A 57,671-nucleotide genomic window follows, 5' to 3' on the forward strand; every position below is an offset into this window, starting at 1 on the left:
TTTTAATGGATGTGAGAAGTCCAGAGGATGCTAGGAACATCCTCCGGACTTTAAAGTCCCGTGTTCAACAAAGGTTCGGTAAGGCATATTTACCGACTTATGGCTGAAGGGGACCCTCTGTCTTGCCCGTTAAGGATCTCATCTCTTAACGAACAGGCTCTGAAGAGTGGTGCCCGAACCCGGAATCGAACCAGGGACACGGGGATTTTCAATCCCCTGCTCTACCGACTGAGCTATTCGGGCAACGGGGCGCATTAAACCCTATGCAGGCCCCAGCGTCAAACGCTTTTCACAAAAATGAAATCAACTGCCGCCTTTTCCATCAACCGCAGCAACATTGACCGCCGGTCCCGGTGGCGCATAACTCGGGTGCCGGATTTTCACGCTGTCTAACGCCGCCTGGCTGGCGGTTTTTCGCTGCTATTTTGCTTTATCCACGATTTATCGGCGCTCTTTTTACTAACTGTTTTTTTGCCATAAATCCGTCATCTGCGCTCATTACTCTTAAGATTATTCCTGGACAATCAAGAGCCGCATCATGCAGTTACCCGCCTCTGTGAATACTGTGGTTTCCGCCTCAAGTCGTTACGACGCGCGGGTGTTATGCATTGAGGTCCCTTTTGTCAGTCCGGAGACGGATAACCGTGCGGTGATGGCGCTGTTTGCCGAGCATAAAGATCTCATCGGTTTGCCCGTGGTAGAAAACGGCAAGCCGTTCGGCATGATTAACCGCCACATCTTTTTGTCGCAGATGGCGCGCCCGTTCTTTCCCGAACTGTATGACCGCAAGAGCTGCATTGCCTTTATGGATAAGTTCCCGCTGGTGATCGACGTGGAAAACACGCTGGAAAGCGTGGCGCAGCAGGTGGTGGCCAATGGCGATAAGTCCGTCGCTGATGGCTTTATCCTGACGGAGAACGGACACTATATTGGCATTGGTTTAGGGATCGATCTGATCCGCCGCGTCTCCGACTTACAGGCGCGCCAGCATCAGCAGATTTTACAAAGCATCGATTACGCGCGGGTGATTCAGGATGCGATGCTGGACCGATCCAACCAACTGATCGCGACCCTGCTCGACGACTGGTGTCTGTACTGGCAGCCCAGGGACGGCGTGGGGGGCGATTATTACGCCTTTCACCGTCATGATAACGGCTGGCTGGCGGTCATTGCCGACTGTACGGGCCACGGTATTCCTGGTGCCTTTATGACGGTAATTTTGCAGTCTGCGCTGGAAAATGCGCTACGCGAGGCCGATCTGCAGGCGCCTGCCCGCATTCTGCATGCGCTTAACCACCATATTAAACAAACCCTGGGACAGTTAAATGCGTCTCAGCAAACGTCACTCTCTAACGATGGCTGCGATGCCATCGTGCTGTCTGTCGATACCGAACTACATCAACTGCGTTGGGCCAGCGCCCGAACCCAGGCATTTATGCTCAGCAACATCAGTAACGAAATTATCGCGCTCAGCCAGGATCGCGTCGGCGTGGGGTATACCGATACGCCGGAGGATTATGACTGGCCGGAACAGAGCCTGGCATTTAATCGCGGCGATATGCTGTTTGTGCTGACGGACGGCGTCACCGATCAGCCGGGTGGCGAGCGCAATATTATGTTTGGCAATAAGCGCATTCAGTCACTGCTGATGCGCTATCAGCATTTGCCTATGGCGGAGTTATCGCTGGCGTTTCAGCAAGACTATTTAAGCTGGCAAGGTAATCAGGCGCGACGCGACGACGTCACCTGGTTTGGCTTTCGCTATTGATTGCACCGGGAAGAAAATGAAAAACGAATCACTCCGTGGTCTGCCGTTCAACACCGAATCGCAATCTGGTCTTATCGCGCTCCAGTACACCGGCTTTTTTTCGCCGCAAAACATCACGGCAATGGGTGAAGTGGTCAAACTGTTTCTGGAGAACCACGAGCAGTCACAGAAAGTGCGACGACGGCTGTTCTCCAGCTTTGTCGAGATCGCGCAAAACATCCTGCGCTACTCGCAGGACAGCCGGGCGCTGAGCCACAACGATCAGCTCTATCGTTTTGGATCGCTGAGCCTGCGCTATGATGGTGGGCGCTACTATCTGGAAAGTGCCAATCTGGTAGGCAGCGATGCCAGCGTTCAACTGCGTGGCGATCTGGACTCGTTACGGGTCATGAACGCAGACGAAATTAAACAAGCCTACCGCAGTCGGTTACGCGCAGAGAGTCCTGTCTGGAGCAAAGGCGCCAATATCGGCTTACTTACCCTTGCCCGCGACGTCAGTGAACCGCTGGAATACTGCTTCCAGCCACTGGAAGCCAGCGAGCTCTCTGCCTTTTGGCTAAAGGCGACAATCTGCCATGACTAAAGAATCCTCTATGCAAACCATTCATCTCACCGCCACCGAATGCACGCCCGCCGTGGAATTTGATTTTGCGGCCCAGCGATTTTCCCTGCGGGGCGAATCCTGGCCGGAAAATGCGGCCGCCTTTTATCGCCCGCTGCAAAGTGCACTGGAATCCTGGCAACCGCAGGCCAGCCAGCTGACTGAAGTCAATATCGACCTGAGCTATTTCAACAGCTCCAGCACCAAAATGCTGTTCGGGCTGTTCGATCAGTTCAACAGGCTGGCGCAGAACGGCTGTGAGATTGTGCTGAACTGGTTCTATGACGCTGAAGATGACGTGTCAGAAGAGTTTGGTGAGGAGCTGTCGCTGGATTTCACCGCCCTGACCGTCACATTACATGCGGAACAGCGCCAATGACGCACCTTAATGAGCTGTTTCTGGAAGAAACCCAGGCGCTGAACCATGCCAGCCATGTGGCGGCGCAGAGCTGTCTGCACGCCGAAGAGTACCGCCAGGCGCTGTCCGATCTTAATAACCACTATCAGCGGCTGATGCGCGAAACCTACCGGCTGATCTCGCGCAGCGATCGGGCCGAGCGTGAGTTAAACCGGGTGAATGAGCAGCTTATTGAGCTGACGAGAGAGCTGGAGTACAAAGCCACTCACGATCCGCTGACGAATGTCTGGAACCGCAGCGCCATTATTCAGCGCATCAGCGACACACTGACGCGAACCCCCGCCGCTCTGATCATTCTTGATATCGATTTTTTTAAACGGATTAACGACGAATATGGCCATCCCACCGGGGACAAAGTGATCTGCGAGCTGGTGCAACGTATCCAGCGCAACACACCGGACATTGCCAGCATCGGACGCATTGGGGGGGAAGAGTTCACGATTATGCTGCCGGATACGTTCCTTGGGGAAGCGGTGATTGTCGCCGGGGCGATTCTCGCCTCACTGAACGCATCTCCCCTGGATGCGTTGCCCGAGCGGCTGGTCACCGCCAGCCTGGGCGTGAGTTGGGGCGCGGCGGGCTCCCACTTCGAAGCGCTTTATACGCATGCCGACGCCGCACTCTATGATGCTAAAAAGCACGGACGTAACCGGGTATTTTTCCGCTAGCGGGCCGGACGCTGGGCAACCTCAACGGGCGGCGGCGTGGTGGGCGGCAGGAAAATATGATCGAGAAGCTGCCGCATTACCGGCGCGGCCAGCACGCCTTCGCTGCCCCCATTTTCCAGGATCAACGCCACAGCCACCTTAGGATCGTTAAAGGGGGCGAAGGCGGTATAAAACGTATGATCGCGCAGCCGCACCGGGATCATTTTGGCATTGTAGGTCTGATTTTGTTTCAGGCTGAATACCTGCGACGTTCCACTCTTGGCCGCAATGCCATAAGGCGCGGTGTGGAAATACTTGTAGCCTGTGCCGTTCGGCGCGTTAGCCATGCCAAACATGGCGTGACGCACCAGCGACCAGTAAGGGGAATGCGGATCGCCAATCTGCGCCTGCGGCAGTTTCGGCTGGTAAAGCTGCACGTGGTTGCCAAGCTGCGATTTCTCCAGCAGGTGCGGGGCAATGACTCTGCCATTGTTAATCAGCGCCACCAGCGCCTTTACCATCTGAATCGGCGTGGCAATCCAGTAGCCCTGACCAATGCCGACTGACACCGTATCGCCCTGATACCAGGGTTTCTTATGCACTTTCATCTTCCAGTCACGGCTGGGCAGCAGTCCGTTGTACTCTTCATTCAGATCGATGCCGGTGGACTGACCGTAGCCAAATTTACTGAGCATGGTGTGAATACGATCGATGCCCATCATAAACGCCACCTGATAGAAGAAGGTATCCGCCGACTCTTCGATCGCTTTAGTGACATCCAGCGTACCGTGACCGCTTTTTTTCCAGTCGCGATAGCGGCGGTCAGTACCGGGTAATGTCCAGGTGGGCCCGCCAAAAAAGGTGGTCTGTGGCGTAATGACGTGCGTGAGCAGCGCCGACATCGCCATATAGGGTTTTACCGTTGAGGCCGGCGGATACAGGCCCTGCGTGACACGGTTGATCAGCGGTAAATTTTTATCCTGCAGCAGCTTTTTGTACGCCTGATAGCTGATGCCCTTTACGAACGGATTGGGATCGTAGCTGGGGCTGGAAACCATCGCCAGCACTGAGCCGTCATGGGGATCTTCGACCAGCAACGCGGCGCGCTGCCCGACCAGCAGGCTTTCCGCGTACTGTTGCAGATGCAGATCCAGCGTCAGCGTAATGTTCTTTCCCGCCACCGGCGGCACTTCTTTCAGCACCCGGACAATGCGCCCGTGGTTATCCACTTCCACTTCCTGATAGCCGGGTTTGCCGTGCAGCAGGGATTCGTAATAGCCCTCAATCCCCTGCTTACCGATATTATGGTCGGCAGCATAGTTTTCAGCGATGCCCTCTGCGTTCAGCCGCTTGTAGTCATTATCGTTGATTTTGGAAACATAGCCGATCACATGCGCGAGATCGGCCCCATAGGGATATTCCCGGTCCTGATAGGTATCGATGCTGACGCCGGTAAAACGGAACTGGTTAACCGAAAAACGCGCCACCTCTTCGTCTGTGAGTTCCTCTTTGAGAATGACGGGCTTATAGCGGCTTGTCTGATGCAGATCGTGCTGAAAGCGCTCGATATCTTCCGGGGTCAGATCAACCAGTGGCGTCAGTTCTTGCAACAGCGCCTTCATGTCCTCCACTTTGTACGGGGTAACCGTGATGTCATACCAGGTCACGTTGCGCACCAGCGGGATCCCGTTGCGGTCAAAGATCAGTCCGCGCGTGGGCGCAATGGGGATCATTTTGATGTCGTTCTCGTTCGAGCGCGTCTGATAATAGCTGTGGTCGCGGACCTGCAGGCGATACAGGTTAAAACCCAGGATGCTAAAGCACAGGCAAACCAGTACAAACGCCATAGCGGCACGGCGGACAAACAACTTCTCTTCAGCGTCGAAATCACGGAAATTCATCAGGCAGGTATTTTCTGTATGGCGTGTTGTTATTAATTGTTCGGCTTCATGATAGTGACATCAGCCCGTCGTGCCAGCGCGAAGATGCACAAGCCTGATGAAAAGTGTGTCATTTAGTGAGAATGTTGCGAAATGGAAAACGGGAGAGGATCATCCGGCCGCAGATGCGCAGCCGGATAAAGGGGCCGATCAGCCACCGTGGGGATTAATCACCCAGCAGCACCGACTCCAGCGCGATTTTAATCATGTCATTAAAGGTGGTCTGGCGTTCTGCGGCCGTGGTCTGCTCGTGAGTACGGATATGGTCAGACACGGTACAGATGGTCAGCGCTTTCGCGCCAAATTCAGCGGCTACGCCGTAGATGCCTGCGGCTTCCATTTCCACACCCAGAATGCCGTACTTCTCCATCACGTCGAACATCTGCGGATCGGGCGTATAGAACAGATCGGCCGAGAAGATGTTACCGACGCGCGCCTCGACGCCCAGGTTTTTGGCCGCATCCACCGCGTTGCGCACCATGTCGAAGTCCGCGATAGCGGCAAAGTCATGGTCTTTGAAGCGCATACGGTTCACTTTGGAATCGGTGGATGCCCCCATGCCGATCACGATGTCACGCAGTTTCACATCGGGACGCACCGCACCGCAGGAGCCCACGCGGATGATTTTCTTCACACCGAACTCGGTGATCAGCTCTTTCGCATAGATAGAGCAGGACGGAATGCCCATGCCGTGGCCCATAACAGAGATTTTGCGGCCTTTATACGTGCCGGTGTAACCCAGCATGCCGCGCACGTTGTTGACCTCAACGGCATCGTCCAGAAAGGTTTCTGCGATGTGTTTCGCCCGCAACGGATCGCCCGGCATCAGTACGACGTCAGCGAAATCACCCATTTCTGCGTTAATGTGAGGAGTTGCCATGATTCTCTATCCTTTTTAAAAATTTCGCTGTTTTTACAGCATGTTCTTGCCGTAGTCCATGGGGGACAGGTCAAAATAGTGTGCAATCGTCTGGCCGATATCCGCGAAGGTATCGCGGTAACCCAGCGATCCCGGCTCGACCTTCGGGCCGTAAATTAAGATCGGAATATGCTCGCGCGTATGTTCCGTGCCTTGCCAGGTCGGATCGCAACCGTGGTCGGCGGTGAGGATCAAAATATCATCCTCTTTGACCAGCTCCATCAACTCTGGCAAGCGGCGATCGAACAGCTCCAGCCCGCCTGCATAGCCTGCCACATCGCGACGATGGCCCCAGGTAGAGTCGAAGTCTACGAAGTTGGTAAACACAATCGCCTGATCCGGCGCGGTTTTCATTTCCTGGATGGTGGCATCAAACAGCGCATCCAGTCCGGTGGCTTTGACTTTTTTGGTGATGCCCTGCTCCGCGTAGATGTCGGCAATTTTACCTACCGAAATCACATGACCGCCCTTCTCATCCACCAGCTTCTTCAGCATGGTAGGCGATGGCGGCTCCACGGCCAGATCGTGACGGTTACCGGTGCGCTCAAAGCTGCCGGCTTTGTCACCCACGAACGGGCGGGCAATCACGCGGCCAATGTTATAACCGCCTTCCGTCAGCTCCTCGCGCGCAATTTCACACAGTGCATACAGGCGATCTAAGCCGAAGGTTTCTTCATGGCAGGCAATCTGAAACACGGAATCCGCCGAGGTGTAAAAAATCGGCTTGCCCGAAGCCATGTGTTCTTCACCCAACTGGTCGAGAATGACCGTACCGGATGAGTGACAGTTACCGAGATAACCCGGCAACTCGGCCCGCTCAACCAGTTTATCCAGCAGTTCCTGCGGAAAACTGTTCTCTTTATCGCTGAAGTAGCCCCAGTCGAACAGAACAGGCACACCGGCGATTTCCCAGTGGCCTGACGGCGTATCTTTACCGGATGAGCGTTCGCTGGCGTAAGCGTAAGCGCCTTTTATCTCAGCGTCAGGGTCCAGTCCCGGCGGGAAACGCCCGGTAGAAAGCTCGGCCGCTTTGCCCAGACCTAACGCGGTCATATTCGGTAAGTGCAGCGGTCCTTTACGGCCCTGATCCGCTTTACCGTTAAAACAGGCTTCTGCGATATGACCTAACGTATCGGAACCTGCATCGCCGAATTTGTCGGCATCTTTGCTGGCGCCGATTCCAAAGGAATCCAGCACCATAATAAAAGCACGTTTCATGCCAGTCTCCTGCGCTAACGCGCGCGACAAGTCAAAAAAAAGCGATCAGATCAGTATACCCGAATCGTCTCCGGTATACAGTCTGTTATCCGCGTTATCCCGCTTCAGTCACACGGCGATAAACCACCGGTGTGGTCGCCGGGGCGCTGTCCCCCAGCGTGATGGCCGCTTTGACAGCGGCGGCGGCCTGCTGCCAGTGCGCTTCGCTGCTGGCATGAATAACCGCCAGCGGGCGTGAAGCGTCCACCCGCTCGCCCAGCGCGATCATGTCGCTTAAGCCCACGCTGTAATCAATGGCGTCACTGGCGCGCTGACGTCCACCGCCCATCGCAACCACCGCCATGCCTAACGCGCGGGTATCCATCTGCGTGACGTAACCTGCGCCATCGGCATAAATCGCTTTGCTCATCACAGGGGCTGTGAGGTAGCTGTCGTAGCGCTCAACGAAATCGGTTGGGCCACGTTGTGCTGCCACCATGCGGGCAAATACCTCTGCGGCTTTGCCGTTATCCAGCACGGCGAGAAGTTGTTCACGGGCGTCGGTTTCGTTAGCCGCCAGTTTGCCGGAAATCAGCATTTCGCTGCACAGGGCCAGCGTCACGTCCAGCAGGCGCGGATTGCGCTGCTCACCCGTCAGGAAGCGCACGGCTTCGCGCACTTCCAGGGCATTGCCCGCCGAAGAAGCCAGGACCTGATTCATATCTGTTAGCAGCGCCGTGGTACGGCAGCCCGCGCCATTCGCCACGCCCACAATGGCCTGCGCCAGACTCTCAGAGGCTTCCCAGGTCGGCATAAAGGCGCCGGATCCGACTTTGACATCCATCACCAGCGCATCCAGGCCTTCGGCCAGTTTTTTCGCCAGGATCGAAGCGGTAATCAGCGGAATGGAATCCACGGTGGCGGTGATATCGCGGGTCGCGTAAAAACGTTTATCCGCCGGTGCCAGCGAGTTAGTTTGCCCGATGATGGCCACACCAACCTGCTTGATGGTCTGGCGGAAATGGTCATCGCTGGGGAAAATGTCAAAACCGGGAATCGCCTCCAGCTTATCCAGCGTACCGCCGGTATGGCCCAGTCCGCGTCCGGAGATCATCGGGATATAGCCGCCACAGGCCGCCACCATGGGTCCGAGCATCAGCGAGGTCACATCGCCCACGCCGCCCGTGGAGTGCTTGTCGACCACCGGCCCGTTCAGATTCAGTGAAGCCCAGTTCAGGACGGTGCCGGAATCCCGCATCGCCATGGTCAGCGCAACGCGCTCCGGCAGTGACATATCGTGGAAATAGATGGTCATTGCCAGTGCGGCAATTTGCCCTTCGGACACGCTGTTATCGCGCACCCCGTTGATGAAGAAACGAATTTCGTCTTCAGTCAGCGCCTGGCCGTCACGTTTTTTTCGAATGATTTCTTGTGCGAGGTACAATGTCGCCCCCTTACGTCAGGGAAAGAGGAGAAGAGGCGGCCGTGAGCCGCCCGGATGAATCAGTAACCCGACTTGCTGGTGTCGCTGCTGTGCCCAAGCGTGTTGAGCAGATTTGCCAGCAGGCTGGAGGCACCAAAACGGAAATGGCGGGCATCGGCCCAGTCGGCACCCAGCGTATCATCCGCCAGCTGCAGATAGACAGCGGCATCTTCAGCGGTGCGAACGCCGCCTGCCGGTTTGAAGCCAACCTGCGCTTTCACACCTTTGTCGCGGATGACGCTCATCATGATCTGCGCCACTTCCGGCGTGGCGTTGACCGACACTTTACCGGTTGAGGTTTTGATGAAGTCAGCCCCGGCATCAATCGCAATTTCAGAGGCCTGACGAATCAGCGCTTCCTGCTTCAGTTCGCCGGTTTCGATAATAACCTTCAGTAAAACGTCGGCTTCCGCACAGGCGGTTTTGCAGGCCTTGACCAGATCAAAGCCGACCTGCGCATTGCCTGCCATCAGCGCGCGATAAGGGAAAACCACATCCACTTCATCAGCGCCGTAAGCGATGGCGGCACGGGTTTCGGCCAGCGCAATCTCAATATCGTCATTGCCATGAGGGAAGTTGGTTACGGTGGCAATGCGCACGTCAGGCGTGCCCTGCTCACGCAGCGTTTTACGCGCCACGGGAATGAAACGCGGATAAATACAGATGGCAGCGGTGTTACCCACCGGAGATTTCGCCTGATGACAGAGCGCGATCACTTTCTCGTCGGTGTCATCCTCGTTCAGCGTGGTTAAATCCATCAGCTTCAGGGCGCGCAGGGCCTGCTGTTTAATATCGGTCATGGTGATCTCCAGAACATCGGGTAAACGTTCGCCCACCCTTGAATGTGATAATATTAACAATGATAACGGCCATTTTGTGTGCACCAAATCACATGAAAGTATGAAACGGCTGCAAAAACTCAGCGAAAATTTAGATTATCTGCAAAGTATGGCCCAAGGCAGCCAGTATAATTCAGCCACAGGGATGTTACTATTATAACATTTCACCAGGACACGATGTGACGGCGGGGATTATGCAAGCGAAAACAGCGCATGACTGTTGTGCCATAACGCGTCGGCGATTTCGGCGTGCGGCTCGTCACGCAGTTCACACAACACCTGCCAGACTAAAACGGCGCGCTCGGGCCGGTTTGGCTGGCCCTGGTAGCCGTTCAGCGGCATATCAGGCGCATCGGTTTCCAGCAGCAGCGACGAGAGCGGTAAACGGGCAATCGTCTGCCGGGTTTTACTGGCGCGGGGATACGTAATCGTGCCGCCTACGCCAATCGCATAGCCGAGCTTAATAAACGCCTGCGCCTGCTGCAGGCTACCGGCAAAACCGTGTACGACGCCGCGCCGTGGCACAGCCTGCCGACGCAGATGCAGTGCCAGCTGATCGTGCGTGCGGCGCGAATGCAGGATCACCGGCAGATCGTAACGTTTCGCCAGCTTCAGTTGCGCATCCAGGAAACAGGTTTGCTTATCAAACTGCGGATCGTCCCGATACAGATCCAGGCCGATCTCACCGAGGGCCACCAGCTTTGGGGGCCGCTGTTGTAACAGGCTTTCAAGCTGAGCGAGGTGCTGCTCCTCGTGCTGCTCCGTCACAATCGGATGCAGGCCGAGTGCGGCATATAACGCGCGGTGCTGCCGGGCTAACTGACAAACAAGGTCAAAGCGCCCTGCCTCGACCGATGGCACAATAATTTTTTCTACGCCCGCGTCCGCAGCCTGGCGCAGACTGACGTCGGCCGCGTCCACAAACGGCGGAAAATCAAAGTGACAGTGGGTATCAACAAACCTCATGTCAGCGTACCCTCGCCATAAGTGCCATCGTTGCCGGTCAGCGGGATGACCGGAGCGATATCCCCCGGCTCATTTGCCACCGGAGCAGAAGGGACCACAATATCCAGCCCTGTGTGGGGCTCGGCATCGCTCAGCCATTGCCCCAGCGTGGCAATAAAGTAGCGACCACAGCGGCGCCCCAGATGGTAATCCTGATTCAATGCGGCAATACGACTGCCCAGTGCGTTACTGGCTAACACGCGCGGCGGGAAGATTTCGATGATACGTAAATCACCCGGCGGCTTTTCAATAAACTGCTGGGTTTCGCGATAGGTCTGCTCGTGATGGTGCAGAATCTTGATCATTGGCTGCAGCGCCCCGCCGCTGAACCAGCGTTCCATACGGGTCACCCAACGGGGCACATCGAACATCTGCGACGGCACGGTACGGATGACCACAATGGTATCGGCCCCGCGTTTTGCCGCTTCGCGTACGGGAATCGCATCGCTGACGCCGCCATCCAGATAGCTTATGCCCTCCAGATCCACGCCCAGACGGTAAAAGCCCGGAATAGCGCTGGAAGCCTTAATAATATCCAGCCAGTTACTGGCTGTGGGGGCAAAGTAACTGGGGGCATAGTCATCACTGCGACAGGCGCACATGTAAAATTGCCGCCCCGAAGCAAACAAGGTTTCTGCGCTGGTCATGGCCAGTGGAAATTCGCTGCGGGTGATATCAATTAACCAGTCGAGATCGATAAGATTACCGCCGCGCAGGAAACGCACGGGGTCAAAGAACAGCTTACTGGTGGTATAGCGGGTAATCACCCGACGTGCATAGCCCGGCTGGCCGCAGACATAAGCGGAAAGGTTCTGCGCACCAGCAGAAGAGCCTAACAGCAACTGAAAGGGATTGAATTTTGCCCGCTGGAACTCATCCAGAACGCCTGCTGTGAAAATGCCGCGCTGGCCGCCGCCCTCGCACACTAAGGCAATTTTGTTGGCTTTAAACGGTGTGAGTGCAAGGGGTTCAATGGCCCCGAGCGTCACGGGAATACGTATACCCAATGTACCGACCTCAGAGTGGGATCCCGAAATACGAATGAAGAGAATGCAGGGAGTTAATTGTGGGTCGATACTAGCACGGAGAACCAGTCAGAGTGTCCATTAATTGTGCTATTAGCGTTGCGCTTTTTAACACTTCGTTGCGAATATGAAGCATCCTTTGCTTCACACTACCTTTCGCGACAAATAACTGGTCTCCGTTTAACGCTGACTATGCCAGCGTTAACCTGTCTGGGTCATCGCTATAGCTTTTTACGGCCAGTAAACAAGCTGATGAGGAACAGAATAATACCCACCACGAACACGACTTTCGCTGCCCATGCTGCGGTACCGGCCAGGCCACCAAAACCTAATGCAGCGGCGATCAGTGCAATCACCAGAAAAATAATGCCCCAACGAAACATAAGCCTCTCCTTAACCATTTTTAATATTGAACTGCTTGTTTCATCCCAGGATGGGTATTCTTATTTGTGCGGCCCGGACAGAGGCCGCACGGAGTCATGTTAAGACTTGACCTTCAGGTCGTTTTTAACACTTTTTACGCCTTCGATAGCTTTCGCGATGCTCTCGGCACGATCGGACTGCGCCTGGTTCGCCACTTCACCTGAGAGCTGTACCACACCGTCGGTGGTTTCAACTTTCACGTTACGTGAAGGAACCTTGTCATCTGCTAATAGCTTAGCTTTAATTTCGCTGGTTGTGGCAGCGTCACCGGCATAACCTTTCATGGACTGCTTTTTCACGTCTTTTACGTGCAGCTTGTCACTAACGGATTTCACGCCTTCCACTTTCTTCACCACGGCCACGGCTTTTTCCGCCTGGTCTTGTGAAGTCACGAAACCGCTCAGCGTCACAACGCCGTTGTGGGTTTTGACCGAAATATCGGTGCTCTTAATCGAGTCGTCATCCACCAGCGCCGCTTTCGCTTTCGCGGTCACCGCGCTGTCGTCCATAAAGCCACCGACTTTCTTCATTGAGCTGTCGATTTTCGCGCCCGCGCTGTCAGCAGTTTGTGACGCTTTCTGAGACGCGGACTCTTCTGCAAAGACGTTTCCGCTTAACAGTGCGGTACCTACCATTGCAGCCATTAATGTTTTAGTAAGCTTAGTTGTGTGCATCGATATCATCCTTCTATCTGTTAATTCGCCCCAGACTGTGGGCGCAAGAGCAGCAAACAACGCTACTGCGGCACAGGACGCATGGAGAAATAAGTCTCTTTAACCGTCCGATGAAATAAGGATAGTCGGGATTTGGCACTTTGCTCGGGTAACTGGTTGATCGTGCGTCAAAAGCGAGGAAAAAGCGTGTTTTAGGAGGGTTCTGTATCGTGGGAAACCGGGCCATTCCCAGGGAGAATGGCCCGGAAAACGCGATTAGTGCTCGCGGGTTTTGCGGAAAATGACGTCAGGATAGCGCTCCTGAGTGATGTTCAGGTTCACCATTGTTGGGGCGATATAGGTCAGATTATCGCCGCCATCCAGCGCGAGGTTGACCTCGTTTTTACGCTGGAAATCTTCAAATTTTTTGGCGTCTTTGCATTCAACCCAGCGCGCCGTCGACACGTTAATCGCCTCATAGATGGCTTCGACGTTGTATTCGCTCTTCAGGCGCGCCACCACCACGTCAAACTGCAGCACACCGACCGCACCGACAATCAGGTCGTTGTTATGCACCGGGCGGAACACCTGCACTGCACCCTCTTCCGACAGCTGGACTAATCCTTTCAGCAGCTGTTTCTGCTTAAGCGGATCGCGCAGGCGGATACGGCGGAACAGTTCGGGGGCGAAGTTCGGAATCCCGGTAAACTTCATGTTTTCACCCTGCGTAAAGGTGTCGCCGATCTGAATGGTGCCGTGGTTATGCAGGCCGATAATGTCGCCCGGATAGGCTTCTTCCACATGCGAACGGTCGCCCGCCATAAAGGTCAACGCATCCGAAATCACTACATCTTTGCCGGTACGGACCTGACGCAGCTTCATGCCTTTTTCATAACGCCCCGACACGACGCGCATAAAGGCCACGCGGTCACGGTGTTTCGGGTCCATGTTGGCCTGAATTTTAAACACGAAGCCCGTGAATTTCTCTTCTTTGGCTTCAACGGTGCGGGTATCGGTCTGGCGCGGCATAGGGCGCGGCGCCCACGCCACCAGGCCATCCAGCATATGATCTACGCCGAAGTTACCCAGTGCGGTTCCGAAGAACACCGGCGACAGCTGACCGCTGAGAAACGCGTCCAGTTCAAACTCGTGTGATGCGCCCTGCACCAGCTCCAGCTCTTCACGCAGTTGCGAGGCCAGCTCTTCCCCGACGGCCGCATCGAGGTCAGGGTTGTTCAGGCCCTTAACGATGCGGACTTCCTGAATCGTGTGACCTTTACCGGTCTGATACAGGTAGGTTTCGTCCTTGTAGAGATGGTAAACGCCTTTAAACAGCTTGCCGCAGCCAATCGGCCAGGTGATGGGCGCGCAGGCAATTTTTAGCTCACTTTCCACTTCATCCAGCAACTCCATCGGATCGCGGATATCACGGTCAAGTTTGTTCATAAAGGTCAGGATCGGCGTATCGCGCAGACGGGTTACTTCCATCAGCTTACGGGTACGATCCTCGACGCCTTTCGCCGCATCGATCACCATCAGGCAGCAGTCGACCGCCGTCAGCGTACGATAGGTATCCTCGGAGAAGTCTTCGTGCCCCGGTGTATCCAGCAGGTTTACCAGGCTGTCACGATAGGGAAACTGCATAACGGAGGTAGTAATCGAAATACCACGCTGCTTTTCCATCTCCATCCAGTCGGATTTTGCGTGCTGGTTAGAGCCACGGCCTTTTACCGTACCGGCGGTCTGGATAGCCTGTCCGAACAGCAGAACTTTTTCGGTGATGGTGGTTTTACCGGCATCCGGGTGCGAGATAATCGCGAAGGTGCGGCGGCGTGCCACCTCTTCTAAAAAGGGATTAGACATGAGTGAATTCTTCTCAACGTAGCCACGCACTCTCAGGCGCGGCAGATAAATCACGGTGGCCGGCAGAATTTTACCGGCGAGTAAACGGTGCCAGATGCGACTTTCTGTCGTCGCGGGATGAGCGCAAAGTTACATTGGCGTGATTCCGGTTACCTGGTCAACTTTAAGGCGGCATAGCATACAATATTTTGCGCTATTGGCCTACAGCGGACGGAAGAGAAAGTCGCGCCACCGGCAAACAGCGGTTCACTGTGCAGCAGATGGCTACTGGTGAAGTCAACGCGGGGGAAATGACGCCGGGTTTTCTCCCGTCTTTACGGTATTCATCCCGCCGCCTCGCCAGCGGGTTAATCCACCAACTCAATGCCCAGACTTTCCAGCAGGCAAACCGCCTCCAGCCGCGAAAAGCGGGCTTTTTCGACTGTGTTGTTAAAGATGTTGATGGCGTAATGCCAGGATTCCGTCAGATCGGCCCCGCGCAGCACGGTGTGATGAAACAGGCTGCCCGTCATGTCACACTCGGTCAGCGCGGCACCCGTTAAATCGCACTCTCTGAAATCCACCTCGATCAGTTTGCATCCTTCCATTTTCACGCCGTGCAGCCGCAGACCAAAAAACGATCCGCTGGTCAGGATACACGTTGAAAAGTGCAATTCATGGTCCAGGTAAAAATCAGGCCACCAGGCTTTCGTCCAGTCCATGCCGGTCAGCTTGCAGTCGTTAAAGTGAACGCCAAAGAAGCGGGTGCCAGACGGATCGACCAGACTGAGGTTACAGTGCGTAAAGACGCAGTTAATGAATTTACAGGCCAAAAAGCGCGCCGAGATAAAGTTAACGTGCGTAAATTCACAGTCTTCAAAATGCGCCTGCGTGAGCACCCGTTCGCTGAGATCGCAGGTGGTAAAACACGCATCATAGTATTCAGTGTTGCTTTCCAAAGATTGCATTTTTACGCCATCCTCTTTCGTGCGAAGACACAGACCCCGCTCCGCATAGTAAACCCCGGCCAGGCACACCAGTGTAATGCTGTTCATGCTTCCTGACGCGATTATGGCCTTACCTTATCACCATGACGGGAAAAAGCGGTTGCCGGACAGTAGCAGAACGCCGCAGAACGCGGTCCACTGACGGATCCGGGCCGACTGGATAAACCGCCTTCACGCCCGCGCGTCCGGCACAACCTGGCTCAGACACAGGCAGAAAAGCAGACCACAATGATAATCGCTCGCATTCAAGAGTTGAAATAATTCTTTTTAAATCAATCAGATAAAATGGTATTTTTTTAACAAAACGCTTCACATTTCTTATAAGCCTGATGCATAATTCATCACTTATCACCTGTCTATTTACAATGAAATAAGGACGCGGCCATGCTGACTGCTGAAATGACTGGGCGTTTAAACGACCAGCTGAACCTGGAATTTTTCTCCGCGAATCTCTATTTACAGATGAGTGCGTGGTGCAGCGATAAAGGCTATGAGGGCGCAGCGTCCTTCCTGAAAATGCACTCACGTGAAGAAATGGAACACATGCAGCGCCTGTTTAACTACCTGAGCGATACCGGTGCGATGCCGGTGCTGGGTACCATCGCAGCCCCGCCTGTTGCCTACAATTCACTGAACGAAGTGCTGATTCAGGCGCTGGATCATGAAAAGCTGATCACCAGTAAGATTAACGAGCTGGCCCATGCGGCAATGACCACCCAGGACTATTCGACCTTCAACTTCCTGCAATGGTACGTTGCGGAACAGCATGAAGAAGAGAAGCTGTTTAAAACCGTACTGGACAAACTGGCGATGGTCGGCGAAGGCGGCAATGGCCTGTTCCTGGTAGATAAAGACCTGGGACGCATGAGCACTGAAACGCACTCAGCCTGAATACAAACCGGCCCACGCAGGTGGGCCGGTGGTTATCGTGACAAACCCTACCGGTCTGACACGTTACGGCTTATGCCAGCCCATAGCATGACGTCATTTCACCGTTGATCCACAATGTACGTTTCTCACCCGGCGGTAAGATAACCGTCATTTCCCGCCATGCTGGCAGATAATCCCCGCGCTTTTCGACCGTCAGATCCAGCCGCGACGCGCTACTGGTTAACGTCCAGCTCAGCCAGAGTGCATTTCCCTGGCGCCAGCCGTGCGACTCGCCGTCATCGTCAAACAGCTCACCGTGGGTCGTGGCGTTGCCCGGCGCAGGCCATACCTGCAGTTCACGCACGTTGTCACGTTGCGCATCGGTGGTGGTTTCACACTGGCCAAGCGGAAGCGCGGCACCTGCGCGCACCAGCAGCGGCAGGCGATCCAGCGGTGCATCCAGCGTAACTGTTTGTCCGCCCGCCAGCCAGTTGCCGTTATGCCAGTCATACCAGCCGTGTGGATTCTCGGGCAGATATACGGATCGGGTACGCGCGCCCTGCTCCACAACGCTGGCGACCAGCAGGTCGCGTCCCAGCATAAAGTCATCGCACTCATCATAGGTCCGTGCATCGTTCTCATGGTCCAGGAAAGTCGGACGCAGCATCGGTTCATCGTGCGCGCTGGCCTGCCATGCCAGCGTATACAGATACGGCATCAGCCGGTAACGCAGGCGAATCGCCTCGCGGATCATTGGCGTGGCTTCCGGATACATCCACGGCTCATTCACGGTGTGATCGTCATTCCATGAGTGAATGGTAAAACGCGGATGCATAACACCATTCTGAACCCAGCGCACAAACAGCTCCGGATCCGGTTTATCCCCGGCAAAGCCGCCGACATCGTGCCCCACGTTAAACAATCCTGACAGGCTCATCCCCAGTCCCATGCGGATGTTGTAGCGCAGGGTCTGCCAGTTGGTCCGGTTATCCCCGCTCCAGGTCTGCACATAGCGTTGCATACCGGCACAACCCGAACGGGAAATCAGGTACGGGCGTTTTTCCGGGGCAAAACGCTGTTGGGCTTCCAGCGAGGCGCGCATCATCAGCAACGGCATGACCGGACGAATATGCTTAATGGCAATCGGCTGGCCGAAGCCATGACAGCGCGCTTCGCCGTCCCAGACTTCATATTCATTGTTGTCGTTCCAGGTCGCGTCGATGCCTTTTTTCAGCAACTGCTCCGTGACGTTTTCCTGCCACCACGCCACCGTTTTGGGATGGGTGAAATCCAGATGCGAACCTTCGTCGTCCCAGAACACGGAGCGTTCTGGCTGATCCTGCTCAGAATCACGGATAAACAGCCCCTGAGCCGCCACCTCGTCATAGCGCGGATGATCCTGTAACAGACAGGGTTTGATATTGGCTGCCAGCTTCATCCCGGCATCATGGAACGCGGCGGTCATCGCCTCGGGATTGGGCACTTTGTCGTAGTTCCAGTTAAAGACATAGCGCTTGTTATTAATCGAGGTATAACCGGATGACAGCTGGAACGAATCACAGGGGATCTCATGCTCACGGCACAGCTGGATGAAGGAGAGCAGCTGGTGTTGCGCATCCGGCGCATCGGTGTAGTGCATGGTGGATCCGCTATAGCCCAGGCTCCATTTTGGCTGAAAGAGCGTTCGGCCCGTCAGGCGCACAAACGCCTTGGTCACATCCAGCAGCGTCGGCCCCAGCATCATGTAGTAATCCAGATCGCCCGCCTCTGCACGATAGCGGCGATAAGGCAGATGGTAGTTATCCAGCTCATTGCCCAGATCGAGCCAGCTACTGGAAAGATTATCGTAGAACAGGCCAAAACTGACGCCGTCGCGCTGGGTCAGCGTGAAGGGAATATGTTTATAGAGCGGATCGGTGCTGGCCGCGTTATAGCCCATCGCATCCAGATTACGCATCTCATAGCGGCGATTAACCCGGTTAAGATCCCCGCTCTTTTCGCCCAGGCCATACACCCGATCCTGCGGCTGACGGCGCTGGTAATGTTCAACGCCATCGCCATGCATGTTCAGCAGATAAGCCCCGGTATGACGATCGGCCGCCAGCGGCTGCCACTCGGTACCATCGAAATGCTCCCAGCTAAGGTACAACGGCGAATGCACCGTCACGCGCAGCCGGTCGGTGGCCAGGCGAACAAACTGCGCCCCCTGTTCAAAGGTGAACGCGGGCAACGAAAAGCCTTCCAGCGATTCCCGATCGCGCCCCTGCCAGGGCACGTCATCCTGAGGCGCAATGCTCCAGGTCCGGTTTAATGCCAGCTCCCCGTCGCGTTTTAATAACACGCGCATCAGCCCGCTTTCCAATACGTAAATACGTAAAAAGTGACGCTGCTCGGTTTTCAGTTCGACGAAGTGCGCTGCCTGCTGATGGAGCGTCCATGTCTTAAGCGTTTTCATCAGGTTACCCTCAATTTTTAGCAATATTCTGGCGGCGTTCGGCGATAAACATCACCAGGAAAACCGCGCCAATCAGGTCAAAGAAACCCATGGCAATAAACAGGGGATTGAAGCCAATCGTGTCGGCGGTGACGCCGATAATCAGCGAGAAGATAAAGCTGGCGATCCAGGCGCAGGATCCGCGCATGCCGTTGACTGTCGCCATCTGGCGGCGATCAAAACGCTCCACCACCAGCGCACTCAACATGCAGGAGATCACCTGATGACCGAAGCCACCAATGGAGATCAGCGCGATGGCCAGGTAGGGATCTTTAACCAGCGTCATTAACGCCAGCGAGATCATCAGCACCGCACCGGTGATCGAACTGGCGACGATCGAGTTCACCCGGGTGCAGCCAAACCAGCGCACATAGATTTTGGTCAGATAACCACTGGCCACGCTGCCAATATCTGCCGCCAGGAAGGGCAGCCAGGCAAACATCACGATCTGTTTCAGATCCATGCCGCGTTCATTGGCGAGGTAGAGCGGCACCCAGAAGCTCAGCACGGCCCAGGCGGGTTCGGCTAAAAAGGCCGGAATGGCAATACCATAGAATTTCTTTTCTTTGCCGATGACTTTCAGCGCGGTAAAGAACGGTAACTTTTCACCGATGACTTCCTTGTCCTGCGTAATAAAATCCCGCTCTTCATCCGACAAACGAGGATGGCGTTCCGGTGAGTGATAACCCCACCACCAGAGCGCGACCCAGATAAGGCCAAGGCCGCCGGTCAGCAGGAACGCGCCCTGCCAGCCAAAGGAGATATGGGCGACATAGATGATGGGCGGTGCCAGCATCGCGCCAATAGAGAACCCCACGCCCGCCCAGCCTGCCGCAACCGGACGTTCCTTTTTCGGAAACCACTCGCCGATGGCCTTGGCGTTGGCCGGCGTCGCCGCCGCTTCGGAGGCACCCATCACAAAGCGCAGCAGCGCCAGATGCAGCCAGCTTCCCGCCCCGGCGTGCAGCAGGCAGGTGATCGACCAGATGACGGCGCAAATCAGAAAGCCCATCTTCAGACCGATGACATCGATTAACCAACCGCACACGGGCTGAAACAACGTGTAGGCCAGCTGGAAGGCGGCAACGACCCAGGAATATTGCTCGGTGCTCATATTCAGGGTGTTTTTCAGTTCAGGGGCCAGAATGCCCAGGGAGTTTCGGGTGATGTAGTTCACCGTCACGCCAAGCAGAAACATGCCCAGCATCCACCAGCGCAGATTTTTTATGATCCGCAGCGGGCGCGATGCGCTGCGGGCAGAGGTTGAGTCGAGACTCATGATGACGCTCCTGTAGCCAGTGATTATCACGTTGCCGTGAACAAACTTCTCTCTGCCCCGACCTTAAAAAAGCGCAAAACGTGGGTACAGCCAATTTTTTGCAACTCTTTTCATGGCAAGCTTGCAGCACAACAAAAATGTCCGTTCACACCAGAAAGGACACGATTCAGCACTTTATGAAAAATTTTTCATTTGCAGACTTGAGGGCGATCACAGAATGAAACAAAGCTTAAAAGTGAGCGAAATTGCCGCCCTGAGCGGTGTGTCGGTGAGCACGGTTTCACGCGTTCTGGCCGGCAAAGCCAACATTCGCCCTGCCACGCGCGACAAGGTACTGCGTATTGCCCAACAGCAAGGTGTGCTGGATAACCTGCACCATGGCCGGCTGCTGCTTAATGACCTGATCGTGTTTGCGCCGCCGCGTGCCTTCGATATCCGTACGGATATTTTCTATTACAAGGTGATCCAGGGGATCAGCGAAGCCGTGAAACCGCACGATGTCCGGGTGCGCTACTGCCCGCTGGAAGAAGTCGACAGCGATGCGGCACTGTTTATCGATAAGATGCAGCAGACCGAAGCTGCGCTGGTGATTGGTATTGATGATGAACATATCCATCAGCTGGCCGCTGAAATGCACAAGCCCTGCGTGCTGATTAATGCCCGCGACCGCCGGATGCGCCTGCCGTCGGTCTCCCCCGATCATCATTTGATTGGCGAGTTCTCAGCACGCTATCTGTTTGAACAGGGCCACCGGCAAATCCTGTCGCTGCACTGCCTGCGGCGCTACACGATGGAGCAGCGGCTACAGGGCGTCCGTGATGCCTGGCATGCCATGAATCTGCGCTTCGACAGTCGTCAGCATCTGCTAACGCTGAACAGCTTTAGCAGCAATGACGCCCGCGACCGGCTGAGCGACTACCTGCGCCATTGCCCTCAGGCGCAGCGGCCCACGGCCATTCTGGCCAGCGGCGATTATATTGCCGCCGGGGCGGTTCAGGCGTTACAGCAGGCGGGCCTGCGGGTGCCGGAGGATGTGTCGGTGATGAGCATGGATGGTTTTAACCTGGCGACCGTTCAGGAGATTCCCTTAACCTCGGTACAGGTGCCACGCGATGAGCTGGGCGAAGCCGCGGTGAGAATTCTTCAGTCGCTCCGGTTAGATCCGGATCTTCCTCCGGGTAACCTGCTGCTGAACGGCAAACTGGTGGTGCGCGATTCGGTACGCCGCATCCGGGATAATCCGGGCCATGCGCCGGTCCAGCAGTACGGGCTTTACAGTTGAAGCCGTTTGCTAAAGCGTCAGACAAAACTCTCCCAGCGGGATGACAGCGTGAAGTGACGCTGCCAGCACAGGGTGCTACCCGCACGGGCCATCAACTGCTGACACTGTTCGGGTGCGACAAAGGCGGGGATCACCTGCTCGGCTCCGCAGTGTTTTATCAGGGCCAGTTGATCGTCCAGCGGCGGATGAACGTTCCAGGGCAGCCACTGCGCCAGCCCGTTTTGCAGCATCTCAAAGGCTCGTGTCCCGCGGGCGACGTGGCTACTAAAAATCAGGGTAAACTCAGGGCAGTGGCTCAGCGTGGCCGCCAGACCGCTGTCGGCGACCGCATCGGCAGCCACGATTACGCTGTCAGGTTGCCAGCGTGCCGGTGTCGGCTCGCGCAGCAGCGGCAGTAACGCCAGCGCCGTGGCGGCCGGTAACGTTTTTTGCGCCAGTAACTGGGAGACTTCCTCGCGCACCTGCGGACACAGCCTGACCGGTAATCCCTGGCTGCGCAGTCGCAGGGCCATCTCTGGCCCTCTGCCATGTAACGGTGCTGTGACCACCGCCCCGTGTCGGGCCGCCTGCACCAGCGCGTCGACCTGTTGATGCAGACGCTGATGACGGTCGCCGTAGGACGCATCGGTAATCAGCCAGCGCGCCCGTGGTGGGCGGTCAAACGGTAACAATAATGACTCGCGGCTCCAGTCACCCATATAGGTGATGCCGCCAGCGACAGGCAGATGAAGCCACACGGATCCCGGTGAATGTCCGCTCCGGCCGGTAAACAGATTCAGTGGCCCTACGGCGCACTGGCCCTGTAAAGGCAGCGCATGTCGGCAGCGCGCAGGCACCGGACCGTCGCCCAACTGCTGCCAGGTGATGTCCGTCGCGTAAACCGGTGGCGAGCCCAGTTGCTGCCAGCTGTCCAGCGCCCCGGTATGATCGCGATGAGAATGGGTCAGGCAGATCGCATCAACCTGACCGATGGCGGCCAGATCGGGTCTGACGCCCGGCTCCGGCCCGGCACCCAGATCCCACAGCAGACGATAGCCCTGAATCTCCAGCAGGAACGCCGCGGGCAATTTGCCGCCCACCCCGCTTACAACGGTCAGGCTTGCCATGGCAATGTACCCTGTGGCAGACGGCGCGTTAAGCGCGTCGCCAGCAGCATTAACGTCAGAACCACCAGTATCATCAGGCAACCCACCGCCGCCGCCAGCGGCGCAGATCCGCCTTCATCAAGAAAGATAATCGTGGGACCGAGGGTTTGCGTTTCCGATGTCACCAGCAGAACCGATACCTGAATTTCGTTTAACGCGGTAAGAAACACCAACAGACCGCCTGCCAGTGCGGAGGGTGCGGCCAGCGGCAGTAAGATATCGCGCATACGGCGCATCAGTCCTGCGCCACACAGACGGGCGGCTTCATCAAGCGCAGGTTCGATTTGCGCGAAGCCAGCCAGCACAGGCCGCAACACCAGCGCCAGAAAGTTGGACAGATAGGCGGCCAGAATGATCCAGACCGTGCCATAAATCGACACGTCCAGCAGCGGAAGCGGCGGCAGAAAAAACAGGATTGCCGCCACGCCGGTGACAATACCGGGCAGCGCATAGGTCAGCTCGCTGGCGAACCACAGGCCGCGAACCAGTCGGGTACGCTGCCAGCTCAGAAAAAAAGCCAGAAACAGCGCCATGGCGGTCAGGATCAGCGTCGCCAGCCCGGTCAGCCACAGGCTGGTTGCAAAAGCATGGCGGATGGCGGGATAGCCCCACAGCGCCTGAAAAAAGTTTTCCAGCGTCAGGGTTTGCCACGTCAGAGCCTGTCCAAAACCCCGCGTCAACGCGCTGGTCAGCAACGCACTGACGGGCAGGATAAGCGTTGCGACCATCCACAGCCAGGCCAGAATTTCTGTCGGCAAACGTGCGCCCTGTAGCGGTTGTCGCCACGCCTGCGGGGATCCACTGACGCGGACATCGCGCCGTCCGCCCAGCCAGCCGCTCAGCAACATGCCCGACAGGCTAATCAGCGCCATCAGCAACGAATAGACAGCCGTGTCCGGCAACGCACCCGGACCTGTCGCGTTAAGCTGTTGATAGACCAGGGTGATAAGCGTGGGCAGGCGAGCCGGAATGCCCAGCATGGCCTGAATACCAAAATTGCCGACGGCCGAGACAAAGGCCAGCGCGGCGCCGGCAAACAGGGCCGGACGCGCCAGCGGCAAAATGATGGTGCGAAGAATCTGCCCATGTGACGCGCCACTGATACGCGCCGCTTCCACCAGTTCGGCGGGTAAACGCCGCAGACCGGCCCGTACCGTCAGAAACACCAGCGGCGCGCTGTGCAGGCCCAGCAGCAGTACGATGCCGCCCCATGAAAAGAGCGGCTGATCGCCCGGCGCGAACCAGGGTAAACCCAGTAACTGAAACAGTGAGGCCAGCAGGCTACCCGGTGCCAGCGCCTGCAGCCAGGCCAGCGCGGTCACCTGGGGCGGAATCATCAAGGGCAGAATAAACGCAAAAACCCAGGCTGCTTTGGCGCGCATATCGCTGAGCGCGACCAGCCAGGCAGCGAGCGTGCCCAGCAGCAGCGACAACAGTGTGGCACAAAGCCCGATACTCAAGGTATTGAGCGTTGCACTGAGGACCCGCCGACTGACCAGCAACTGCGCCAGCCGCGTCAGATCGGGGACGCCCTGCGGCGCTACCGCCGTCCAGATAAGCCGGGCAAAAGGCGCCACCGACAGCAGCCCAATCATCAACACCAGCACGCCCAGCACCCACGGCTCGGCGCGAAAACGCCCGCGTGTAAGATGCCAGCAGCGAGGCTGACTGTCGTGACTCAGCACGCTCATGCTCAGCCTCCGAACAGTGCGGTAAACTGCGCCCGCACCTGCGCATCATCCGCAACCGCCTTTTCCACGTCCGGCGTCAGCAGTTTGATCTGCGCAACCGGAACAAAGCCTTCCGGCGCGGCTACGCGATCGTCAACCGGCCGGTTGCCCTGATCGGCCACCAGTTTCTGGCCCTGCTCTGACAGTAAAAAATTCACAAAGGCTTTCGCAGCGGGCAGGTTGTGGACGGATTTCATAATGGCAACCGGTTCGGTGACGTAAGACACGCCCTCTTTGGGATACACCAGATCGATCGGCGATCCTTGCTTTTTCGCCCGGATAATATCGGCATCGGTGATCACGCCATATTTATCCATCCCGCTCGCCACGGCTTTCAGTGCTGGCCCGTTGCCTCCCTGCGGCGCAATGCCCAGCGCCGCCAGCTGTTTATAGAAGTTCCAGCCGATGCCAGGCGTGGCGATGTCGGTATGCAGTTTGTACAAGGCCGCCCCGGAATAGAGCGGACTCGGCATCGCGATTTGCCCTTTGTTATCGGCGTTGAGCAATGCGTTCCAGCTGTTGACCGGTTTGGCCCGTTGCGTGTTGTAGGCAATGACCGTGGCAATGATCTTGGTGCCAAAAAAGGTCTTGTCACGATCGTAGAAGGACGGCTTCAGGTGTCCAACGGGTGCGTCCTGATAGGCATAGAGCTGCTGCTCTTTCTTCAGCGCGCCGAGATTAATGGCATCCGCAACCAGCAGCACATCAGGCTTGACTCTGCCGCTCATCATTTCCGTATGCAGCACGTTCATTAACTGCGTGGTGCCGTTGCGCGTCCACTCTACCTGAATATCGGGATAGGCCGCTTTGAACGCATCCATCGTTTGCTGTGCAATTTCCGGTGCCTGTGAGGTGTACACCACCAGTTTACCGGTGGGCTGGTCTGCCGCCTGCGCCAGCGCTGAGCCTGCCAGCAATACGGTAAACAGCAGCGAGGTCACCGAAGTGAAAATAGCCTTTTTCATACTGTCTGAAGTCCTTTATGCGGGGAGAATCCAGCCGTCAGTCACGATAATGCCGACGGTATCGTCAACCGTAAGCGCAGAAACGTCGTCGAGGGCCAGGGTGAAAGACACATCAGGCGCTGCCGAGGGGGACAGATGGACGTCGTAATGACCGCCACGGTAGACCAGACGTGTGATCTGCGCGGCAAAATGCCCGGTTTCGCCCTGGGCCAGGCGGAAACTGGCGCGATGGAAACTGGCTTTGCCATAAGGTAAGGCTGTCTGCTGCGCGGCACAACGCAGCCGTAGTCGCGTACCGCAGAGCATGACCGATGCCACGCCCTGCCCCAGGGGTTCAATATCCTGTACCGGTAGCACACGTCCTTCATCGATAAAGGTGGCGACCATCTCGTTGGCCGGTTCGCGCCACAAGGTTTGTGGCGAGGCAAACTGCATCACCTGACCACCCTCCATCACCACAATACGATCGGCCAGTGCCATGGCCTCACGCTGATCGTGGGTGATGTAAATCAGCGTCGCGCCGCTGTGACGATGAAAACGGCGAAATTCGTCTTCCATCGCCGCGCGCAGATGTACGTCAAGGTTAGCCAGGGGTTCATCAAGCAGCACCAGCCGTGGCCTGGCCACCAGACAACGCGCCAGCGCCACGCGCTGACGCTGGCCCCCGGAGAGATCGGCCGGGTGCCGATCGGCAAACGCCAGCAGATCGACCAGCGTCAAGGCCTGCCGGATGCGATCCGCCCGTTCAGTTCGGTTTACGCCGGTGACTTTCAGGCTGTAGCCCACGTTTTCGGCCACCGTCATGTGCGGCCACAGCGCGTAGTTTTGAAACACCACGCCAAGATCGCGACGTTCCGGAGGCAGGTGAAAATCCGAAGCAGCAAACACGGTGTCGTCCACCCGAATCTCGCCGCGATCCAGGGTTTCGAATCCGGCGATCAGGCGTAGCAAGGTTGTCTTGCCGCAGCCGGACGGACCCAGCACGGCGACAAATTCGCCCTGCTGGATCTTCAGCGTTACGTCATGGATAACCGGCTGCGCCGCGAAGGCCTTATGCAGCCCGGTGAGAGAGAGTGCGGCCATATCTACTGTGCCTTTGCCATAAACGTCCTGCGTTAAACGTTACGACACGTTGATGACAGCACCGTGACATCCCGCTACTTCGGCAGATGCACCGCCACGTAACGTTCGTAGCGCGACGGCTTGATTTTGGTGAGATCCGCCAGCACCAGTCCATCGATACAGTTGTTAAAATCGGGATCGCTACCGAAATCAATAAACTGCACGCCGCCCGGCTCGTACACTTCGCAGTACTGTTTGTACAGGGTCGGAATCGCGGCGCCAAGGTTACTGAGCAGTTGTTTCAGCCGCTGCAGATCCTCTTTGTAATCATTACCGCTGAACTGTGCCAGCACGTCAGGCAGCGAGGCCGGATACGGGCAGCGTGAGGTGGCCAGCGGAAAATCTGTCGGGAAGTAGATGCGGTAGAACGCCACCAGCAAATCACGCGCCGCCAGCGGCATGGTGCCTGAAATCGAGACCGGCCCGAACAGATAGCGTACTTCGGGATATTTGGCGACATAGGCACCAATGCCGAGCCAGAGGTAATCCAGTCCACGTTTGCCCCAATAGGCTGGCTGAATAAAGCTACGGCCCAGCTCGATGCCCTGGCGCAGGATCGGGATCATCCGTTCATCGTAATGGAACAGGCTGTGGCTGTAGAGACCTTCCATTCCGCGCCGTTCCAGCTGTTCGCCACCCGGAATAAACCGGTAGGCACCGACGATTTCCAGTTCGGCGTCATCCCACAGAATCAGGTGATAATAGTCATCATCGTAGCTGTCCAGGTCACGACGACGTCCGCTGCCCTCGCCCACGGCGCGAAACGCAATTTCACGCAACCGGCCCAGCTCGCGCAGGATTGGCACCCAGGTTGCGCCGTTGCGTCTCCACAGATAGATCTGCTTACCGTCGGTGGTCGTTCCCAGCAGCTCGCTTTGCAGTAGCGCTTTCTTCAGTTCAGCGCGGTCTTCCGCCAGGGCGATAGCGGATTCGGTCTGGAACAGCCCCTTTTTCCCCTGCCCCAGGCGATAGACATGTTTACGCACACGTTTTGCCAGCTCTTTGCCTGGCGTATGACCGTCGTGCCAGTGCGCGAACGGAATCTGTGCCCCAATGCGCAGTTTGATGCGCATGCCGCGCTGTTTAAACATTTCACGCACCAGCATCAGCATCGCCACCGGTGGGGCGACTTTGGCGGTGGTGTAAAACAGGGAGCTGTTACGCCCTTCAACGTGCACCGGTACCAGCGGTGCGCGGGCTTTCGCGGCAAGGCGCAGGAAGCTGTGATGCCATTCACGGTCGCGAACGCCCGCGCTGGTGAGACGGGAAACTTCCCCGGCAGGGAAAATAATCAGTACGCCCTGATTATTGAGGTGCTGCTGCATGTGTTGCAGCTGCTGGCGGCTGGTACGGTTACCGATGTTGTCGACAGGCAACATCAGACTGTTGAGCGGCTCCAGTAACATAATCAACCGGTTTGCCACGATTTTGACATCACGGCGCACCTGAGAGATCGCATGCAGGAGTGCCATGCCATCAATCGTGCCCAGCGGATGGTTCGCCACCACCACGACCGGGCCGCGCGGCGGAATTTGTTCCAGATCGCGCTCGCTGAGTTCGCAGCGTACATCAAGGTGTTCCAGTACCTGCTCCACCATATCCAGCCCTTTCAGGTGCGGATAGCGCGCGGCAAAGCGCTGGAATTCATCTTCACGCAACACCCACTTCAGCATCCGTTTCTGCCAGTTGGCAGGACGCTGGTTAGGCCAGAAACTCTCAATAACCTGATCGACTGAAAACATAGTTAACCTTTCGTGCCTGTCCCAGAGATACAGCGAAAGTAAGTCGCGATGTTTGCACTTTTATGAATCGGGACAAATCGAAGGGCAAAATTGTCAGCACAGTCTGCTGAGAACGCATGTAAATACGAATTTTATTTACTAAAAACAGCATGTTAATAAAGACAATTTCGCCAGAGCGAAACGCGGCGTAAAGGGGGAAAAGTCGGCTATGACGTGGCAGTCACTTGCCCTTGCCGGGAGAAACAAGGGGCGGTTGCGCGGCGTAAAAAACGGCAGCGCAACCGTGCAGCGGCGGGGCAGCGGGTCCCTGCCTTACTGCTGGTGCATGATGGTGGCAACGGGATTCCAGATCTCCGTCATCGCCCCGGCTTTGCCTGTGAAGGGATCGCGTGTTGGCAGGGGCACTTTTTTCACTTTTTCCTGCGACAGTTTGAGCAGGCCGATTTCGTCGCGCAGAATCTCGGGCTTCAGGCCCTCGGGATACGCGCCCACGGCCACGAAGTCTTCGCTGGCCGACACCTGACGGTGCCCAACGCCCGCAGGAATCAGGACGGCATCGCCCGCCCGCAGGGTAATCATACGGCCGCTGTCCCCACCAAACAGCACTTCAGCCCAGCCTTCCGCCACACCCAGCAGCTCATGCGTGTTGGGATGATAGTGCATGTAGGGGAAGATCTGATCGCGCCAGTCCGAAGGCCAGCCATTTTTTTCAAACGTCGTCTCAAACCAGCGCGCGATGTCCTCTTCCTCTTCAGGCACAACGCGCGGCCAGATGATGAGCGGCAACGGATTATTGGGCACGCCAGCAGACGGGCTGGCGAACATCAAATGTTGCGGGTTATTCGATGCACCGGCTGAAAATGTCCCTGCGGCGAAAGACATCAGCAACATCAGACTGGAAGTTTGGGCAGTCATACAATGTCTCCTTTTTTCTATAGTGTGACAAAGGTCGCAGGTGATGTAATGTGCGCCATGCATCACAATTTACACAATCATCCAAACTCGCTAACCAAAGCCAAATTAATTGTTAACAATTCCACCTTAAGTCGGTAAGGCTTTGTATCGTGGTAGGATTAATCTGTAAAACGCGCAACACAATGCGCCCGTCGCTGAGCAGGCCGGGAAAACCTGCCAGGGCAACCGGCCATGCAGCCTGTTTATATCAGGAAGGGATGAGCGAAAACAGGCTGACCGCGCAGCCTTCTTCTGTCAGATGAGACGGGATTATTCGCCCGTGCTGGCACTGGACTGTCAGGGCCTGTGGGGGAAAATCCGCCTGCAGGCCCTGAATCAGTACACAATACCGGGTGGGTTAATCGTGGAATGGGTGATCGCCTCATCCTGCTCACCCCAGCGTTGCAAAACCTGCTGATATTGTCCGCCTGCAATCGTGCCATCGAGTGCAGTTTGCAGCGCCGCCGCCAGGCCATTGCCCTTTTTCGTCGTGACGGCAACCCAGGCGCGAAACGGCCCCTGGCCCACCAGTTTCGTCTGGCCCCGTGAGGCGACTTTCCAGGCCGCCACAGAATGTGGACCAAACATCACATCGGCCCGCCCAGATAGCAGATACAGCGTGGCTGAAGCATCATCGGTCAGATAGATCGGCGTAACCGGCGGCAAGCCCTTCGCCCGATTCTGTGCGTCCCAGTTCAGCAGAATGCGTTCCTGATTGGTCCCCGAGGCCACGATGATACGTTTGCCTGCCACGTCCGCCGGTGAGGTGATCGCGCGGAGGGGACTGTCAGCTTTGACCGAAAAGGCATGGTTATCGGCACGATAGGTCGCGAAATCAAATTTCTGCTTTCGCTCTTCGGTTACTGCGATGTTAAACATGGCTACGTCATAGCGGCCTGCGCGAATGCCCAGGGGCCAGTCCTCCCAGGAGGCCGGCACCAGTTTCAGTTTGAGTCCCAGGCTGTCTGCCAGCAGGCGGGCAATGTCCGGATCGCTGCCAATGCGCGTCACGTTATCCGACGCCAGCAGCGCCAGCGGCGGTGAGTGGATAGCCGAGGTGGCGACGGTCAAGGTGCCCGGCTCCACAAACGAAAAATTCGCCGGGATTTTTCTCACCGCTTCCGGGTTCACGGGCGCATGAATGGGCTGTTCATTCTGGGCGGCATCCCGTCTTTCTTCGGCGCATACCGTACCGCTCACCAACACCGCTAACAGCGTGAGAGACGCGTATTTCATATCGGCTCCTTATAATACGCGTGCCAGAAAGCGGCGGGTGCGTTCATGACGTGGATGGTTTAGCACCTGGGCACTGCTGCCCTGCTCGACAATTTTCCCGTCCACCATAAACACCACGTTGTCGGCAACTTCACGGGCAAAGCCAACCTCGTGCGTCACGATAACCAGGGTGGTGCCGGAGCGGGCCAGTTTTTTAATCACATCCAGCACCTCGCCTACCAGTTCAGGATCCAGCGCGGAAGTCGGCTCATCAAACAACATGACACGGGGTTGCAGCATCAGGGCCCGGGCAATCGCAATGCGTTGTTGCTGACCGCCCGACAGATGACGCGGCCAGGCATCCGCTTTATGGCGCAGGCCGACCGTCTCCAGTAGCTCGCCAGCCCGGATGATCGCCTCACGTTTTGAGAGCTGCCGGTGCGCTATCGGCGCTTCGATTAAATTTTCCAGCACCGTGAGATGAGGAAACAAATTGAAGTTCTGAAAAACATAGCCAACGTTGACGCGCTGGCGCAGTATCGCTCGCGCCTTCAGTTCATAGAGTGTATTTCCCCGACGCTGATAACCGATGTACTCACCGTCGATCTGAATAAAGCCTTCGTCCACGCGTTCCAGATGGTTGATGGTGCGCAGCAGGGTCGACTTTCCTGAACCGGATGGCCCCAGAATCACCGTCACAGAACCGGGTTCAAGTTCCAGCGAGACGTCGTCCAGCGCCTTAAGCTTGCCGAAACGTTTGCTGACCCCGGTAATGCTGATGGCCCCGGTACGATGCGCTACGCGGTAATCAATGGCTTCGGACATGGCTGATCTCCTCAACAGGATTGAGCGTTGTGACGCGGCTGCGCCATTGTCGCCAGCGCGACGGTTGGGGTTCACGGTTGACGCTACGCGCCAGCCAGCGTTCGACGCTGTGCTGAATCAGTGACAGAACGGTGGTGATAATCAGATACCAGGCCGCACCGACCATGAGTAAGGGGATCACCTCCTGGTTGCGGTTGTAGATCATCTGAATGGTGTAAAACAGTTCCGGCATCGCCAGCACATAGACCATTGCCGTGCCCTTCGCGAGGCTGATAATTTCGTTAAAGGCCGTGGGAATAATGGCGCGTAGGGCCTGGGGCAGAATAATGCGGAAGGTGCGCCGCGTGGCAGACAGCCCGAGTGCGGAAGCCGCTTCCACCTGACCGTGATCAACGCCCAGAAAACCACCCCGGATGATCTCTGCACTGTAGGCCGCCTGGACCAGGGTCAGGCCAATGACGGCCGCCGGAAACTGCCCCAGCACGTTAATCGTCTGAAAATGGCCCCAGGACAGCGTGGTAAAAGGCACGCCAATGGACAGCGTGTCGTAGAGATAAGAGAAGTTATAGAGAATGATCAGCACCACGATAAGCGGCAGCGATCGAAACAGCCAGATGTATCCCCACGCCAGGCTGCTTAACAGCCAGGACGACGACAGCCGCGCCAGCGCCAGTAGCCCGCCTAAAAGCAGGCTGAATACCGTGCCCAACAGCGTTAGCAGCAGCGTTTGCCCCAGACCATGCAGAATGACGGGATCAAAGAACCAGCGGGCAAACACGCCCCATTCCCAGCGTGGATTAAACGCGACCGACTGCACCACGCCTGCCAGGATAAACAGCGCGACCACCGCGCCCAGCGTGCGGGCAGGATAACGGGCAGGCACGACATGTAAATGTTGATGAGGGTTCATACTGACTCCTTAACTTGCCTGCGCAACGCTGTGCACGCCGATCACTTTGATAAACCGTAAGCGGCCATCGTGCGGTGGCTGCCCGTAACGCTCCAGATCGCCACTCAGATCGAACTGCGGCTCATAGCCGTGGCCGGTATATAAGCGAACGGCCTCGGGCTGCCGGAAACCGGTAGTCAGAAACAGCCGCTGATAACCGGCGCGCAGGGCCCGTCGCTCCAGCTCTTTCAGCACCACCAGGGCTAACCCCTGTCGCCGGAGATCGCCACGCGTCCAGATTCGCTTCAGCTCTGCCGTCTGCGCGTCGTAAGGTTTGTACGCCCCCATCGCGATAATCTCCTTGTCGCGCTCCAGCACGATGAATAAGCCGTGCGGCGGCAGATACCATTCGGTTTTTTCCTGCTCCTTGTGGCGGCTGAAGTAATCGCCATAGCGGGCCGCATATTCAGCAAATAAGCCGGTGAGAATGGGCTCTAACTCTGGTGCATCAGGTGACAGTTCACGGAATTGCTGTTGACTCATCGTGTGCGCCTCAGTCACCCAGACCGGGTGGATTAATTTCGGAATGGTCGATGCGTTCAACGCCTTCGCCCCAGCGATCCAGTACCTTCTGGTAAGCGCCATTTTGAATGACGCCGTTCAGCGCCGTACTGACAGGTTGCGCTAAGCCGCTGCCTTTCTTCACCGTCACGGCGATATGCGCCGCCTTGGGCCAGCCGCCATCCACACTGCCGACCAGACGAGTCTTACCGTTGAGCGCGGCTTTCCAGGCGCCAATCACGTTAGGGCCAAAATAGGCATCTGCACGTCCGGCCTGCAGCGCCAGCGTCTGTGCCGCATCGTCTTTGGTATAAATGGGTATAAACGGTTTAAGCCCTTTGGCCTGATTTTGTTTGTCCCAGGCCAGTAAAATGGCCTCCTGATTGGTCCCGGAACCGACAATGATGCGCAGCCCGGCGATATCGTCGGCTTGAGTGAGTGATTTAATCGGGCTGCTGGTTTTTACGTAGAACCCCAGCGAATCTTTGCGGTAGGTAGCAAAATCGAATTTCGCTTTGCGCGCCTTCGTCACGGTGATGTTGGTAATGGCGGCATCATATTTTCCGGACGCCACGCCCAGCGGCCAGTCTTCCCACGAGGTGGGCACCACGTTGAGCTTTAATCCCAGGCTGTCTGCGACCAGTCGCGCGATATCGACTTCGCTCCCCAACAGCGTGGTATTGTCGTCCGAGAAAACGGTGAGCGGCGGCGAGTTCAGGGCCGCCACCGCCACCGTGAACGAACCCGGCACAGCAAAGTGATAACCGGCGGGCAACTGTGCGATGGCCTGCGCATTCTTTACGGTATGGACAGGCGTTTTATTGGCTTCAAGACTGACGCGCTGCCCATTTACCGCGACGCTGGTGCTTTCCGCATGGCTGGTAGCGCTGGCCGTCAGCAGCATCAGCGCCATCAGGATTTTTTTCTGCATAGCAAAGGTCCTTATTGCAAAGTGAACTGATTGACCGGCTTGGGCAAGGCGAAGCTGTCACGCAGTGTGCGCCCCGGATACTCACGTCTTGTCAGGCCACGCGCCTGCAAAACAGGCACCACTTCATCAACAAAGCGCTCAAACGTATCCGGCGTACCGCCATTGATGATAAAACCGTCTGCAGCCTCGCTCTCAAACCATGCCTGCAGGCCGTCGGCAACCTGCGCTGGCGTGCCATGAAACAGCGGCCGTGGCGTGGCGGCTTCCAGTGCCGCCTGGCGCAGTGAATGTCCCTGTTCACGGGCTTTGCGTTTAATTTCGTCGGTGGTGCTGCGGAAACTGTTCTGGCCGATGTCGCCAACGTCGGGGAACGGCGCATCGAGTGGATACTGGGAAAAGTCATGGTGATCGAAGAAGCGGCCGAGATAATTCAGCGCATCATCAATCGAGACCAGCGCAGCGGTAGTTTGATACTGCTGCTCCACATCCTCTGCATCGCGACCCACAATGACGCTGACGCCCTGAAAGATATGCAAATCGTCCGGTTGCCGTCCGTTTTTCACCAGCTGCTGCTTCACATCCCGGTAAAAGGCCTGGGCTTCTTCCCGCGTCGGCTGGTGCGTAAAGATGGCATCGGCATGTCGCGCCGCCAGCTTTTTACCGTCGTCAGACGCGCCGGCCTGGAAAATGATAGGCCGTCCCTGCGGCGTGCGTGAAATATTGAGCGGTCCCTGTACCTGAAAGAAATCGCCGTGATGATGCAGTGTGTGTAGTTTGGCGGGATCGAAGAACTGGCCACTCTCTTTGTTGCGAACGAAGGCATCCTCTTCCCATGAATCCCACAGCCCTTTCACTACCTGAAGGTATTCGTCGGCAATGCGGTAACGCAAAGCGTGTTCCGGGTGCTGCTGGCGGGAAAAGTTTTTTGCCGACCCTTCGAGTGGCGAGGTGACGACGTTCCAGCCCGCGCGGCCACCGCTCAGATGATCCAGGCTGGCGAACTGGCGCGCCACGGTAAAAGGTTCGCTATAGGAAGTGGAGACCGTGCCCACCAGCCCTAAATGTTCCGTAACGCCGGCCAGCGCCGAGAGCAGCGTTAAAGGTTCAAAACGGTTCAGGAAGTGAGGAATCGATTTTTCATTGATAAACAGACCATCGGCGACAAACAGAAAGTCCAGTTTGCCCTGCTCGGCTTTACGCGCGATTTTTTTGGCATAGTCGAAGCTGATGCTGGCATCCGCCTGAGCGGCCGGGTGGCGCCAGGCGGACATGTTACCCGAGGCACCGTGCAACAGGGTACCCAGTCGAAGCTGTCTTGTGGTCATGATTACTCTCTTTTTTCTGCGTCACAATGCCAGGCGGTTGTCCGCGACAAGCCGCACAGGTCGTCAGGAAGTGGAACTTAATTCAGGGCGGGTTCACGACATCGGTCATGAAGATGGCGCAGGGCCTGCTGCGCGAGTTGAGCAAAGTAGTGGGCAGCGGGCGCGATCGACGCTTCATCGGGTGTAAAACCGGCATGGTGCAGACCAAAGTCGCTGCCGCTGCCAATGCTGACAAAGGCACCGGGCACCTGCTGCAGGTAGAAGGCAAAGTCTTCTCCCCCCAGATGCAGGTCAGCCATCTGTACCCGATAGCCGACATCGTGCGCTACTTCGCTGGTAAACTGCGCCCACTGCGCATCATTGATCAGCACGGGCGGTCCGGCGTGCCAGCTCAGACTGGCCTGCGCGCCGCTGGCCCGGGCGATGTGCTCCACCAGCGTGCGCACACGGTCTTCCAGTTCGGCACGGCGTTGCAGGTCGTGGGTGCGGGCAGTGCCGCCAAATTCCACAGAACCCGGCAATACATTCCAGGTTTTGCCGCCATCAATGCGGGTCACGCTGAGCACCAGGCTGTCGAGCGTATTGAAGCTGCGACTGGTCAGCGTCTGAAGAGCCTGAATAATCTGGCTGGCCACCACAATGGCATCCACGCCCTGCTCAGGATGCGCCGCGTGCGCGCCTTTGCCGGTAACCTGAATGACGAACTTGTCTGCATTGGCATAAAACGCACCGCTGCGCGTGGCAAAGGTGCCGCTCGGCAGGCCCGGCTCGTTATGCATGCCAAAAATTGCCTGAACGCCCTCCAGCACGCCGGCCTCAATAAACTGTCTGGCACCGCGTGCGATCTCTTCGGCGGGCTGAAATAAAATACGTACCCGTCCTGGTAGTTGATGCGCCCTTGTCTGCAGCTCAAGTGCAGCGCCCAGCATGACGGCAGTATGGAGATCGTGACCGCAGGCATGCATGACGCCGGGCTGACGGGAATGAAAACTGACGCCGCTGGCTTCATGGATTGGCAACGCGTCAATATCGGCACGCAGTGCGATCAGATTTTCACCCTGGCCGATTTCCGCCACCACGCCGGTTGCCAGTGGGTAATCCAGTAAGCGAACCCCGGCGGCCTGGAGCCACTGGCGAAGGCGCGCGGTGGTGGCAAATTCCTGACCGGAAAGTTCGGGCCAGGTATGCAGTTCACGTCGCCATTCAATTAGCTGTGCTTCGTTCAGACTCATCATGACCTCGGCGATTCAGGCAGCGACCCATTGATGGGTTGCCAGTAATTCCAGAGACCGGTATCGGGCGCGCGCATCGGCAACCGGCGTGTCGATAACGAATTCATCAATGCTGAAGTTCTGATGCAGCGCGTCAAGCTGCGCGTGAACCTGTGAGGCCGTGCCTTTCAGCAGCGAGGGCGTGCGCGGCTCAATCAGGTAGTCCGTGAATCCACCCTGACGGACATAACGTTCGGCCTGTTCCAGACTGGCAACATTGACGCCCGGCCCGTCTTTAACCTGGACATGGAACTGTTTGAGCCCCGCGACCAGCAGATCGGCCTGGGCGGGAGAATCCGCCACCACAACCTGTACCGCCACCAGTGCCTGCTTGCCGCGGGTCAGATGTGAATAGGTCTTCAGTGCACGCTCAAGTAACGGGCGATCGCCATTGATGTGAGCGGCAAAGACAAACTGCCAGCCCAGCTCTGCCGCCAGCTGTGCGCTCTGTTCACTGCCACCCAACAAAAAACGCTGCGCCGGGCGCGCCGGTATCGGCGTGGCGCGTAACGTTTCGTCCTTATCCTCTTGCGCCGCGCCGGGTGCCAGCCAGTGTGCTAACTGGCGCAGTTGTTCCGCAAAGCTGCCTTTTTCATCCTGATGCACACCGCGCTGCAGCGCCCGGGTGGAAAGCGGCAGGCCGCCCGGTGCTTTACCAATACCCAGATCGATACGTCCGGGGGCCAGCGAGGCCAGTACATTGAAATTTTCTGCCACTTTGTAAGGGCTGTAGTGCTGCAGCATCACGCCACCCGATCCCAGCCGGATGCGCGTCGTTTGTGCCGCAATCCAGGCGATTAACACTTCGGGTGACGGACTCGCCAGCTGTTCAATGTTGTGATGCTCAGCCAGCCAGAAGCGGTGATAGCCCCATTTCTCGGCCTGTTGCGCCAGCCGCAGCGTACGTTGCAGGGCCGCGGCGGGCGATTCCCCTTCCGCCACGGGCGCTTTATCTAACAGACTTAACTGATATGCCATTCACCTGCCCTCGCTTATTTCCTTTGAAAGCTAGTGTGGCGAGAACGTTATATTTCGTAAAACAACAATTATGAGAATATGAAGTTAAAAAACGGCAATAGAATTTAAAATAATAAAAACTAGGCAGAGAATAACGTTATTTCCGACTCCCTGTTTAGACGACCTGTGGAAATAAACCCGGCAACATATCTCAGGCATTTGCGTATTTTTACTAAGCTTTGCGCTATTCCTTATTTTATCTGACAGACAGAACGTTTAATGATGAAACCATTGTAAAAATACCGCGTTTCAAGAGGAAAAGAAGGATGAACAACATCATTGGCCTGATACGGGAAAACGTTCTGAAATCGGGTGGGTTTTCAAAAAAAAGACTGTCGGCTATCCCGCCTGCCACGCCAGACCACACATCTAATCAGACGTATTCTGACAGCGGTTCATGCCTGAATAATATTCCTGCGCCTGAGACGCGTGAAAAGAACAACGCGCAGCAAGCTTTTATCCAAACGCCATTATCGCGGAACGACAGTGCCCTTACGGTATTACCGGATTATCGCTGGCAGCCCAATCATATTTAAAGACAACGCGGCCGATTTTGCTGACCGGGTCTCAGCCTGTGTTATCAGGAGAATCATGACTTCTTTAACGGAAAAACTGGTGCAGTGGCGGCGTGAACTGCATCAGCATCCCGAGCTCTCTCATCAGGAGTTTGCGACCACGGAACGTCTTACCCGTTGGTTACAGCAGGCGGATATTCGTCTGTTGCCCCTGCCGTTAACGACAGGTGTGGTGGTGGAGATTGGTCAGGGCGAGCCGCTGATTGCTTTTCGCGCCGACATTGACGCCCTTCCCATTGACGAGGCGGTGAACGTGCCCTGGAAATCTCAGCGGCCCGGCGTCATGCACGCCTGCGGACATGATATTCATACGTCAGTCATGCTTGGCGTTGCGCATCAGTTGAAACAGCAGGAAGCCGCCCTGCCTGGCCGGGTACGCATTCTTTTTCAACCCGCAGAAGAAACGTTCGACGGCGCCAGACAGCTGATTGATGCCGGTGCACTGACGGGCGTACAGGCTATTTTTGGTCTGCATAACGCGCCGGATTTGCCGCTGGGTACGCTGCGCACCCGCCCCGGCGCGTTTTACGCCAATGTTGACCGCTTCACCATTCGGGTGCTGGGTAAAGGTGCGCATGCCGCCCGACCGCAGGAAGGCATTGATGCCATCGTGATCGCCAGTCATATCGTTTCGGCACTGCAAACGCTACCGGCTCGCGTCTTTAGCGCGCTGGACACGGTGGTATTAAGCGTCACCCGCTTTACCGCCGGCAATACCTGGAATGTGCTGCCAGAGCAGGTGGAACTGGAAGGTACGGTACGTACGCACAATGCGACCATACGTGAGCACATGCCTGAACGCATGACCGCGCTGATTCAGGGCATCGCGTCGGGCTTTGGCGCGCGCGCTGAACTGGCGTGGATAACGGGACCGCCTGCGCTGCTGAATACCCCGGAATGGGCCGACTTTGCCCTGCAACAGGCTGCCCAAAGCGGTTATCGCGCCGAACGGGCTGAAATACCGCTGATGGGAGGTGAGGATTTTGCCTTTTACCTGCAGCAGGTGCCGGGGGCATTTGTCAGCATTGGCAGTGCCAGTGAATCGGGGCTTCATCATCCGGCCTTTAATCCTGACGAAGCGCTGATGGGACCGGCTGTCGACTATTTTAGTCAGTTGGCTCCGCACGCCCTACGCCGGATTGCGGCGCGCAAGGAGGCATTGGCGCAACTGTTATAGAAAAACGGGCGTAATCTGTGTCTGAACAAGTTGACTGTTATCTGTTCTAATCGCTATCAGTTGAAAGTGAGGGGAACGATGGACGCCATTAAACAGATCTTAATCGACGAAATTAATACGCTAAACCGTGAAGGACGCCGCGATAATTTGCCGCGTTTCAGCTTCTCGTTTTTAAAAACCCATCCCGGACTGTGGGCAGTGATGTACCTGTGCTATGGCCTGTGCGTCGCGCTGATTTTTTCCACGGATATGCTGGGCTGGCCCGCGTTCTGGTTTGCGACGGCATTTGTGCTGGTGATGAGCTTTCTGATGTTGCTGGACATCAATCCTAAATACCGTTTTGAGGATATTGATGCTCTGGATCTGCGGGTTTGCTACAACGGCGAATGGTATTACGTGGAGCCCGTCCCTGAACAGGCGGTCTCCCGCATCCTGTCACTGCCGGATGCGCCAGAGCGTGTGAAAAGCGGCATTACCCGTTTGCTGAAGCAGAAAGGTGAAGTGGACTTTTACGATGTGTATTACCTGACCTGGGGACATCGTCAGGCCGCTCAGGTTTAATCCTGCGCCATCTCTGCCATTAACCTGCCCAGCGTGACCACCGCCGCCTCGGCCCGCGTATCCCACGGCCAGGCGGTGTTAAGCCGAAAACAGTGACTGAACTGTTCGCCTGCGGCAAACATCTGTCCCGGTGCAATACTGATCCCTTCTGCCAGCGCACGCTGATACAGCTGTGTGGTATTAATACTGTCTGGCAACGTCACCCATAAAAAATAGCCCCCCGCCGCGTCACTGACCGTTGACTGCGCAGGCAGCACCTTTATCAGGGCCTGGCGCGCCAGTTGCTGACGCTTAGCCAGACTTTGCCGCAGCCGTTTCAGGTGATTATCGTAACGTCGGGTCGCCAGGAAATCGGCTAACGCCAACTGCATCGGCGCGCTGGTCGAGAGTGTGCTCATCAGTTGCAGGCGCTGAATTCGCTGCGCATGCCGCCCGGCCGCGACCCAACCGACACGGAACCCCGCCACCAGCGATTTCGAAAAGGAACCGCAGTGCAGCACATTCCCCTGGCTGTCCCAGGCTTTAGCGGGCAACGGCGGTGTGCTGTTGTCGTCCCATAGCTCTGCGTAGACATCATCTTCAATCAATGGCACCTGATAGCGTTCCAGCAGGGCAACCAGTTGCGCTTTACGCGCCGGCGTTAAGGTCACGCCGAGGGGATTTTGCAGCGTGGTCATTAACCAACAGGCTTTAACCGGCCAGCGCTGAAGCGCGTCTTCAAGCTGTTGCAGGTCGATGCCGTGCTGGGTATCGCTCGGGATCGCCAGCGCCTTGAGCTTCAGGCGCTCAATGGCCTGCAGGGCACCATAAAAACTGGGCTGTTCGATCACCACATAGTCACCCGGTTCGGTGAGCGATTGCAGGCTGAGGTTCAGGGCTTCCAGTGCGCCGCTGGTTATCACGATTTCGTCGGGCGACAAGGTGATGCCCTGGCGGGCATAGCGCTGAGCCAGGAGCTGGCGCAATGTCGCGTTGCCCGGCGGCAGGTTATGCAGTGCATCCGTGGGCGTGAGCTGATGCGAGACATTTGCCAGCGAACGCATCAGCGGACGTTGCGGGAACAGCGCCGGATCGGGAAAAGCTGAGCCAAACGGCACAATGGCGGGATCGCGCGAGGCCTGTAACACATCGAACACGAAGTCATTAATATCGACCCGTTCGCTGATGGCAACGCTGAGCGGCGCGGCGGCAAGGGCACGGGGCGCGACGTAATAACCTGACTGCGGACGCGAAACGATCCAGCCCTGACTTTCCAGCAGTTCGTAGGCGTGCAGCACCGTCATCAGGCTCAGCCCCTGACGCGCGACCTGCTGGCGCAGCGACGGGAGCCGGGTACCTGGCGGCCAGATACCGGCTTCTATTTGCTGCTGAATGTCATCCATTAATCGCTGATATTTCGCCACGGCCTGTCGCTCCTGATGCAGAGGCGCCACTTTAGCATGTTGATCAGCGCTAACAAAAATCCCTGGCGGGCCTTACACTTACAGTGCGGCAGGCTCAGTAGCGTGCGGGCCGACAAACTCCTTCAGCTCATCGATCCGATCGGGTGGCAGCGGTTTACCGAGCAAATAGCCCTGCAGCGTATTACAGCCAAGCTGGGTCAGAAACGCTTGCTGTTCCGACGTTTCCACGCCCTCTGCCACGACTTTTAACTGCAATGACTGCGCCAGTGCCACAATGGCCGACACAATGGTGGCATCTTCAGAATGATGCTCCAGTTCGTTGACGAAGGCGCGGTCAATTTTTAGCTCACTTGCAGGCAGGCGTTTAAGATACAACAGGCTGGAATAGCCGGTACCAAAATCATCAATCGAGGCTTTCACGCCCAACTGCGTCAGTTCGGTCAGAATCCGCACGCTTTCATCGGGATTACGCATGGCGGTGGTTTCGGTCACCTCCAGCGTCAACAGCTCCGCCGGAATCTGGTGTGTCGCCAGTGCCAGCTTAACGGTGTCGATCAGATTGCTTTGCTCAAACTGCAGCGCCGACAGGTTGACCGCGACTGACCACGTCTGATGGCCCTGCAGGTGCCACTGATGCAGCTGGCGACAGGCTTCGTTAATGACCCATCCCCCAATATTCACAATCATGCCGGTTTTTTCCGCTATCGGCAGAAAGCGATCCGGCGACAGCAGGCCATGCTGGGGATGCTGCCAGCGCAGTAGCGCTTCGAAGCCCAGAATCGGGCCGTGCGGTGCGCAGTATTTGGGTTGATAAAACAGGCGCAGTTCATCATTGTCCAGCGCATGCCAGAGGTCGTTGTTCAACTGTAACTGGCTCTGTGCCAGCAGATTCATAGAAGGCTGGAAAAAGGTGTAACCGTTTCGGCCATTGTTTTTGGTGTGGTACATCGCGGCATCGGCATTAAACATCAGCTCGCGCTCATCCTCGCCATCACCGGGATAGACAACAATGCCAATGCTCAGTGACACCACCAGATCGTAACGCGAAATGGGGAACGGGCGGTCAACGGCCTTAACCAGCTGATCGGCGACCGCCGCCGCATCATTCGGCTCGGTAATTTCAATCAGCAGTACAAACTCGTCGCCGCCCAGACGTGCCAGCGTGTAGTAGCCTTTCATCTGGTCACTCATTCTTTTGGTGACGCTGATCAACAGGCTGTCACCGATGTGGTGACCAAAGGCATCGTTTACGGCCTTGAAGCCATCAAGGTCCATAAACATCAGCGCAAACTGCGTGCTTTCACGATTCGCTTTATTGATGGCCTGCTCAAGGCGATCTTCGAGCAGAATACGGTTTGGCAACCGGGTCAGGTTGTCGTGCAGCGCCAGTTGTGCCAGCTCACGGTTGGCTTCAGCCAGCGAGCTGGCCAGGATCGAGGTGCGCGCCTGCATACGGGCATCCAGCATGGAAACCAGCAGCGTAATCCCCAGTATGGCGAGGGTTACTACCGTGACGACAATCGCCAGCCAGTTGCTGTTGACGCCGGATGACATCGTGTGGCTCCCCATCGGGAACTCCGCCGCCATCATGCCGGTATAGTGCATGCCGGCAATCGCGGCCCCCATTACGATAGAGGCACACAGCCGCAAGGCGGCAATTCGCCCCTGTGGGCCTTCGCGCAGTTTAAAAGCCAGCCACAGTGCGGCCACCGAGGCCACAAGGGCAACAATGACTGAAGCCGCGACCCAGCCCCAGTTCCAGCGAATACCCGGTGAAAGCATCAGCGCGGCCATGCCGGTGTAGTGCATCGCGACAATGCCGCAGCCCAGGACAATCGCGCCGCCCAGCAAGCGGAACAGCGGCAGGTTGCCCTGGCAAACCAGCCACAAGGCGAAGATGGATGCGCACACCGCAATGCCGGCGGACAGCGCCGTCAGCGAGGCGTCGTAACTCATCATCATGTTCAGGTCCATGGACAGCATGCCAATGAAGTGCATGGCCCAAATCCCTATCCCCATGGCAAAGCCACCGCCAAAGAGCCACGCCAGGGCCACTTTACCGGTTGAGGTCGCAACCCGTCCCGCCATATCCAGCGCGGTGAATGAAGCCAGCATCGCCACTAAGACCGAAATGACGACAATGAATGAGTTGTATGAGGCCACTAACATAGTGATTTCCGAATAGCGCCGAACACGCCGCTGTTAAAGAGATGATGAAAAGGAATTTTCGCCTTGTTACCCTTTTATCGGCGCGGGAAACGACTAAATTAGGCTTTTTTAATAGCGCTTTCCGATACCTGCAAGCGTCCGGCTCAATCAATTCTTTTAGCTGGCATATGAGCCGCCGTTTTGCTGCCTGACCACAACGTTATGCCTGCACTGACGACCTTTACCGCACGGGCAGACAGCAGCTATTCAAAGATAGCGCATCTGCCGCTTTTCAGCCTCACATCCCGCATGCGCTTCTTTCTCATACCAAACTGACGGAGACATAACAGCGACACCACAGACAGGCAAAACAGTTCTGCGGCTCTGCGTCTTCAGCCCGTGATCGCCTGTCGATTCGCCGTTGCGGCAGGCAATGTAACAAAATAATAAAAAATTTATCGATGAGTTTCGCCACTTTGCCTGCGCTGATGTATAGTAAAAAAAACTAATATAAATCAGCGCCCCTTTTTCCTGGGGCGCTGGAGAGAGTGACGGCAGGTTGCTGTTATCTGGCGATTTAATGTTATTTTTTCGAGGTTTTTGCATTATACCATCAGGTGAAAAAGCACTGACCCTAAATAATCAGTAAGGAATGGTTATGAAATTCAAGCTTTTTCTGTTAGCTGCCGGTGTTGCTACCACCCTGCCGTCCGCGACGTTTGCTGCCACTACCACAGGTGCAATTAACGCTACGCTAACATTAACCACGGGATGTCTGGTGAACGGCCAGTCGGCCACCTCTGGCGTCAACTTCGGTTCGTTGAACTTCGGTAGCAGCGCAGCCACCTTTGGTACGTTGAACGCTACGCTGGTCGGCGCGGCGGGTAACGGCATCTATGTGCGCTGTACGACCGGCCAAACGTTTAACGTTCAGGTGACCAGCAGTAACGCAGCACCGGGAACCGTCTACGGTACCGTTTCTTCTGCGCCACGCTATCTGGTGCTGGGCGCCGATAATACTCAAGGCATCGCTTATACCCTCTACAGCGATGCGTCCTTTACGACCGCCATCGCCAACAACACGAATATTGCGCCCAGCGGGACGACCGATCCGACCCTCGGCACCAATTACGCGATCTATGGACGTGTGGTAGGCGGCGGATTTAATCCGGTGATCCCGGCCGGGACTTATACCGACACGATTAACGTTGCCGTGAACTATTAAGTGCCTGTGTTGGCGTAGATGCAGATGACGGTAAGACGGTCACCTGTTTCGTTCACCGCTGGCGGGTTGCTGCTGATCGTGTGTATGAATGGGTGGAGCATTACGACCAGCTCCACAACATTCCAGGTTTCAGCGTCAATCGTGGCAGGTTGCGTGATCTCCGGCACCAATACGGGGATCTTCGGCACGCTCAATTTTGGCACCCAGTCGGGGCTGGCCAGTAGCAGCGTCAGCGCCAGCTATGTACAAAGTTCCACGATTAACCTGGCCTGCACGCCGGGTACGACGCTGAGCATGACCATCAACGGCGGCAGCAATTACACCACGGCCCGTAACCTGAAGCTGGCGAACAATACCAACACGATTCCTTATTACCTCTACAGCAATGCTGCACACACCACGCCGATTCCGGTGAACACAGCCGTGCCATTGAGTTACAGCAACGCGAACAACATTACGTTACCTATTTACGGCTTGCTGCAATTACCCGGTCCGACAAGCGCCGGGGTTTATTCTGACACCCTCAGCGTCACGCTGACCTGGTGATGAAAAAGGAGCTTTACCATGCCATCCCTGCGTGCCCTGTTTTTTCTGTTCGCTTTTCTGGTGTTGCCTCAGGCTCAGGGTGCAAATTCCGTAATGATTTGGCCCATCGATCCGGCCATCGATCCGGAAGATAAGGCCAGTGAACTGTGGCTGGAAAACCGAGGCAATACTACCACGCTGATGCAGGTGCGCATTTTTGCCTGGCAGCAAACGAACAACCAGGAGCAGTATCAGACCCAGCAGCAGATTGTTGCCAGTCCCCCGTTAGTGCGCATTGAACCGGGGCAAAAGCAACTGGTCCGTCTGATTAAACAGATCCCGCCTGCCGCAGGACAGGAAATGGCCTATCGCGTTGTGCTGGATGAAATCCCCACGCCACGTGCCGTTGGCGATAATCAGGCCGGGCTCAATTTTCAGATGCGCTATTCGGTGCCGCTCTTTGTCTATGGCAACGGTCTGGTGCGCGACAATGCAAAACCCGCCCTGAGCTGGCGTCAGGTGAATGCGGGCGGTAAGCGCTACCTGGAACTGACGAATCGCGGTAACGGCCATGCCCGACTCAGCAATGTCACCATTGGTGGCCAGCGGCTCGGCAACGGCCTCTATGGTTATGTGCTGGCGAACAGCACACAGCGCTTTCCGCTCAGATCCGCCGTCAGCGGTGAACTGCGCGCAGAGACCAACACCGGACAGTGGCGCAGCGCCGCGGCGCAGTAAATCGCAATGAAGCCGTATTCCCCGCATCCCGTTGCGCTCGCCATTGCGAGTCTGTGTTGTCTGGTGCCCACGTTTGTGTGGGCAGAAACGTTTACGTCGCTTCCCCCGCCGCCGCCCGTTGACAACGGGGCCACGGGCCAGCGCTATATGCTGGAGTTGGTGGTGAATCAGCTGTCACGTGGCGATATTGTGCCCGTGGAGCAACAAAACGGCCACTTCCTGGTGCGGGCAGGCGACTTACAACGCGCGGGAATCCCGGCGGAGAAGATTCAGGGGCAACAGCAGGTCGATGTGAATCAGCTCGCCGGGGTCAACGTGGAGTACGACGATCGCCGTCAGCGCCTGTTGCTGACCGTGCCGCCCGGCTGGCTGCCTGAACAGACCATTGGTGAGGAAAGGAACGGGTCGCGCTTCCCCGGACGCGTGAGTACCGGGGCGCTGTTCAATTACGATCTCTATGCCACGCGCACCGATGTGGCAGGCACGCGTCTGGCCGCCTTTAATGAGCTGCGCGTGTTTGGTCCCGCCGGGCACTTCTCCAGCAATGGCGTTTTACAGCAGCAGCTGGAAGGACAGAATCGCTACCAGAATGACGGCTACATTCGCTACGACACCTGGTGGAGCAATGAAGATGAAAACGCCATACTGAGCTGGCGGGTGGGGGATCTGACTACCGATGCGCTGTCATGGAGCAGCAGCGTGCGGCTCGGCGGCATCCAGATTGCCCGCGACTTTAGCGTGCGGCCGGATCTGATCACCTATCCCTTGCCTGCCTTTTTTGGCCAGGCGGCGGTGCCGTCAACGGTGGATCTGTTTGTCAATGGCTACCGCTCTACTCAGGCGAATGTCCAGCCCGGCCCCTGGTCGCTCACTAACGTGCCTTTCGTTAACGGTGCCGGTGACGCCGTGATTACAACAACGGATGCGGTGGGTCGTCAGGTCGTCACGACGCTGCCGTTCTATGTGTCCAGTAACTTGCTCAAGCCAGGCCTGTCTGACTACGCCTTTTCAGCCGGTGCGCTTCGGCAAAATTACGGCATCAAAAACGCCGATTACGGTGCGGCCGCGATGAGCGGCTCGTGGCGCTATGGCCTGACAGACTGGCTCACACTGGAAACCCATGGTGAAGGGAGCCGCGATTTGGCCATGGGCGGCGCAGGTGCCCTGTTTAAAGTCGGCAGTTGGGGCGTGATCAACGGAGCCGCCGCACAGAGCCACCTGGACAGCGAGTCGGGCAATCAGTACAGCTGGGGTTATCAATACAACACCAGCCGTTTCAGCCTGGGCACTCAGCATACGGTGCGCAGCGCGGGCTTTGGCAACCTGGCGTTGGTGAGTAGCCAGAGCAACGCCCTCTATGCAGATAACCGCTACAGCCTGGCACGGCGCACGGCGCAGTACACCGCCAGCGTGTCGCTCAATCGCTATGGCAGTCTGGGCGCGGCCTGGATCGACATTGCCAGCGGCGATAACCAGCGTACCCGCCTGTGGAACCTCTCCTGGAGTAAAAATTTGTGGGGCAATGCCAGCCTGTATGTCTCCGCCAGCCGCGACAGAGAGCAGGGAGAATGGAGCGGCGCAGTCTCGCTGGTGATTCCGTTTGGTGAAAACAGTAATGCTTCCCTGAGCGTCGAACGCGATCAACAGGGTCAACAAAGCCAGCGGGCGTATTTATCCCGCGCCATGCCCAGCGATGGCGGATTCGCCTGGGATGCCTCCTGGGCGAACCAGGGCGGCAACAGTGGCGACTATCGCCAGGGCAGTCTGCGTTACCGCAATAACAAGATCGATACCTCTGCCGGCTTCTACGGCGATGACGACAACCTCACCCAGTGGGCCGATGTGTCCGGCTCGGTGGTGTTAATGGACAGCCAGGTGTTTGCCGCTAACACCATTAACGATGCGTTTGTGGTGGTGAAAACCCATTACCCTGACGTGAATGTGCGCTATGAAAATCAGTCGATGGGACGCACTGACCGCCAGGGCTATCTGCTGGTGCCGTCGATCAGCAGCTACTATCCCGCTAAATACGACATCGATACGCTCGATCTGCCCGCCGATATGACGGTGCCCAACGTCGAGCAGCGCTTTGCCGTTAAACGGCAAAGTGGGTTTTTGCTGAACTTCCCGGTCGAGCGGTTGCGCGCCGCCAGCGTGATACTGCATGACGGTCAGGATAAGCCGCTGCCCGTGTCCAGCCAGGTGATTCGGCCGGGACGGGCTACGGGCTATGTGGGTTGGGACGGTATTGTCTGGATGGAAGAACTGGGTGCCACCAATCCCATCCGCGTGATCGCCCCTGATGGTCGCGCCTGCGAAACGATCCTGACGTTGCCTGGCGGTCAGCCGCAGGCACTCAAAACGTATGGCCCGCTTACCTGCCCGTTGCCGCCGCTCCCCAGAGGCGCATCCGTGCCTAATCCCGATAACGCCACTGCCGGAATCACCCCATGAAAACGCTAATGTTGCTGCTTTGCCTGCTGCTGTTACCCTCGCTGAGTTATGCCGCCTGTGCCCTGCCCGCCTCCAGCGCCAGCTTTGGCAGTGTGACCACCTTTGTGGCTAACACCACGGTCAGTAGCACCTCGACCAATGCTGACGTCAACTGCGGGGCCGGCAGCGCGCTGTCGCTGCTGAGCAATAACCAGATCACCTTTCAGCTGACCAGCGCCAGCAACGCCAATGGGACGCGCGGCATCCTCAAACGGAGCGGCGATACCGGCAGCGACAACATTCCGGTGCGGTTATGTACCGACAGCGCCTGTGCCAGTGAGCTCACCATTGGCGGACCTGCGTTTGTCTACAACTCCGCCACCTTAATCAACCTGGCGGGATTGCTGGGTAGTCTCAACTTTGCCATTCCGGTCTATTTGCGCACCCTCACCGGGCAAACCGTGGCCGCCGGGACCTACACGGTGACGCTGAATATGACGGTCACCTACAACATCTGTACCAGCGTTTCGGCTGTTGGCCTGTGTCTCACACCGCAAACCGGCAGCGGCGTCATTCCCATTACTGTTACCGTGGTGCTCAGCAACGACTGTACCGCCATCACCGCGCCCAATATCAGCTTTGGCAGCGCACCGCTGGTCGCCAGTTTTGGCAGCGTGTCACAAACCATCAATGTCCTGTGCAGTAAAGGCAGCACCTATACAGTGGGGTTAAGCAACGGCAATAACGCGGTAAGCAGCGTACGTAATATGGCGAGTGGGACGAACCGACTGAGTTACGAGATTTATAAAGGAACGACCAGTAATCGCTGGGGACCGAGTGGCACGGAACGGGTAAGCAGCACGGCGGCGGATACCGTCAGTACCGATGGGCTGACGCGCAGCTACAACTACACTGCGCGTGTCCTCACCACCCAAAATACGCCGCCTGCAGGGAATTATACCGACAGCGTCGTGGTGGATATCGCGTTTTAGAGCGGCGCGCTGACGGGGGTTCCGCTATGGCGGGCGCGATACTGTTTCACCATGCGGCCAATCAGTAATGTCCCGATCAATCCACAAATGGCCGCAAAGGTCAGCCACGCGCCGGGCATCGCCTTATCGCCGCTGGCGTGGATCAGATAGCTGGAAACGGCGGGCGTGAAGCCACCGAACAGCGCCGTGGCCAGGCTGTAAGCCAGCGAGAAACCGGCGGCACGCACCTCGGCGGGCATAATTTCTGCCAGATAAACCACCATCGCGCCGTTGTAGCTGGCGTACAGGAAGGAGAGCCAGAGCTCCGCCGCCAGCAGGTGGCCGAAGCTCGGCGCGCCAACCATCCAGTGCAGCACGGGCCAGGCGGTGGCAATCATCAATACCGTAAACGTCAGCAGCAGCGGACGACGACCTACGCGGTCAGACAGCGCGCCCATCACCGGGAGCCAGAACAGGTTGGAAATCCCCACAAACAGCGTCACCATAAAGGCCTGTTTGTCACTCATCATTAATACGGTCTTGCCGAAGGTTGGGGTGAACGCGGTGATCATGTAAAACATCACCGTGGTAGTCACCACCATCAGCATACCGGCCAGCACCAGTGCCCAGTTACTGGCGACGGAACGCATAATGTCGGTCATTGATGGATGGTGTTTACGCTGACTAAAGGCTTCGGTCTCTTCCAGCATGCGACGAATATAGAACAGGAAAGGGACGATCAGGCAGCCCACGACAAACGGAATACGCCAGCCCCATTCGGTCACCTCATCATGTGAGAGCAGATGGTTCAGCCCCAGCCCCAGCAGAGCCGCGAAGATCACCGCGATTTGCTGGCTACCGGACTGCCAGCTGACAAAGAACCCTTTACGCCCTTTCGGTGCCACTTCGGCCAGATAAACCGAAACGCCGCCCAGTTCTACCCCGGCAGAAAAACCCTGCAATAAGCGACCAAGTAAAATGAGTATCGGTGCGGCAGCACCCAGGGTGGCATAACCCGGTACCAGTGCGATAGTCAGCGTGCCTAACGCCATCAGCCCAAGCGTTAACAGCAGTCCTTTACGACGGCCATGATGGTCAATGTACGCTCCCAGAATAATCGCCCCCAGAGGACGCATCAGAAAGCCGGCACCAAAGGTCATCAGTGTCAGCATTAATGAGGAGAAGGGATCGTCTCCGGGGAAAAAGGTTTTGGAAATGGCCGTGGCGTAGTAGCCAAACACCATAAAATCGTACATTTCAAGGAAGTTACCGCTGGTAACATTGAAAATGGTTCTGGCCGCACCTTTTGGCGGCTTTTGTAAAGTTTCACTTTGGCTCATAACTGCTTCCTTGGTTTTTTATCCCTTTTAGCCTGCCAGAGGTGAGATTAATGTGACCTCCATCACCATTGCACTTTACAAACTCTCTGGTTTAAGTAACAAGAAATTAACAGAAGGGTTACAGCAGCATAACTGCCTGCTCGGCGCAGGATTTGCCAGACAAGATGTGGCAAAAATTCAGGCATAAAAAAAGCGCGTCGGGCTGAACGCGCTGTATTACAAAACAAGGGATAAATGGATGAAGGAGAAACAGGCGAAACGCACTCAATGCAAGGCTGTGCAGGACGGGTTTAGCCTGCGCACATCAACGACGCGTTATTTTTTTACCGTTTCCATCCCCATCAGGCCGATCTTGAGATAACCCGCCGTGCGCAGTTCATCCATCACGCTCATCAGAGTTTCATAATCGACCGATTTGTCGGCCTGGAAGAAAATGGTGGTATCTTTGTTGCCTTGCGTCTGCTGCATCAACACGTTGATAAGCGCGTCCTTGTTCACCTGATCGTTACCTACGTAAAGCTGCTTATCGGCTTTAATCGAGAGATAGACCGGTTTTTCCGGACGCGGTTGCGGCGCACTGGTGGACGCGGGCAGATTCACACGCACATCCACCGTTGCCAGGGGCGCAGCCACCATAAAGATAATCAGCAGTACCAGCATCACGTCGATAAACGGCGTGACGTTGATTTCATGCATTTCACCATCGGTTTCTGAGCTGTCGTTAAATCGCATTGCCATAACGCTTACCCCAGACGCAGTTTTTGCGCGGCGGCAGGACGGCTGACCTCAGGCTGAGCCAGGTTTCCCAGGTCGATATCGCGGCTTTGCAGCAGCATGACCTGTGCGGCAACGTCGCCTAAGGAGGCTTTGTAATTAGCGATCATACGGGCAAACACGTTATAAATCACAACCGCCGGAATCGCCGCGACTAAACCAATGGCCGTCGCCAGCAGCGCTTCGGCGATACCCGGTGCCACGACCGCCAGGTTAGTCGTCTGGGTTTTGGCAATACCGATAAAGCTGTTCATGATGCCCCAGACGGTACCAAACAGGCCGACGAAGGGGGCCACCGAGCCAATCGTGGCCAGGAAGCCATTCCCGCGCCCCGCATGACGGCAGAATGCCGCAACCCGACGCTCAAGACGAAACGCAGTGCGTTCTTTAATGCCGCCGGTTTCTTCCACGCCTGCGGACAGTTCCAGCTCGTTTTGCGCATCATGTAACAGTACCGCGCTGTGGCTGGCCGCATGGAAGCTCTGGGAAGCGCGCGCGGCATCATTGAGACTGCGGGCTTCGCCTAATGCCAGCTGTTCACGCTTCAGGCGACGTCTGGCGGCGCTCAGCTCAGCGTACTTCCCGAAGAAAATGGCCCAGGTCACGACCGAGGCCAGTAACAGACCGATCATGACAACCTTCACCACAATATCGGCATGCTGATACATGCCCCACACGGAAAGGTCCGCTTGCATTAAATCACTGGCTACCACGCTGCTTCTCCAACTTCATATACAGGATGCGGAATAAGGGCAAATGATAGCAAAAATCAATCGAATTGATAGTGGTTCTCATTAGTATTTACAATCAAATAGCTGGACATCGCTGGAAGAAGGGATAACGCGTAGCCGTATCTGTTGCACCGTGTTGCCTGTATCCGGACAGTATGCAACGCAGCGATGAGGGCGGTCAGAAACTGCCTGGTCGATGGCTGATGCGCATGGAGAGTGAGTTGATCCGCAGCCCGCCCTGCTGAGCACGCTAACCGCAGACGCAGGGAAAGTGTTTTGTGGCGTTTAATAAGCCATCGGGCGTCATAATGGCGCGAGAAAAATAATTTTATCCGGTCCAGCATCAATCTGAATTTTCATTGTCAGATAAGCCAGCACGTAAAACATTGAGGCCGCCAGTCAGGGTTTGCCTGTTGTAAGTGGCCGTTGCGCAAACATAATGAAAACAGCCGATGAGTAACCTCTTTATCGCCAGCCTGATGACGTTTTTTCGTCGAATAAAGCAGCAGGGCCGCTGTGCTTCACATAACAGGATCGCTGCCTGCAATCGCCACGCTGATCGGCAATCCGTCCGGGCCCATCCGGAAGATGCGTCACTGAGTGCCGGCGCGCGCCGGTCCTCTTTGGTATCTGTACCAGGCGCTGAGGACTCGCCACAAATGCCGGGACGCCCAGCCTCTCTCTGGCTGTCGCGCGTCTTCCTGCTTATCTCACTGCTGTTGCCGGGTTCGGGCATGGTTTCACCCTGTTCAGGGGCGTGCTATGCCGCGACGAACACCTTGATTACGTTACACTTCTTCAGGCGCTGCTATGAATCGGGCAAGCCCTCATCCGGTATGGTGAAGTGTTTCAGTCGTCAGCTCCGCACGGTCGCGCTCATTCGCTTTATTCATGCTTCACGCAATGCGGCACCGCCGGGCAAACTGAAGCGTTTTCACTATGCGCATCACGCCGGTAAAAAGTCCGTCCGGCCGCCATTCCGTGCAGACAGCGGGGAAGCGCCAACACCGGTAAGTACGTCAACCTCCCCCCTGTTCCAGCCTGATACCTTACTGCGTCAGCGCCCTGCGCAACCGCTGCCGCCCTGCCTGAGTCAGGCAGACAACGCGGCACAGCAAAATCTGTTTGTGCCGCAACGGGACATGGACGCGGGCTTACTGCCCTGTCTGCATTGACCGCGGCTGGGCAGGTTAATGGATATCCCCCGGGCTGACGCCCCAGCGGGAGACGGTGCCGCTGTCCGCGCGCTGACGCTGCTGATAGCGTCCTTTCGCCGCAATCATTGCCACCGTCAGCAAGGCCGGAATCGCTAATACCGCAAAAATCGTGGTAACGCCCCATCCCAGCGCCAGCATTTCCGCGCCCGCCAGTGCACTCAGGATTGCGCCAACGCGCCCGACGCCGTGCATCCAGCTGGAACCGGTTGCCCGCGCCTCGGTGGGATAAAAGCTGGCCGACAGGGCATTCATTCCGGTGTTCGCGCCACCAATGCAAAAGCCTATCATCAGTGCGCAGCCGCCAAGCAACACCGGATGCGTCATCGACAGCCCCATACAAACAGTAAACAGTCCACCCGCGCCGTAAATCAGCGACAAGGCACGATGCGATTCAATACGATCCATCAGCCAGCCGGAAAACAGAGAACCGCAGGTGCCGCCAGCCTGGAACAGGGCCGTAATAACCGCCGCCTGAACCACGCTAAAGCCGTTGTCTTTAATCAGCATCGGCAGCCAGCTGCCCAGGGTGTAAAACAGAAACAGTGCGGTGAAATAGGCGCCCCACAGCATCAGGCTGCCGAAGCGGTAGGTGTCATTGAGGACGACTTTCACAGGTTGCGCGTGAGCCCGACTGACCGGGGGCAACGCCACCGTACACTGTTGCAGATCCAGATCCGGGGCCAGTTTCGCCAGGATACGGTGAATTTTTTGGCTGGCCGCGCGCCTGACCACCAGAAAGCAGACCGACTCCGGCAGCGCCCACAGCAGTAACGGCACAAACAGGATCGGCAGGATGCCGCCCAGCAACAGCACAGCATGCCAGCCAAAGTGCGGCATCAGCCAGGAGGCGGCGAAACCGCCCAGTGCCGCGCCAAAAGTAAAGCCACAAAAAACGACGGTGATAAGAAAGGCGCGCCGTCTGGCCGGGGCAAACTCCGCCACCAGCGTCCCCACATTCGGCATCGCCGCGCCTAAACCCAGGCCGGTGAGAAAGCGAAACAGAACCATCTGTTCCATATTTTGCGAGAAGGCGGTGATCAGCGTCCACGCGCCAAAAAAGAACACGCTGTTAATGATGACCACTTTTCGGCCCAGCTTATCGGACAGCGGACCCGAGAGCATCGCCCCCAGCGCCAGTCCCACCAGCGCCGCGCTGATAATCAGCCCCAGTTCGCGATTCGTGATCCCCCAGTCTGCTTTTAATTCAGGGGCAATAAACCCCATGATGGCGATATCGAACCCATCAAGCGCGATGATGCAGAAGCCGAACAGCACCACCATCTTTTGCCACATCCCCAGCGGGCGGCTGTCGATTAACGCCCGAACATCAATTGCTTTGCTTTCCGCCACGGTGACTCTCCGGTGAAATAAGTAATGTGCAGTTACTATATGCAGGCGCTGCAGGGCAAGAAATGGCGATAATCGAAATTTTGTGCGTTTATCGCGCAACCTGCGCCAGTGCAGGCAGCTGAAATGCGTTAATGGCTTGTTAAAAATAAGGAATTTTCTGGAAAGTCTGTCTGGACTGTCCGGTGAGGATTGTGAGCGTGATCGGCGTGATGCCAGGAAGGGGAAAGAGAGAAAACGCGGGATTGGGGTAACGGGGCCAGTCAGCCTGGCCCCTGTGAATTACCGCATGGCGGTCAGCCGTACCGGCGCGTTTGCCGCACCGAAGCCGTGATAGCGACGCCGCCGCTCCAGTAGTTCAAAGAAAAAGCGCCCTTTTTCATAGGGTTCCGTATAGACGTGAAGCAGCTCTCCGCCCTGTTCATCGCGATCATACATCACGTCAAAGCGCTGTAACTGCGCCAGAAAATCCGGGTCGAGGTCAAAGCGCGCCAGCAGATCCTGATAATAGTTAGCGGGGATGCGCAAGGTTTTCAGGCCGCGTTCGCGGGCGGCTTTTACTGCGCTAAACAAATCGTCGCAACCAAACGCCACGTGCTGTAATCCCGCCCCCTGGTAGGTCGTCAACGCACGGGCGATCTGCGTTTCCCGGCTGACCGACATATTCAACGGCAGACGGATAGCATCATTCGGGCTGCGTAAAACGCGGCTGCGCACCAGCCCAAGCGGATCAGGCAGTTCCCATTCGGTATCCTGAACAAAGCCCGGTACGCTGCGCAGGAACATAATCCAGTTGTCGCGCGTTTCATCCGGCAACGCGATCGCCAGATGATCCAGGGTCTGCATCGCAGGCTGAGGCGCGCTGCGATGCGTTAAATTGAAATCACTGTGGTAACCGTCCTGACCGGCGGGCTCGTCTTCCACCAGATAAATCAGGCTGCCATCCGGCGCGCATAAAGCCGGTATCTGACGTTCATTCGGGCCGGTTTCGCCCTGCCAGATAGCGTAGCCATAATCCTGCGCCCGTTGAATCAGGTTCTCCACGCCGCGTACGCGCCAGGCCACTGCACAGAGGGAAATACCATGCTGATGGTAGTAACCGCTGGCCTGGCTGTCGGGCTGCGCATTCAGAATGACGTTGACCTTGCCGTTGCGATAAAGCGAAACCTGTTTCGAACGGTGCTCGCCCGCGTGCACCAGGCCAAGCTGCGTGAGCCACTGCCCTAACGCCAGCGCATCGTTATGGCTGACGGCAAATTCAATAAACTCCAGTGCCAGCAGCGGCGGCTGAGGCGCTGAGTGAAATAATTCTTCTCCCGCCAGTGAAGCCAGCGCGCTGGGCAGCAGCGGTTGTCTGACCAGCCAGTCGCGGGTTTGCTCCTCCAGCCACAACAGCGATCGGTAGCCGTCCTGCGCCGTCGGCACTACCGGTGAAGCGCGGAATCCGTCGTTAAAAATCTCCAGCGACCAGGCATCGCGATAGCCATGTGCTGACAGCTGCGTCATAAACTGCGTCAGATTCAGTTCCCCCTGGCCGGGGAAGCAGCGGAAGTGACGGCTCCAGGAAAGCACGTCCATTTTCAGCAGCGGCGCATCTGCCAGTTGCACGAACACTATTTTTTCGGGCGGCACGATGTCCAGGCCGTCAAGGCTGTCGCCGCGAGACAAAATATGAAAACTGTCGAGCACAATGCCAAAGGAGGGATGGTCCACCGCTTCCACGCGGGCCCAGGCATCACGCCACAGGCTGACATGTCGGCCCCAGGCCAGCGCCTCATAACCGAGGGTAATACCGTACTGCGCGGCCAGCTCCGCCAGCGCACGCAGATCGCTGACCTGGGTGTTGAAATCATCGCTGCAGTCGGGTGACACATTACTGCATACCAGCATCCGCTGGCAGCCCAGTTGCGTCATCACCTCAAACTTGCGCGCCGCACGGGCCAGATTTTGTGCCAGCCTGTCACGTGGGCCGCCTTCGAAGTCACGGAAGGGCTGGAACAGCAAAATTTCCAGCCCCAGCTCTTCGCACAGCTGGCGAATCTCCACGGGTGAGCCGGGATAATAGACTAAATCGTTATCGAAAATTTCGACACCATCAAAGCCGGCGGCCGCGATTGCGCGCAGCTTTTCCGGCAGCGTGCCCGATACCGAGACCGTTGCGACAGAACGTTTCATTATTGCCTCCTGATAAACGGTCACAGGGTGACCTTAAAGCAGCCAGTCAGCAGCGAGGCGTTCTGCTAACGGAGATTGGCAATTGTTATGAACCAGATGGAACATTTCGTCAATGTGACAGGTCATGATTTTTGGTTATGAGCACAGCTACGTTTTTTCACTTTTCTTTTACAAGTTACGCTTCCTACACTCGTTCCTCTGTACGCGAAAAACAAAACAATAAGGATGCCTGGATGAAAAATGACTGGCCCGCCCGTGAACTGGTACACCGTGATTACCGCCATCACCCGCCGGCGCTTGCGCCGTTGTACAAAACCAGCATACTGCGCTCGCCGCGCAATGCACTGATTTCGCTGCAAAATTCCTTATCGGAAATCACCGCACCGGTGTTCACTCGTCAGGAGCTGGGCCCCCGGGACAGCGATCTGATTCTTAATTATGCGAAGGACGGCCTGCCGATTGGCGAGCGCATCATTGTGCATGGCTACGTGCGCGATGCGTTTGGTCAGCCGGTGCGGAATGCCCTGGTTGAGGTATGGCAGGCCAATGCTGGCGGTCGCTATCGTCATAAAAAAGATCAGTATCTGGCCCCCATCGATCCGAATTTTGGCGGCTGTGGTCGCATGCTGACCGACGACAATGGCTACTACTGCTTTCGGACCATTAAGCCCGGCCCCTATCCCTGGCGTAACCAGGTCAGCGACTGGCGTCCAGCCCATATTCATTTTTCCCTTTCTGGCGAAGCCTTTGCTCAGCGCTTGATTACGCAGATGTATTTTGAGGGCGATCCGCTGGTAGGACGCTGTCCTATCCTGCAGTCGGTAGGCAGCGAAGAAGCCGTCCGCACCCTGATTGCAGAGCTGGATACGCATTCGGCGATTCCCCTGGACTGTCTGGCCTATCGCTTTGATCTGGTATTGCGGGGTCACCGCGCAACCTGGTTCGAA

The 57,671-nt window shown here is 56.7% G+C and carries 52 protein-coding genes and 1 tRNA gene (1 of these 53 running past the window's edge); 17 read left to right on the plus strand and 36 right to left on the minus strand.

Annotated features, from left to right (window positions below):
* Positions 1-167: 167 nt before the first annotated feature.
* Positions 168-243, minus strand: a tRNA-Phe gene (locus RAC65_RS17605).
* 295 nt (positions 244-538) lie between these two features.
* Here RAC65_RS17605 and RAC65_RS17610 point away from each other — a divergent pair.
* The 4 genes from RAC65_RS17610 to RAC65_RS17625 are packed head-to-tail and all read left to right on the plus strand — an operon-like array spanning position 539 to position 3,455.
* Positions 539-1,768, plus strand: a complete 1,230-nt coding sequence (locus RAC65_RS17610; RefSeq protein WP_033739730.1) for a SpoIIE family protein phosphatase — start codon at positions 539-541, stop codon at positions 1,766-1,768.
* A 16-nt stretch (positions 1,769-1,784) separates the two neighbouring features.
* Complete coding sequence (locus RAC65_RS17615) at positions 1,785-2,351, plus strand: SiaB family protein kinase (RefSeq protein ID WP_006118245.1); 567 nt, start codon at positions 1,785-1,787, stop codon at positions 2,349-2,351.
* Positions 2,344-2,748, plus strand: a complete 405-nt coding sequence (locus RAC65_RS17620) for a DUF1987 domain-containing protein (protein WP_033739731.1) — start codon at positions 2,344-2,346, stop codon at positions 2,746-2,748. Before RAC65_RS17615 ends, RAC65_RS17620 begins: the two co-directional genes overlap by 8 nt.
* Positions 2,745-3,455 (plus strand): GGDEF domain-containing protein, encoded by a 711-nt coding sequence (locus RAC65_RS17625; protein WP_033739733.1) that lies wholly within the window; start codon positions 2,745-2,747, stop codon positions 3,453-3,455. The genes RAC65_RS17620 and RAC65_RS17625 overlap by 4 nt, the downstream gene beginning before the upstream one ends.
* Here RAC65_RS17625 and mrdA read toward each other — a convergent pair.
* The 11 genes from mrdA to RAC65_RS17680 form a co-directional block, all read right to left on the minus strand.
* Positions 3,452-5,335, minus strand: coding sequence for a penicillin-binding protein 2 (mrdA, locus tag RAC65_RS17630; protein ID WP_039342248.1), 1,884 nt, complete (start codon positions 5,333-5,335; stop codon positions 3,452-3,454). The genes RAC65_RS17625 and mrdA overlap by 4 nt on opposite strands.
* 205 nt (positions 5,336-5,540) lie before the next feature.
* A complete protein-coding gene (gene deoD / locus RAC65_RS17635) occupies positions 5,541-6,254 on the minus strand; it encodes a purine-nucleoside phosphorylase (protein WP_054633162.1) in 714 nt (237 codons plus the stop codon).
* Between the two features lie 33 nt (positions 6,255-6,287).
* Positions 6,288-7,511 carry a phosphopentomutase gene (gene deoB, locus RAC65_RS17640; RefSeq protein ID WP_033739739.1) on the minus strand — a complete coding sequence of 408 codons (1,224 nt, stop codon included), beginning with the start codon at positions 7,509-7,511 and terminating at the stop codon, positions 6,288-6,290.
* Positions 7,512-7,605: 94 nt separating this feature from the next.
* Entirely contained in the window at positions 7,606-8,934 is a 1,329-nt protein-coding gene (gene deoA, locus RAC65_RS17645) for a thymidine phosphorylase (RefSeq protein WP_205952282.1), read from the minus strand.
* 59 nt (positions 8,935-8,993) lie between these two features.
* Positions 8,994-9,773, minus strand: coding sequence for a deoxyribose-phosphate aldolase (gene deoC, locus RAC65_RS17650; protein ID WP_375096956.1), 780 nt, complete (start codon positions 9,771-9,773; stop codon positions 8,994-8,996).
* Between the two features lie 231 nt (positions 9,774-10,004).
* Positions 10,005-10,778, minus strand: coding sequence for a TatD family hydrolase (locus tag RAC65_RS17655; RefSeq protein WP_375096957.1), 774 nt, complete (start codon positions 10,776-10,778; stop codon positions 10,005-10,007).
* Positions 10,775-11,824, minus strand: coding sequence for a patatin family protein (locus RAC65_RS17660; protein ID WP_058702246.1), 1,050 nt, complete (start codon positions 11,822-11,824; stop codon positions 10,775-10,777). Before RAC65_RS17660 ends, RAC65_RS17655 begins: the two co-directional genes overlap by 4 nt.
* Positions 11,825-12,063: 239 nt before the next feature.
* Positions 12,064-12,225, minus strand: a complete 162-nt coding sequence (locus RAC65_RS17665) for a DUF1328 domain-containing protein (protein ID WP_003848537.1) — start codon at positions 12,223-12,225, stop codon at positions 12,064-12,066.
* 99 nt (positions 12,226-12,324) lie between these two features.
* Complete coding sequence (gene osmY, locus RAC65_RS17670) at positions 12,325-12,939, minus strand: molecular chaperone OsmY (RefSeq protein ID WP_006117598.1); 615 nt, start codon at positions 12,937-12,939, stop codon at positions 12,325-12,327.
* 255 nt (positions 12,940-13,194) lie between these two features.
* The gene (prfC, locus tag RAC65_RS17675; protein ID WP_375096958.1) at positions 13,195-14,781 is read right to left on the minus strand and encodes a peptide chain release factor 3; all 1,587 of its coding nucleotides are present in this window, start codon (positions 14,779-14,781) and stop codon (positions 13,195-13,197) included.
* Between the two features lie 347 nt (positions 14,782-15,128).
* Entirely contained in the window at positions 15,129-15,728 is a 600-nt protein-coding gene (locus RAC65_RS17680) for a pentapeptide repeat-containing protein (RefSeq protein WP_375094217.1), read from the minus strand.
* Between the two features lie 423 nt (positions 15,729-16,151).
* Here RAC65_RS17680 and ftnA point away from each other — a divergent pair, with 423 nt between their 5' ends.
* On the plus strand, positions 16,152-16,658 hold the full coding sequence (ftnA, locus tag RAC65_RS17685; RefSeq protein WP_006117595.1) for a non-heme ferritin: 507 nt from the start codon (positions 16,152-16,154) through the stop codon (positions 16,656-16,658).
* Positions 16,659-16,728: 70 nt separating this feature from the next.
* Here the strand turns inward: ftnA and RAC65_RS17690 are convergent, their stop codons facing one another.
* On the minus strand, positions 16,729-19,092 hold the full coding sequence (locus tag RAC65_RS17690) for a glycoside hydrolase family 31 protein (RefSeq protein WP_325992525.1): 2,364 nt from the start codon (positions 19,090-19,092) through the stop codon (positions 16,729-16,731).
* Between the two features lie 10 nt (positions 19,093-19,102).
* Entirely contained in the window at positions 19,103-20,410 is a 1,308-nt protein-coding gene (locus tag RAC65_RS17695; protein ID WP_033739750.1) for an MFS transporter, read from the minus strand.
* Between the two features lie 217 nt (positions 20,411-20,627).
* On the opposite strand from RAC65_RS17695, the gene RAC65_RS17700 reads away from it, so the two are divergent.
* Positions 20,628-21,692 carry a LacI family DNA-binding transcriptional regulator gene (locus RAC65_RS17700; protein WP_039342364.1) on the plus strand — a complete coding sequence of 355 codons (1,065 nt, stop codon included), beginning with the start codon at positions 20,628-20,630 and terminating at the stop codon, positions 21,690-21,692.
* 17 nt (positions 21,693-21,709) lie between these two features.
* On the opposite strand, the gene RAC65_RS17705 is transcribed toward RAC65_RS17700, so the two are convergent.
* The 14 genes from RAC65_RS17705 to RAC65_RS17770 form a co-directional block, all read right to left on the minus strand.
* A complete protein-coding gene (locus tag RAC65_RS17705) occupies positions 21,710-22,798 on the minus strand; it encodes an MBL fold metallo-hydrolase (RefSeq protein ID WP_033739751.1) in 1,089 nt (362 codons plus the stop codon).
* On the minus strand, positions 22,786-24,528 hold the full coding sequence (locus tag RAC65_RS17710; RefSeq protein ID WP_325992522.1) for an iron ABC transporter permease: 1,743 nt from the start codon (positions 24,526-24,528) through the stop codon (positions 22,786-22,788). The genes RAC65_RS17705 and RAC65_RS17710 overlap by 13 nt, the downstream gene beginning before the upstream one ends.
* A gap of 2 nt (positions 24,529-24,530) precedes the next feature.
* Positions 24,531-25,532: an ABC transporter substrate-binding protein gene (locus RAC65_RS17715; RefSeq protein ID WP_324029751.1), complete on the minus strand. Its 1,002-nt coding sequence runs from the start codon at positions 25,530-25,532 to the stop codon at positions 24,531-24,533.
* Positions 25,533-25,547: 15 nt separating this feature from the next.
* Positions 25,548-26,615, minus strand: coding sequence for an ABC transporter ATP-binding protein (locus RAC65_RS17720; protein WP_039342223.1), 1,068 nt, complete (start codon positions 26,613-26,615; stop codon positions 25,548-25,550).
* 74 nt (positions 26,616-26,689) lie between these two features.
* On the minus strand, positions 26,690-28,396 hold the full coding sequence (locus tag RAC65_RS17725) for a lysophospholipid acyltransferase family protein (protein WP_033739756.1): 1,707 nt from the start codon (positions 28,394-28,396) through the stop codon (positions 26,690-26,692).
* Between the two features lie 312 nt (positions 28,397-28,708).
* Positions 28,709-29,311, minus strand: coding sequence for a cupin domain-containing protein (locus RAC65_RS17730; protein WP_033739757.1), 603 nt, complete (start codon positions 29,309-29,311; stop codon positions 28,709-28,711).
* 375 nt (positions 29,312-29,686) lie between these two features.
* Entirely contained in the window at positions 29,687-30,586 is a 900-nt protein-coding gene (locus RAC65_RS17735; protein ID WP_375096959.1) for an ABC transporter substrate-binding protein, read from the minus strand.
* A gap of 9 nt (positions 30,587-30,595) precedes the next feature.
* A complete protein-coding gene (locus RAC65_RS17740) occupies positions 30,596-31,390 on the minus strand; it encodes an amino acid ABC transporter ATP-binding protein (RefSeq protein WP_033739758.1) in 795 nt (264 codons plus the stop codon).
* Complete coding sequence (locus RAC65_RS17745; protein WP_375096960.1) at positions 31,374-32,300, minus strand: amino acid ABC transporter permease; 927 nt, start codon at positions 32,298-32,300, stop codon at positions 31,374-31,376. Before RAC65_RS17745 ends, RAC65_RS17740 begins: the two co-directional genes overlap by 17 nt.
* Before the next feature lie 9 nt (positions 32,301-32,309).
* Positions 32,310-32,822, minus strand: coding sequence for a GNAT family N-acetyltransferase (locus tag RAC65_RS17750; RefSeq protein WP_205958821.1), 513 nt, complete (start codon positions 32,820-32,822; stop codon positions 32,310-32,312).
* A 10-nt stretch (positions 32,823-32,832) separates the two neighbouring features.
* On the minus strand, positions 32,833-33,771 hold the full coding sequence (locus RAC65_RS17755; RefSeq protein WP_375096961.1) for an ABC transporter substrate-binding protein: 939 nt from the start codon (positions 33,769-33,771) through the stop codon (positions 32,833-32,835).
* 11 nt (positions 33,772-33,782) lie between these two features.
* Positions 33,783-35,096, minus strand: coding sequence for an LLM class flavin-dependent oxidoreductase (locus RAC65_RS17760; RefSeq protein WP_375096962.1), 1,314 nt, complete (start codon positions 35,094-35,096; stop codon positions 33,783-33,785).
* 77 nt (positions 35,097-35,173) lie between these two features.
* Complete coding sequence (locus RAC65_RS17765; RefSeq protein WP_081049507.1) at positions 35,174-36,328, minus strand: amidohydrolase; 1,155 nt, start codon at positions 36,326-36,328, stop codon at positions 35,174-35,176.
* Positions 36,329-36,343: 15 nt separating this feature from the next.
* Positions 36,344-37,345: an LLM class flavin-dependent oxidoreductase gene (locus tag RAC65_RS17770; RefSeq protein WP_375096963.1), complete on the minus strand. Its 1,002-nt coding sequence runs from the start codon at positions 37,343-37,345 to the stop codon at positions 36,344-36,346.
* A gap of 305 nt (positions 37,346-37,650) precedes the next feature.
* On the opposite strand from RAC65_RS17770, the gene RAC65_RS17775 reads away from it, so the two are divergent.
* The 3 genes from RAC65_RS17775 (at position 37,651) to RAC65_RS17785 (ending at position 39,697) form a co-directional block, all read left to right on the plus strand.
* Complete coding sequence (locus RAC65_RS17775) at positions 37,651-37,920, plus strand: hypothetical protein (RefSeq protein WP_054633151.1); 270 nt, start codon at positions 37,651-37,653, stop codon at positions 37,918-37,920.
* A 55-nt stretch (positions 37,921-37,975) separates the two neighbouring features.
* The gene (locus RAC65_RS17780) at positions 37,976-39,136 is read left to right on the plus strand and encodes an amidohydrolase (RefSeq protein ID WP_164482573.1); all 1,161 of its coding nucleotides are present in this window, start codon (positions 37,976-37,978) and stop codon (positions 39,134-39,136) included.
* A 78-nt stretch (positions 39,137-39,214) separates the two neighbouring features.
* Positions 39,215-39,697 carry a YlaC family protein gene (locus RAC65_RS17785; protein WP_006118156.1) on the plus strand — a complete coding sequence of 161 codons (483 nt, stop codon included), beginning with the start codon at positions 39,215-39,217 and terminating at the stop codon, positions 39,695-39,697.
* Here the strand turns inward: RAC65_RS17785 and RAC65_RS17790 are convergent.
* The 3 genes from RAC65_RS17790 to RAC65_RS17800 all read right to left on the minus strand — a co-directional run bounded on the left by RAC65_RS17790 (position 39,694) and on the right by RAC65_RS17800 (position 43,854).
* Entirely contained in the window at positions 39,694-41,100 is a 1,407-nt protein-coding gene (locus tag RAC65_RS17790; protein WP_054633191.1) for a PLP-dependent aminotransferase family protein, read from the minus strand. The genes RAC65_RS17785 and RAC65_RS17790 overlap by 4 nt on opposite strands.
* Positions 41,101-41,178: 78 nt before the next feature.
* Positions 41,179-43,269: a putative bifunctional diguanylate cyclase/phosphodiesterase gene (locus RAC65_RS17795; RefSeq protein ID WP_375096964.1), complete on the minus strand. Its 2,091-nt coding sequence runs from the start codon at positions 43,267-43,269 to the stop codon at positions 41,179-41,181.
* Positions 43,270-43,515: 246 nt separating this feature from the next.
* A complete protein-coding gene (locus tag RAC65_RS17800) occupies positions 43,516-43,854 on the minus strand; it encodes a hypothetical protein (protein WP_375094204.1) in 339 nt (112 codons plus the stop codon).
* Positions 43,855-43,906: 52 nt separating this feature from the next.
* Between RAC65_RS17800 and RAC65_RS17805 the strand changes: the two genes are divergently transcribed.
* The 5 genes from RAC65_RS17805 to RAC65_RS17825 are packed head-to-tail and all read left to right on the plus strand — an operon-like array spanning position 43,907 to position 49,161.
* Positions 43,907-44,473, plus strand: a complete 567-nt coding sequence (locus RAC65_RS17805) for a spore coat protein U domain-containing protein (protein ID WP_006118158.1) — start codon at positions 43,907-43,909, stop codon at positions 44,471-44,473.
* A 24-nt stretch (positions 44,474-44,497) separates the two neighbouring features.
* Positions 44,498-45,019 carry a spore coat U domain-containing protein gene (locus RAC65_RS17810; protein WP_006118159.1) on the plus strand — a complete coding sequence of 174 codons (522 nt, stop codon included), beginning with the start codon at positions 44,498-44,500 and terminating at the stop codon, positions 45,017-45,019.
* An 18-nt stretch (positions 45,020-45,037) separates the two neighbouring features.
* The gene (locus RAC65_RS17815; RefSeq protein ID WP_006118160.1) at positions 45,038-45,736 is read left to right on the plus strand and encodes a molecular chaperone; all 699 of its coding nucleotides are present in this window, start codon (positions 45,038-45,040) and stop codon (positions 45,734-45,736) included.
* Between the two features lie 6 nt (positions 45,737-45,742).
* Positions 45,743-48,190: a fimbria/pilus outer membrane usher protein gene (locus RAC65_RS17820; RefSeq protein WP_039342188.1), complete on the plus strand. Its 2,448-nt coding sequence runs from the start codon at positions 45,743-45,745 to the stop codon at positions 48,188-48,190.
* Complete coding sequence (locus RAC65_RS17825; RefSeq protein ID WP_039342185.1) at positions 48,187-49,161, plus strand: spore coat U domain-containing protein; 975 nt, start codon at positions 48,187-48,189, stop codon at positions 49,159-49,161. Before RAC65_RS17820 ends, RAC65_RS17825 begins: the two co-directional genes overlap by 4 nt.
* Here RAC65_RS17825 and RAC65_RS17830 read toward each other — a convergent pair.
* Positions 49,158-50,480 carry an MFS transporter gene (locus RAC65_RS17830; RefSeq protein WP_006118162.1) on the minus strand — a complete coding sequence of 441 codons (1,323 nt, stop codon included), beginning with the start codon at positions 50,478-50,480 and terminating at the stop codon, positions 49,158-49,160. The two genes, RAC65_RS17825 and RAC65_RS17830, sit on opposite strands and share 4 nt — an antisense overlap.
* 52 nt (positions 50,481-50,532) lie before the next feature.
* Here RAC65_RS17830 and RAC65_RS17835 point away from each other — a divergent pair, with 52 nt between their 5' ends.
* A complete protein-coding gene (locus tag RAC65_RS17835) occupies positions 50,533-50,667 on the plus strand; it encodes a hypothetical protein (protein WP_255421309.1) in 135 nt (44 codons plus the stop codon).
* 128 nt (positions 50,668-50,795) lie between these two features.
* On the opposite strand, the gene exbD is transcribed toward RAC65_RS17835, so the two are convergent.
* Both exbD and exbB read right to left on the minus strand, forming a co-directional pair.
* Entirely contained in the window at positions 50,796-51,218 is a 423-nt protein-coding gene (gene exbD, locus RAC65_RS17840) for a TonB system transport protein ExbD (RefSeq protein WP_006118163.1), read from the minus strand.
* 5 nt (positions 51,219-51,223) lie between these two features.
* Positions 51,224-51,949 (minus strand): tol-pal system-associated acyl-CoA thioesterase, encoded by a 726-nt coding sequence (exbB, locus tag RAC65_RS17845; protein ID WP_193750319.1) that lies wholly within the window; start codon positions 51,947-51,949, stop codon positions 51,224-51,226.
* A gap of 695 nt (positions 51,950-52,644) precedes the next feature.
* On the opposite strand from exbB, the gene RAC65_RS17850 reads away from it, so the two are divergent.
* A complete protein-coding gene (locus RAC65_RS17850) occupies positions 52,645-53,160 on the plus strand; it encodes a hypothetical protein (RefSeq protein ID WP_226375065.1) in 516 nt (171 codons plus the stop codon).
* 15 nt (positions 53,161-53,175) lie between these two features.
* Here the strand turns inward: RAC65_RS17850 and RAC65_RS17855 are convergent, their stop codons facing one another.
* Both RAC65_RS17855 and RAC65_RS17860 read right to left on the minus strand, forming a co-directional pair.
* Positions 53,176-54,552, minus strand: coding sequence for an aromatic acid/H+ symport family MFS transporter (locus RAC65_RS17855; RefSeq protein ID WP_162285897.1), 1,377 nt, complete (start codon positions 54,550-54,552; stop codon positions 53,176-53,178).
* Between the two features lie 279 nt (positions 54,553-54,831).
* On the minus strand, positions 54,832-56,724 hold the full coding sequence (locus tag RAC65_RS17860; protein WP_162285896.1) for a bifunctional sugar phosphate isomerase/epimerase/4-hydroxyphenylpyruvate dioxygenase family protein: 1,893 nt from the start codon (positions 56,722-56,724) through the stop codon (positions 54,832-54,834).
* Between the two features lie 233 nt (positions 56,725-56,957).
* Between RAC65_RS17860 and pcaH the strand changes: the two genes are divergently transcribed.
* A protein-coding gene (gene pcaH / locus RAC65_RS17865) for a protocatechuate 3,4-dioxygenase subunit beta (RefSeq protein ID WP_033739780.1) crosses the window boundary here: on the plus strand, positions 56,958-57,671 show its 5' portion. It continues 27 nt past the right edge of the window; the window shows 714 of its 741 coding nt (coding positions 1-714); it begins with the start codon at positions 56,958-56,960; its stop codon lies beyond the right edge, outside the window.

This window comes from Pantoea sp. BS_8, assembly GCF_041954965.1.
GTDB classification, from domain to species: Bacteria; Pseudomonadota; Gammaproteobacteria; order Enterobacterales; family Enterobacteriaceae; genus Pantoea; species Pantoea stewartii.

What these genes read in the sequence shown, in the direction of transcription:
- RAC65_RS17610 (WP_033739730.1), top strand. Translation starts at nt 539, where the DNA reads ATGCAGTTACCCGCCTCTGTGAATACTGTGGTTTCCGCCTCAAGTCGT.
- RAC65_RS17615 (WP_006118245.1), top strand. Translation starts at nt 1,785, where the DNA reads ATGAAAAACGAATCACTCCGTGGTCTGCCGTTCAACACCGAATCGCAA.
- RAC65_RS17620 (WP_033739731.1), top strand. Translation starts at nt 2,344, where the DNA reads ATGACTAAAGAATCCTCTATGCAAACCATTCATCTCACCGCCACCGAA.
- RAC65_RS17625 (WP_033739733.1), top strand. Translation starts at nt 2,745, where the DNA reads ATGACGCACCTTAATGAGCTGTTTCTGGAAGAAACCCAGGCGCTGAAC.
- mrdA (WP_039342248.1), bottom strand. Translation starts at nt 5,335, where the DNA reads ATGAATTTCCGTGATTTCGACGCTGAAGAGAAGTTGTTTGTCCGCCGT.
- deoD (WP_054633162.1), bottom strand. Translation starts at nt 6,254, where the DNA reads ATGGCAACTCCTCACATTAACGCAGAAATGGGTGATTTCGCTGACGTC.
- deoB (WP_033739739.1), bottom strand. Translation starts at nt 7,511, where the DNA reads ATGAAACGTGCTTTTATTATGGTGCTGGATTCCTTTGGAATCGGCGCC.
- deoC (WP_375096956.1), bottom strand. Translation starts at nt 9,773, where the DNA reads ATGACCGATATTAAACAGCAGGCCCTGCGCGCCCTGAAGCTGATGGAT.
- RAC65_RS17655 (WP_375096957.1), bottom strand. Translation starts at nt 10,778, where the DNA reads ATGAGGTTTGTTGATACCCACTGTCACTTTGATTTTCCGCCGTTTGTG.
- RAC65_RS17665 (WP_003848537.1), bottom strand. Translation starts at nt 12,225, where the DNA reads ATGTTTCGTTGGGGCATTATTTTTCTGGTGATTGCACTGATCGCCGCT.
- osmY (WP_006117598.1), bottom strand. Translation starts at nt 12,939, where the DNA reads ATGCACACAACTAAGCTTACTAAAACATTAATGGCTGCAATGGTAGGT.
- prfC (WP_375096958.1), bottom strand. Translation starts at nt 14,781, where the DNA reads ATGTCTAATCCCTTTTTAGAAGAGGTGGCACGCCGCCGCACCTTCGCG.
- RAC65_RS17680 (WP_375094217.1), bottom strand. Translation starts at nt 15,728, where the DNA reads ATGCAATCTTTGGAAAGCAACACTGAATACTATGATGCGTGTTTTACC.
- ftnA (WP_006117595.1), top strand. Translation starts at nt 16,152, where the DNA reads ATGCTGACTGCTGAAATGACTGGGCGTTTAAACGACCAGCTGAACCTG.
- RAC65_RS17690 (WP_325992525.1), bottom strand. Translation starts at nt 19,092, where the DNA reads ATGAAAACGCTTAAGACATGGACGCTCCATCAGCAGGCAGCGCACTTC.
- RAC65_RS17695 (WP_033739750.1), bottom strand. Translation starts at nt 20,410, where the DNA reads ATGAGTCTCGACTCAACCTCTGCCCGCAGCGCATCGCGCCCGCTGCGG.
- RAC65_RS17700 (WP_039342364.1), top strand. Translation starts at nt 20,628, where the DNA reads ATGAAACAAAGCTTAAAAGTGAGCGAAATTGCCGCCCTGAGCGGTGTG.
- RAC65_RS17705 (WP_033739751.1), bottom strand. Translation starts at nt 22,798, where the DNA reads ATGGCAAGCCTGACCGTTGTAAGCGGGGTGGGCGGCAAATTGCCCGCG.
- RAC65_RS17710 (WP_325992522.1), bottom strand. Translation starts at nt 24,528, where the DNA reads ATGAGCGTGCTGAGTCACGACAGTCAGCCTCGCTGCTGGCATCTTACA.
- RAC65_RS17715 (WP_324029751.1), bottom strand. Translation starts at nt 25,532, where the DNA reads ATGAAAAAGGCTATTTTCACTTCGGTGACCTCGCTGCTGTTTACCGTA.
- RAC65_RS17720 (WP_039342223.1), bottom strand. Translation starts at nt 26,615, where the DNA reads ATGGCCGCACTCTCTCTCACCGGGCTGCATAAGGCCTTCGCGGCGCAG.
- RAC65_RS17725 (WP_033739756.1), bottom strand. Translation starts at nt 28,396, where the DNA reads ATGTTTTCAGTCGATCAGGTTATTGAGAGTTTCTGGCCTAACCAGCGT.
- RAC65_RS17730 (WP_033739757.1), bottom strand. Translation starts at nt 29,311, where the DNA reads ATGACTGCCCAAACTTCCAGTCTGATGTTGCTGATGTCTTTCGCCGCA.
- RAC65_RS17735 (WP_375096959.1), bottom strand. Translation starts at nt 30,586, where the DNA reads ATGAAATACGCGTCTCTCACGCTGTTAGCGGTGTTGGTGAGCGGTACG.
- RAC65_RS17740 (WP_033739758.1), bottom strand. Translation starts at nt 31,390, where the DNA reads ATGTCCGAAGCCATTGATTACCGCGTAGCGCATCGTACCGGGGCCATC.
- RAC65_RS17745 (WP_375096960.1), bottom strand. Translation starts at nt 32,300, where the DNA reads ATGAACCCTCATCAACATTTACATGTCGTGCCTGCCCGTTATCCTGCC.
- RAC65_RS17750 (WP_205958821.1), bottom strand. Translation starts at nt 32,822, where the DNA reads ATGAGTCAACAGCAATTCCGTGAACTGTCACCTGATGCACCAGAGTTA.
- RAC65_RS17755 (WP_375096961.1), bottom strand. Translation starts at nt 33,771, where the DNA reads ATGCAGAAAAAAATCCTGATGGCGCTGATGCTGCTGACGGCCAGCGCT.
- RAC65_RS17760 (WP_375096962.1), bottom strand. Translation starts at nt 35,096, where the DNA reads ATGACCACAAGACAGCTTCGACTGGGTACCCTGTTGCACGGTGCCTCG.
- RAC65_RS17765 (WP_081049507.1), bottom strand. Translation starts at nt 36,328, where the DNA reads ATGAGTCTGAACGAAGCACAGCTAATTGAATGGCGACGTGAACTGCAT.
- RAC65_RS17770 (WP_375096963.1), bottom strand. Translation starts at nt 37,345, where the DNA reads ATGGCATATCAGTTAAGTCTGTTAGATAAAGCGCCCGTGGCGGAAGGG.
- RAC65_RS17775 (WP_054633151.1), top strand. Translation starts at nt 37,651, where the DNA reads ATGAACAACATCATTGGCCTGATACGGGAAAACGTTCTGAAATCGGGT.
- RAC65_RS17780 (WP_164482573.1), top strand. Translation starts at nt 37,976, where the DNA reads ATGACTTCTTTAACGGAAAAACTGGTGCAGTGGCGGCGTGAACTGCAT.
- RAC65_RS17785 (WP_006118156.1), top strand. Translation starts at nt 39,215, where the DNA reads ATGGACGCCATTAAACAGATCTTAATCGACGAAATTAATACGCTAAAC.
- RAC65_RS17795 (WP_375096964.1), bottom strand. Translation starts at nt 43,269, where the DNA reads ATGTTAGTGGCCTCATACAACTCATTCATTGTCGTCATTTCGGTCTTA.
- RAC65_RS17800 (WP_375094204.1), bottom strand. Translation starts at nt 43,854, where the DNA reads ATGCAAAAACCTCGAAAAAATAACATTAAATCGCCAGATAACAGCAAC.
- RAC65_RS17805 (WP_006118158.1), top strand. Translation starts at nt 43,907, where the DNA reads ATGAAATTCAAGCTTTTTCTGTTAGCTGCCGGTGTTGCTACCACCCTG.
- RAC65_RS17810 (WP_006118159.1), top strand. Translation starts at nt 44,498, where the DNA reads ATGACGGTAAGACGGTCACCTGTTTCGTTCACCGCTGGCGGGTTGCTG.
- RAC65_RS17815 (WP_006118160.1), top strand. Translation starts at nt 45,038, where the DNA reads ATGCCATCCCTGCGTGCCCTGTTTTTTCTGTTCGCTTTTCTGGTGTTG.
- RAC65_RS17820 (WP_039342188.1), top strand. Translation starts at nt 45,743, where the DNA reads ATGAAGCCGTATTCCCCGCATCCCGTTGCGCTCGCCATTGCGAGTCTG.
- RAC65_RS17825 (WP_039342185.1), top strand. Translation starts at nt 48,187, where the DNA reads ATGAAAACGCTAATGTTGCTGCTTTGCCTGCTGCTGTTACCCTCGCTG.
- RAC65_RS17830 (WP_006118162.1), bottom strand. Translation starts at nt 50,480, where the DNA reads ATGAGCCAAAGTGAAACTTTACAAAAGCCGCCAAAAGGTGCGGCCAGA.
- exbD (WP_006118163.1), bottom strand. Translation starts at nt 51,218, where the DNA reads ATGGCAATGCGATTTAACGACAGCTCAGAAACCGATGGTGAAATGCAT.
- exbB (WP_193750319.1), bottom strand. Translation starts at nt 51,949, where the DNA reads ATGCAAGCGGACCTTTCCGTGTGGGGCATGTATCAGCATGCCGATATT.
- RAC65_RS17850 (WP_226375065.1), top strand. Translation starts at nt 52,645, where the DNA reads ATGCCGGGACGCCCAGCCTCTCTCTGGCTGTCGCGCGTCTTCCTGCTT.
- RAC65_RS17860 (WP_162285896.1), bottom strand. Translation starts at nt 56,724, where the DNA reads ATGAAACGTTCTGTCGCAACGGTCTCGGTATCGGGCACGCTGCCGGAA.